Origin of the sequence: Brevibacterium ihuae (genome assembly GCF_900184225.1) — a bacterium.
In the GTDB taxonomy this organism is placed as follows: domain Bacteria; phylum Actinomycetota; class Actinomycetes; order Actinomycetales; family Brevibacteriaceae; genus Brevibacterium; species Brevibacterium ihuae.
The window spans coordinates 570886-628556 of record NZ_FXWZ01000003.1 but is presented as its reverse complement, the minus strand read 5'-3'; the positions used below and the strand labels follow the sequence as shown (position 1 = coordinate 628556).

At 70.7% G+C, this 57671-nt stretch carries 44 protein-coding genes and 3 tRNA genes (2 of these 47 only partly in view); 23 read left to right on the top strand and 24 right to left on the bottom strand.

Going from position 1 to position 57671, the window contains the following annotated elements:
- Positions 1 to 1039, top strand: partial view of a YhgE/Pip domain-containing protein gene (locus C1A17_RS08230; protein ID WP_101652553.1) — the 3' portion only. Its footprint begins 1541 nt before the window's first position; 1039 of the gene's 2580 nt are visible here — the last part of the coding sequence; the start codon falls outside the window, past its left edge; its stop codon occupies positions 1037 to 1039.
- A gap of 82 nt (positions 1040 to 1121) precedes the next feature.
- On the opposite strand, the gene C1A17_RS08225 is transcribed toward C1A17_RS08230, so the two are convergent.
- Both C1A17_RS08225 and C1A17_RS08220 read right to left on the bottom strand, forming a co-directional pair.
- The gene (locus tag C1A17_RS08225; RefSeq protein WP_101652552.1) at positions 1122 to 3152 is read right to left on the bottom strand and encodes an FAD/NAD(P)-binding protein; all 2031 of its coding nucleotides are present in this window, start codon (positions 3150 to 3152) and stop codon (positions 1122 to 1124) included.
- Complete coding sequence (locus C1A17_RS08220; RefSeq protein ID WP_101652551.1) at positions 3149 to 5227, bottom strand: LCP family glycopolymer transferase; 2079 nt, start codon at positions 5225 to 5227, stop codon at positions 3149 to 3151. Before C1A17_RS08220 ends, C1A17_RS08225 begins: the two co-directional genes overlap by 4 nt.
- A 322-nt stretch (positions 5228 to 5549) precedes the next feature.
- On the opposite strand from C1A17_RS08220, the gene C1A17_RS08215 reads away from it, so the two are divergent.
- A tRNA-Ser gene (locus tag C1A17_RS08215) sits at positions 5550 to 5638 on the top strand.
- Between the two features lie 62 nt (positions 5639 to 5700).
- Here C1A17_RS08215 and C1A17_RS08210 read toward each other — a convergent pair.
- Positions 5701 to 7011 (bottom strand): ISL3 family transposase, encoded by a 1311-nt coding sequence (locus C1A17_RS08210; RefSeq protein WP_101652550.1) that lies wholly within the window; start codon positions 7009 to 7011, stop codon positions 5701 to 5703.
- Positions 7012 to 7316: 305 nt separating this feature from the next.
- On the opposite strand from C1A17_RS08210, the gene C1A17_RS08205 reads away from it, so the two are divergent.
- The 3 genes from C1A17_RS08205 to C1A17_RS08195 are packed head-to-tail and all read left to right on the top strand — an operon-like array spanning position 7317 to position 11781.
- Positions 7317 to 8075 (top strand): LamB/YcsF family protein, encoded by a 759-nt coding sequence (locus tag C1A17_RS08205; protein WP_101652549.1) that lies wholly within the window; start codon positions 7317 to 7319, stop codon positions 8073 to 8075.
- Positions 8072 to 10015, top strand: coding sequence for a 5-oxoprolinase subunit B/C family protein (locus C1A17_RS08200; protein ID WP_101652548.1), 1944 nt, complete (start codon positions 8072 to 8074; stop codon positions 10013 to 10015). The genes C1A17_RS08205 and C1A17_RS08200 overlap by 4 nt, the downstream gene beginning before the upstream one ends.
- Positions 10012 to 11781 (top strand): acetyl/propionyl/methylcrotonyl-CoA carboxylase subunit alpha, encoded by a 1770-nt coding sequence (locus C1A17_RS08195; RefSeq protein WP_101652547.1) that lies wholly within the window; start codon positions 10012 to 10014, stop codon positions 11779 to 11781. Before C1A17_RS08200 ends, C1A17_RS08195 begins: the two co-directional genes overlap by 4 nt.
- Before the next feature lie 132 nt (positions 11782 to 11913).
- Here C1A17_RS08195 and C1A17_RS08190 read toward each other — a convergent pair whose 3' ends face one another.
- The 3 genes from C1A17_RS08190 to C1A17_RS08180 form a co-directional block, all read right to left on the bottom strand.
- Positions 11914 to 12705: a putative hydro-lyase gene (locus C1A17_RS08190; protein ID WP_101652546.1), complete on the bottom strand. Its 792-nt coding sequence runs from the start codon at positions 12703 to 12705 to the stop codon at positions 11914 to 11916.
- A 13-nt stretch (positions 12706 to 12718) separates the two neighbouring features.
- Positions 12719 to 13966 (bottom strand): NRAMP family divalent metal transporter, encoded by a 1248-nt coding sequence (locus C1A17_RS08185; protein ID WP_245873590.1) that lies wholly within the window; start codon positions 13964 to 13966, stop codon positions 12719 to 12721.
- 203 nt (positions 13967 to 14169) lie between these two features.
- Positions 14170 to 15363 (bottom strand): DUF418 domain-containing protein, encoded by a 1194-nt coding sequence (locus C1A17_RS08180; protein WP_245873588.1) that lies wholly within the window; start codon positions 15361 to 15363, stop codon positions 14170 to 14172.
- Positions 15364 to 15674: 311 nt separating this feature from the next.
- Here C1A17_RS08180 and C1A17_RS08175 point away from each other — a divergent pair, with 311 nt between their 5' ends.
- Positions 15675 to 16259 (top strand): TetR/AcrR family transcriptional regulator, encoded by a 585-nt coding sequence (locus tag C1A17_RS08175; RefSeq protein WP_180953248.1) that lies wholly within the window; start codon positions 15675 to 15677, stop codon positions 16257 to 16259.
- Positions 16260 to 16374: 115 nt separating this feature from the next.
- On the opposite strand, the gene C1A17_RS08170 is transcribed toward C1A17_RS08175, so the two are convergent.
- The gene (locus C1A17_RS08170) at positions 16375 to 18207 is read right to left on the bottom strand and encodes a phosphoenolpyruvate carboxykinase (GTP) (RefSeq protein ID WP_101652544.1); all 1833 of its coding nucleotides are present in this window, start codon (positions 18205 to 18207) and stop codon (positions 16375 to 16377) included.
- A gap of 542 nt (positions 18208 to 18749) precedes the next feature.
- Here C1A17_RS08170 and C1A17_RS08165 point away from each other — a divergent pair.
- A tRNA-Arg gene (locus tag C1A17_RS08165) sits at positions 18750 to 18822 on the top strand.
- Positions 18823 to 18965: 143 nt separating this feature from the next.
- Here the strand turns inward: C1A17_RS08165 and C1A17_RS08160 are convergent.
- A complete protein-coding gene (locus C1A17_RS08160) occupies positions 18966 to 21881 on the bottom strand; it encodes an ExeM/NucH family extracellular endonuclease (RefSeq protein WP_146000607.1) in 2916 nt (971 codons plus the stop codon).
- A 220-nt stretch (positions 21882 to 22101) separates the two neighbouring features.
- Here C1A17_RS08160 and C1A17_RS08155 point away from each other — a divergent pair, with 220 nt between their 5' ends.
- Positions 22102 to 23592 carry a hypothetical protein gene (locus C1A17_RS08155; RefSeq protein WP_101653590.1) on the top strand — a complete coding sequence of 497 codons (1491 nt, stop codon included), beginning with the start codon at positions 22102 to 22104 and terminating at the stop codon, positions 23590 to 23592.
- A 15-nt stretch (positions 23593 to 23607) separates the two neighbouring features.
- Here the strand turns inward: C1A17_RS08155 and C1A17_RS08150 are convergent, their stop codons facing one another.
- The gene (locus C1A17_RS08150) at positions 23608 to 23907 is read right to left on the bottom strand and encodes a cupin domain-containing protein (protein WP_101652542.1); all 300 of its coding nucleotides are present in this window, start codon (positions 23905 to 23907) and stop codon (positions 23608 to 23610) included.
- Positions 23908 to 24080: 173 nt separating this feature from the next.
- Positions 24081 to 27632 (bottom strand): bifunctional proline dehydrogenase/L-glutamate gamma-semialdehyde dehydrogenase, encoded by a 3552-nt coding sequence (locus C1A17_RS08145; protein WP_101652541.1) that lies wholly within the window; start codon positions 27630 to 27632, stop codon positions 24081 to 24083.
- Positions 27633 to 27787: 155 nt separating this feature from the next.
- On the opposite strand from C1A17_RS08145, the gene C1A17_RS08140 reads away from it, so the two are divergent.
- From C1A17_RS08140 to C1A17_RS08130, 3 genes are all read left to right on the top strand, one after another.
- Entirely contained in the window at positions 27788 to 29476 is a 1689-nt protein-coding gene (locus tag C1A17_RS08140) for an FCD domain-containing protein (RefSeq protein WP_245873587.1), read from the top strand.
- Between the two features lie 81 nt (positions 29477 to 29557).
- The gene (locus tag C1A17_RS08135) at positions 29558 to 31558 is read left to right on the top strand and encodes an acetoacetate--CoA ligase (protein ID WP_101652540.1); all 2001 of its coding nucleotides are present in this window, start codon (positions 29558 to 29560) and stop codon (positions 31556 to 31558) included.
- A 39-nt stretch (positions 31559 to 31597) separates the two neighbouring features.
- Positions 31598 to 32062, top strand: coding sequence for an SRPBCC family protein (locus C1A17_RS08130; RefSeq protein WP_101653588.1), 465 nt, complete (start codon positions 31598 to 31600; stop codon positions 32060 to 32062).
- A 179-nt stretch (positions 32063 to 32241) separates the two neighbouring features.
- On the opposite strand, the gene C1A17_RS08125 is transcribed toward C1A17_RS08130, so the two are convergent.
- Complete coding sequence (locus C1A17_RS08125; protein WP_146000606.1) at positions 32242 to 33765, bottom strand: hypothetical protein; 1524 nt, start codon at positions 33763 to 33765, stop codon at positions 32242 to 32244.
- Positions 33766 to 34151: 386 nt separating this feature from the next.
- Here C1A17_RS08125 and C1A17_RS08120 point away from each other — a divergent pair, with 386 nt between their 5' ends.
- From C1A17_RS08120 to C1A17_RS08110, 3 genes are all read left to right on the top strand, one after another.
- Positions 34152 to 35630 (top strand): malate:quinone oxidoreductase, encoded by a 1479-nt coding sequence (locus tag C1A17_RS08120; protein WP_101652538.1) that lies wholly within the window; start codon positions 34152 to 34154, stop codon positions 35628 to 35630.
- Between the two features lie 553 nt (positions 35631 to 36183).
- Entirely contained in the window at positions 36184 to 37476 is a 1293-nt protein-coding gene (locus C1A17_RS08115; RefSeq protein ID WP_101652537.1) for a PrsW family intramembrane metalloprotease, read from the top strand.
- The gene (locus C1A17_RS08110; RefSeq protein ID WP_101652536.1) at positions 37477 to 38688 is read left to right on the top strand and encodes a MarP family serine protease; all 1212 of its coding nucleotides are present in this window, start codon (positions 37477 to 37479) and stop codon (positions 38686 to 38688) included.
- Between the two features lie 30 nt (positions 38689 to 38718).
- Here the strand turns inward: C1A17_RS08110 and C1A17_RS08105 are convergent, their stop codons facing one another.
- The 3 genes from C1A17_RS08105 to upp all read right to left on the bottom strand — a co-directional run bounded on the left by C1A17_RS08105 (position 38719) and on the right by upp (position 41366).
- On the bottom strand, positions 38719 to 39639 hold the full coding sequence (locus C1A17_RS08105) for an endonuclease/exonuclease/phosphatase family protein (protein ID WP_101652535.1): 921 nt from the start codon (positions 39637 to 39639) through the stop codon (positions 38719 to 38721).
- Positions 39640 to 39759: 120 nt separating this feature from the next.
- Positions 39760 to 40446, bottom strand: coding sequence for a winged helix-turn-helix domain-containing protein (locus C1A17_RS08100; protein WP_245873585.1), 687 nt, complete (start codon positions 40444 to 40446; stop codon positions 39760 to 39762).
- A 284-nt stretch (positions 40447 to 40730) separates the two neighbouring features.
- Positions 40731 to 41366, bottom strand: coding sequence for a uracil phosphoribosyltransferase (gene upp / locus C1A17_RS08095; protein WP_101652533.1), 636 nt, complete (start codon positions 41364 to 41366; stop codon positions 40731 to 40733).
- Positions 41367 to 41549: 183 nt separating this feature from the next.
- On the opposite strand from upp, the gene C1A17_RS08090 reads away from it, so the two are divergent.
- The 4 genes from C1A17_RS08090 to C1A17_RS08075 all read left to right on the top strand — a co-directional run bounded on the left by C1A17_RS08090 (position 41550) and on the right by C1A17_RS08075 (position 43744).
- Complete coding sequence (locus C1A17_RS08090; protein WP_101652532.1) at positions 41550 to 42113, top strand: tRNA adenosine deaminase-associated protein; 564 nt, start codon at positions 41550 to 41552, stop codon at positions 42111 to 42113.
- Complete coding sequence (tadA, locus tag C1A17_RS08085) at positions 42113 to 42571, top strand: tRNA adenosine(34) deaminase TadA (protein WP_281258722.1); 459 nt, start codon at positions 42113 to 42115, stop codon at positions 42569 to 42571. The genes C1A17_RS08090 and tadA overlap by 1 nt, the downstream gene beginning before the upstream one ends.
- A 105-nt stretch (positions 42572 to 42676) precedes the next feature.
- Positions 42677 to 42764, top strand: a tRNA-Ser gene (locus C1A17_RS08080).
- A 269-nt stretch (positions 42765 to 43033) separates the two neighbouring features.
- Positions 43034 to 43744 carry a TY-Chap domain-containing protein gene (locus tag C1A17_RS08075; protein WP_146000605.1) on the top strand — a complete coding sequence of 237 codons (711 nt, stop codon included), beginning with the start codon at positions 43034 to 43036 and terminating at the stop codon, positions 43742 to 43744.
- A 103-nt stretch (positions 43745 to 43847) separates the two neighbouring features.
- On the opposite strand, the gene C1A17_RS08070 is transcribed toward C1A17_RS08075, so the two are convergent.
- The gene (locus tag C1A17_RS08070) at positions 43848 to 45062 is read right to left on the bottom strand and encodes an aminotransferase-like domain-containing protein (RefSeq protein WP_146000604.1); all 1215 of its coding nucleotides are present in this window, start codon (positions 45060 to 45062) and stop codon (positions 43848 to 43850) included.
- Positions 45063 to 45129: 67 nt separating this feature from the next.
- Positions 45130 to 46317, bottom strand: coding sequence for an alpha/beta fold hydrolase (locus tag C1A17_RS08065; protein WP_245873583.1), 1188 nt, complete (start codon positions 46315 to 46317; stop codon positions 45130 to 45132).
- Between the two features lie 36 nt (positions 46318 to 46353).
- Here C1A17_RS08065 and C1A17_RS08060 point away from each other — a divergent pair, with 36 nt between their 5' ends.
- From C1A17_RS08060 to C1A17_RS08050, 3 genes are all read left to right on the top strand, one after another.
- The gene (locus tag C1A17_RS08060) at positions 46354 to 47433 is read left to right on the top strand and encodes a histidinol-phosphate transaminase (RefSeq protein WP_101652524.1); all 1080 of its coding nucleotides are present in this window, start codon (positions 46354 to 46356) and stop codon (positions 47431 to 47433) included.
- Positions 47434 to 47510: 77 nt separating this feature from the next.
- Complete coding sequence (locus C1A17_RS08055; protein WP_101652522.1) at positions 47511 to 48944, top strand: FAD-binding oxidoreductase; 1434 nt, start codon at positions 47511 to 47513, stop codon at positions 48942 to 48944.
- A gap of 433 nt (positions 48945 to 49377) precedes the next feature.
- Positions 49378 to 50115: an SDR family oxidoreductase gene (locus C1A17_RS08050; RefSeq protein ID WP_101652521.1), complete on the top strand. Its 738-nt coding sequence runs from the start codon at positions 49378 to 49380 to the stop codon at positions 50113 to 50115.
- Between the two features lie 296 nt (positions 50116 to 50411).
- Here the strand turns inward: C1A17_RS08050 and C1A17_RS08045 are convergent, their stop codons facing one another.
- From C1A17_RS08045 to C1A17_RS08035, 3 genes are read right to left on the bottom strand one after another with little or no spacing between them, the layout of a single operon-like run.
- Complete coding sequence (locus C1A17_RS08045; RefSeq protein ID WP_101652518.1) at positions 50412 to 51230, bottom strand: AAA family ATPase; 819 nt, start codon at positions 51228 to 51230, stop codon at positions 50412 to 50414.
- A complete protein-coding gene (locus C1A17_RS08040; protein WP_101652516.1) occupies positions 51227 to 52633 on the bottom strand; it encodes a Mu transposase C-terminal domain-containing protein in 1407 nt (468 codons plus the stop codon). Before C1A17_RS08040 ends, C1A17_RS08045 begins: the two co-directional genes overlap by 4 nt.
- Before the next feature lie 10 nt (positions 52634 to 52643).
- The gene (locus C1A17_RS08035) at positions 52644 to 53240 is read right to left on the bottom strand and encodes a recombinase family protein (RefSeq protein ID WP_101652514.1); all 597 of its coding nucleotides are present in this window, start codon (positions 53238 to 53240) and stop codon (positions 52644 to 52646) included.
- Positions 53241 to 53791: 551 nt separating this feature from the next.
- Between C1A17_RS08035 and C1A17_RS08030 the strand changes: the two genes are divergently transcribed.
- Positions 53792 to 54226 (top strand): VOC family protein, encoded by a 435-nt coding sequence (locus tag C1A17_RS08030; RefSeq protein ID WP_101652506.1) that lies wholly within the window; start codon positions 53792 to 53794, stop codon positions 54224 to 54226.
- 85 nt (positions 54227 to 54311) lie between these two features.
- Here the strand turns inward: C1A17_RS08030 and C1A17_RS08025 are convergent, their stop codons facing one another.
- The 5 genes from C1A17_RS08025 to C1A17_RS08005 all read right to left on the bottom strand — a co-directional run bounded on the left by C1A17_RS08025 (position 54312) and on the right by C1A17_RS08005 (position 57380).
- On the bottom strand, positions 54312 to 54836 hold the full coding sequence (locus C1A17_RS08025; protein ID WP_101652507.1) for a glyoxalase superfamily protein: 525 nt from the start codon (positions 54834 to 54836) through the stop codon (positions 54312 to 54314).
- Between the two features lie 226 nt (positions 54837 to 55062).
- Entirely contained in the window at positions 55063 to 55650 is a 588-nt protein-coding gene (locus tag C1A17_RS08020) for a TetR/AcrR family transcriptional regulator (RefSeq protein WP_101652513.1), read from the bottom strand.
- On the bottom strand, positions 55647 to 56021 hold the full coding sequence (locus tag C1A17_RS08015; RefSeq protein WP_101652510.1) for a DUF4267 domain-containing protein: 375 nt from the start codon (positions 56019 to 56021) through the stop codon (positions 55647 to 55649). The genes C1A17_RS08020 and C1A17_RS08015 overlap by 4 nt, the downstream gene beginning before the upstream one ends.
- 134 nt (positions 56022 to 56155) lie before the next feature.
- The gene (locus C1A17_RS08010) at positions 56156 to 56680 is read right to left on the bottom strand and encodes a glyoxalase superfamily protein (protein WP_101652507.1); all 525 of its coding nucleotides are present in this window, start codon (positions 56678 to 56680) and stop codon (positions 56156 to 56158) included.
- Between the two features lie 265 nt (positions 56681 to 56945).
- A complete protein-coding gene (locus C1A17_RS08005) occupies positions 56946 to 57380 on the bottom strand; it encodes a VOC family protein (RefSeq protein WP_101652506.1) in 435 nt (144 codons plus the stop codon).
- A gap of 223 nt (positions 57381 to 57603) precedes the next feature.
- Here C1A17_RS08005 and C1A17_RS08000 point away from each other — a divergent pair, with 223 nt between their 5' ends.
- Positions 57604 to 57671: the 5' portion of a recombinase family protein gene (locus tag C1A17_RS08000; RefSeq protein ID WP_101652504.1), read on the top strand. Its footprint extends 529 nt past the window's final position; only the first 68 of its 597 coding nucleotides appear in the window; its start codon is at positions 57604 to 57606; its stop codon lies beyond the right edge, outside the window.

The following is a 57671-nucleotide window of genomic DNA, read 5'->3' as shown; positions in this document are numbered from 1 at the left end:
CGACGGCACCGACCAGCTCGCCGACGGCATGGGCGATCTGAGCGACGGCATCTCCGCGTCCGCGGACGGCGCCTCGCAGCTCGCCGACGGTGCCTCGCAGCTCGCTGACGGCACCGATGAGCTCGCCGACGGCGCCTCGCAGCTCGCCGACGGCTCGGGGCAGCTCGCCGACGGCGCCGACGAGCTCGCGACCGGCGCCGGGGAGTTCGCGACCGGACTCGGCGCGTACACCGACGGCGTGGGGCAGCTCGCCACCGGCGCCGGTGACATGGCGACCGGACTCGGCGAGCTCGACGAGGGCGCCGGGGAGCTCGCCGACGGCACCCGGCAGCTCGCCGACGGCCTCGAGGAGGGACAGGATCAGATCCCGTCCTACACCGCGCCCGAGCGCGACCGGCTCGCGACCGTGGTGTCCGAGCCGGTGGCCTCCGACGACGGCCTGCTCGGCTCGATCTCGCAGGCGTCGACCATTGCGCTCCTCCTCGTCATGGCGCTGTGGCTCGGTGCGCTCATCACCTACACGGTGATCCGCGCGGTGTCGGCCACCGCGGTGACCTCGCGGAGGCCGTCGTGGGCGATCATGGCCAAGGGCCTGCTGCCCGGTCTGCTCATCGCCGTGGTCCAGGCGGTGGTCCTCACCGTCCTGGGGCAGATCGTGCTCGACCTGGGGATCTTCGACCTCTCCGCACTGTTGCTGCTCGCGATCTTCGCCGGCATCGTGTTCATGGTGGTGAACTATGCGCTCGTTGCGTGGTTCGGCGGCATCGGCCGCTTCATCTCGGTTGCTCTCGTCGTGCTCGCGGTGGCCGGCAGGGCGCTCGGCGCCACCCCGGAGTTCTTCCGAGCGGTCGCCCCGTTCCTCCCCCTCACCCCCGCCTTCGACGGGCTGACGGCGATCGCGACGGGTGCGCCGGGCCTCGGAGCGGCCTGGGCCGGGCTGTTCGGCTGGCTCGTCATCGGCGCCGGGGCGGCGCTCATCGCCGTGGCCCGGGGACGCACGCTCACCGCCGGCCAGGCCTCCCGCCTCGCCCCCGCCTGAGAGTGCAATTTCCGAAGGTTCCTGAGAGCGGAACCTTCGGAAGTTGCAGTCTCAATCGGCAGGTCGACGCCCGCGGAGAGCCTCAGCCGGGGACGGAGGCGAGGATCGCCTCGGCGATGCGGTGGGCATCGATGAGCGATCGGGCACGCTTGCCCGGATTCGCCGCGATGGCGAGCCCCAGCTGCACAGCCGAGAGCTGGATCGACAGACAGTGCCGATGCGGATGGACCCGCCCGTGGACGTCGACCGTGCGGTGCGCGGGACCCGCGACCTCGATACCGCTGAGCGGCTGCAGGCTGCCGTCGGCGCGATGGTGCACCGCGACGGCGAGCTGACCGCGTTCGAGCATCCCGGAGATCAGCGTGTCCGCCGCATAGCGGACCTGATTGGCGGGCGAGGCGGCGTCGACGAGGGCCCGCGCGGTGATCGGGGTGTCGAGTGCCGGCGAGGCGGCGGAGAACGCTGCGGGGGCGCCGGCGCGCGCGGTGGTGATCCGCACCTCGGGCCCGACGAACTCGACCAGCCCGGCCTCGGTGAGCGCGATGAGCTCGGCGAAGCGCTGCGGGGGAGGGCCGTCGCAGATCCCGGACACGAAGTCCTCGAACCAGCCGCGAACCTCGGTGACGAAGCTCGTGCGGTCGATCCGGCCGTCCGCCACGAGCTCCTTGAGATAGGCGCGGGCGGCCCAGAGGACCGCGAACAGGGCCTTCTCCGGGGATCGCTCGGGGCCGAGGTGCGAGGCGGCGAGGTCGCTGCGCAGGAAGTCGAGCATCCAGGCGGTGAGCGAGTCGGGCGCGCCCGAGGCGCCCCCGCGCGTCGCGAACCTGGCCCCTTCGAGCGGGCGGAGCAGGGAGTGGAGGTCGAGGGCACGACCGGGATCCGCGAGCACCTCGGCCTCGATCGCCGACCACGCCGGGGAGGCGCTCGTCAGTCGGCCGGGCCGGTGGGCGGACTTGCCCGCCTCGACACGGGACCGGCGGCTGAGGTGGCGGTCGACGCCCTCCGCGAGCGCTTCGGTGATGCGACCCGGATCCGCGGCGAAGGCCTCGGGCTCCGAGAGGGCGAGCGCGGCGTACCAGGCGCGGCGGAGGTCGGCGAGGACGAGCGGCCAGAGCTGATCGTTGAAGTGGAGAGACGCGTCCTGCCCGGCGAGCCGGTCGATGCTCTCCGGGGTGAAGTACCGCAGCCGGTAGTCGGTGAGCGGGTGGTCGGGGGTGATCGGCTTGCTCCGGTACGGCACGCCGCGTCGGGAGGAGGGGACGAGGATCGGCTCGCGGCCGCTCGGGATGTACCGCAGCGCGCCCGGTTCGCCTTCCTGCTCGACGAACCTCCCGCCGCGGCCGACGGTGAGCACGGTCTGCAGGTCGAAGTAGTTGAGGCCGAATCCGCGGAAGATCACCCGCTCGCCTGCTTCGAGGCGCTCGACGGGCGCCTCGGCGGGCAGGTCCGGCGGCAGGTACGTCAGGCGGCCCGAGCGGGCGTACCGGGCGAAGGCGGCGCGCTCGTCGTTGAGCTCCGCGGGGATGTGGCCGACCGCGAGCACGACGGCATCGGCGGACACCGTGGTGGTGTCGGTGAGGCGGATGAGCTGGGTGCGCTCCCGAGGTGCGGCGCCGGCGGATTCGACCCCGGTGGGTTCGATGATGGCGGTCGCCGCCTGCGGGTGGTGGACGGTGGTGACGTGGTCGGGAGCGCCGTCGAGGATGTGTTCGTAGGCCCAGGTGAGGTATTCGCCGTAGAGGACGCGGGTGCTGAAGGTCGAGTCGGGGTCCGCCTCGCCCCCGCGAGCGCGGTACCACGTGCCCATGTCCGGCCCCGTCGAGGCGGGCGACACCTCGCAGCTGGGATCGGGGAACACCGTCTGCTCGCCGATCGTCGTATTCATCAGGAGGTCCGGGTCCTGATCCGTGCGCCACACGATGCCCGCCCCCGGCGGGTAGGGATCGATGAGGTGGATCTCGAGCGGTCGGGGATCCGGGGTGCTGTCCTTACGCGCGAGGGCGACGAGGCGCTCGTAGACGGTGAGGCCGCGCGGACCGGCGCCGATGATCGCGATCCGGTGGGCCGGCGACCGGGCGGCGGTCGCGGTGTCGGCGGGTGCCTCGGCCGTCACTGGCCGGCTCCCGCTCCCTCGTCGAGTCCCTGCTCCGGGGCGGTCGCGGGTGCATTCGGGTCGGGGTTGCCCGGGTAGCCCGGCCACGGGTCGCCCGGGGTGTACCAGTCGGGGAAGCACTGGCCTGCGGAGTCCTCGACGCCCGGTGCCGGGTTCTCGGTCGCCTCCGCGGTCGGCTCTTCGGGGGTCGGCTCGGCGGCGGGCTCCGACGGCTCTTCCGCCGCGGTCTCCTCCCCGGTGGCGTCCGCCTCGGCCTGGCTGGGCTCCTGCGGGTCGATCTGCTCCTGGACCCAGGCGTGGAGCGCGGCGTAATCCGGCTGCACGGTGTTGACGACGTCGTTGTTGATCTGGGCGGACTTGATCTCCGACTGCTGCATCGCGACCGCGAGCTCGATGAAGGCGTTGACCTCCTGCTGGGGGATGCTCGTCGCGATGTTCTCGCCCGCGCTGCCGGCCAGGCGCGGGTAGGCGACGGCGACCTCCTGCGGGTCGATCTGATCGATCGTCGTCTTGATCATGCGCTGCTGGCGGCACATCCGGTCGTAGTTGTCGCTGCCCTCGCGGGAGCGGACGTACCACAGCGCCTCGAAGCCGGTGAGGGTCTGCGGACCGGGTGCGATCCAGTTGAAGACCTCGTTCTTGAGGCCGGTGTTGAGGTTGGTGCCGCCGCCCATCGGGATCGGCCGCTCGACGTCGATCTCGACGCCGCCGATCGCGTCGATGACGTCCTCGAAGCCCTTCATGTCGACCGAGGCCCAGTAGTCGAGCCCGAGGCCGAGCGATCCCTCGACCGCCTGCATCGTGGCGTACATCCCCGGCTCGAGGCCGCCGGTGTCGCCGACCTGCTCGGGGTACTCCTCGGCCCAGGTCCAGACCGCGTTGATCATGCTCTCGCTGTAGCCGTAGGCGTTGAAGCCCTCGGGGAACACCGAGTCGAGCTGGGATCCCTCGGGGAACACCGGGAGCCCGAGGTTGCGGGGGACGGAGATCAGGGTGGTGGCTCCGGATGCGGTGTCGATCGAGGCGACGAGCATGGTGTCGGGCCGGGTACCCTCGCGGCTCTCCCCGGAGTCGCGCCCGATGAGGAAGACGTTGATGCGGGGCTGCTCGGCCCACAGGTCGTCCTTGTCGACGACCGGCCCGCCCTGGTTGCCGAAAACGGTGGCGACGGTGTCCGACTGCACGCGGGCATAGCTCGCCCCGACGAGGAGGGGGATGCCCACGCAGGCGACGAGCGAGGCGACGAGCACTCCCGCGAGCGCTCGCTGGGAGCCGCGCAGCTCGGTGCCGCGGCGCTGTTCGCGGTACGTCCGGAAGATCACGATGAACCACACGAGGGCGGCGAGGGTGAGGAGGACGGCGGAGACGTTGAGGAGGTTGGGGCTGGCGATGATGCGGCTGGCGGCGCGGAGCGGCCCGCGGTAGACGACGAAGGCGACGACGGCGAGGATCGCGCCGAAGAACCCGATGAAGAGCGCCCAGCCGAGCTTCGAGTTGCGGGCCTGGAGGATGCCCAGACCGGGGATCAGGGTGCCGAGGGTGGTCCACCCGACGATGCGCGGGAACGCGTCCCCGCGACGGCTGGTGTGCCGGGCGTGCGGATTCTTCTCCCGTGCGGCCGAAGCGAGCGAGGCCGAGAGCGAGGGCTTCCGATCGGATGCGCCGGGAGCGGACGTTCCGGCGGCGCGGGCCGAGGCGGTGGCAGCACGGGACGCCTTGGCGCGCGGGCTGCGCGGCCAGGTCCGCTTCTCGCGTGAGCTCTTCGCGCGGGTGGCGTGGCGCGGTGCGGCTGCGTGCTCGGAGGCCGGCCGCGGGGGAGGGGTGCTCGCCGCGGGTCCTGTGGGCGCCTGCTCGGTCCCGGCGGAGTCGGATGAGCGTGCGGGGCGGCCGGCCGGCCGGTCGTCCTGGTCCCCTTCGGCGCGGGACGCCGCCGTGGAGGAGCCCGAGGTGCGAGGAATGCCGGTGGCCTGGGCCTCGCCGCGGAGGCGCGGACGCTTGGATGCGCGGAACGACGACGGGGTCGACGGCTCACCGTCGGGACGCTCTGCGGGCGTCCCGTCCTCGTTCTTCGCCAAGTGCGGGCTCCTCGTGGTGCTGGTGCTGTCCGACCGGTGACGCGCGGGTGGAGACCCGGCGGGGACTGTCGTCCGGTCGGTGAACGTGCGGTGGACTCGAATGGCACGGCGGCCGAAGCCCGAGCGTACGTCGGTTAGCTGTGGGAACAGTGTAATCCGGGTGGGCGCGAGGTGAGGTCAGGCTGCGCGGTTCCGGCTCGTTTTCGCGGGTCGCTCGACGCGCGGCTCGCGGGGACATCGCCGAGGTGAGGGAGCGGCGACCGCTTTGCCGGGGCGGCGGCGGGTCGAGTAGTCTTGTGTCGGTCGCGCGCGTCGCGACAGTGGAGTCGTGGCTGAGCGGCCGAAAGCACCACCCTGCTAAGGTGGAGTCCCTTGAATTGGGGACCGTGGGTTCAAATCCCACCGGCTCCGCGCTGTGATGTACGAGCACATCGGAAACACCCCGGACCAGCGGTCCGGGGTGTTTTTCAGGCTCATCGCATTTGAGGGTGTAGGTGGGGTCTGAATCCACCGGTCTCGAGCAGCGACCGGGCGATGTAGTTGCTCAAGTTTCGGAATCCCAGGGCGGAGCCGCGGAGGTGTTCGAGGCGGCCGTTGATGGCCTCTGTGGGTCCGTTGCTGGTACCGGGGCGGTCGAAGAACGCGAGGATGTCGGCGGCGCGCTGCTTCAAGGTGCGGCCGAGGCGTCGCAGCTCCGCGAGCATGTTCGGGACAGTGCTGTCGAGGGCGTCGATCACGGACCGCATGACGAACTTCCCGAGCTTCCGGTCGGGTTCCCTGTAGGCGGTGAGCATGCGCTGGTAGATGCCCCAAGTCGCCTCGACCTCAGCGTGCCGCTCGTCGGCGAACAGTGTTTCCAGGCGTTCCTGCTGGCGTTCAGTGAGCAGGCTGGCACCAGTGTGGAGGGTGCGGCGGGCTTTGTAGAGCGGGTCGTCTTTCCGGCTGCGCCTGCCGAACGCGTCGCGTTGGACACGGCGGCGACACTGGTCGAGGGCGTCGCCGGCCAGTCTCACGACGTGGAAGGGGTCCATCACCGCCTGCGCGTCGGGCAGCTCCTCCGCGGCGGCGGTCTTGAACCCGGTGAACCCGTCCATCGCGACGACCTCGACGTTCCGCTTCCACTGGTCGGGGCGGGCGGCGAGCCAGGTCTTGAATACCGCCTTGGAGCGGCCCTCGACCATGTCCAGCAGCCGCGAGGGGCCCGTCTTCTCGCGCACCGGAGTCAGGTCGATGATCACGGTCACGCAGCGGTCACCGCGACGAGTGTGACGCCAGACGTGCTCGTCGACGTCGATCACCCGAACACCGTCGAACCGGGTCGGATCATCGATCAAGAGTCGGCGTCCTTCGTCGAGGACGGCGTTATTCGCCGTGTGCCAGGACACGCCAAGGCCCGCGGCGACGCGGGCGACGGTGAGATGGTCAAGCACGATGCCCTCCAGCGCCCACCGCATCCCACGACGAGACAGCTTCGCCCGCTCTGCCGCGGCCGCGGCGAGGTCTTCGCGCCAGGAGCGCCCGCAGCCAGCGCACTTGTAGCGGCGCACGCGGACCAGCAACGTCGTGGGGCGGTGCCCGAACGGCTCATGCGCGAGCAGGCGCGTGTCCGTCCCGCGCGACAGCGCCTGGCTGCCGCAGCCCAGGCACCACGGATCCGGTTCCGAGACCCGGCACTCGATCACCACCCGATCCGGTTCAAGACACTGGCCAACGGCTTCGAGGCCGAGTTCATCGAGACGGCAGAACACCGTGAGGTCAGGGGTCGCGAAGGTAGCGTGGAACACGTCGAGGCCTTCCGGCAGATGGTCAGTGTGAGAACTTCCATCATCGGAAGGCCTCGACCCTCAACCGGTGACCAACGCGCTCAACCACCTACCCGCTCATCTGCGAAGAGCCGGAAAACCGCCGCTCCCGAGATGCCGCTGCCTCCCCGCGGACGTTCCACGTCCCGTGACGCCGACCTCGTTCCGCGCTAGGCTCGAAGCACGATCGCCGGCCGGGAGCGCGGGCCGCAGTCCCGGCTGAGCACCCGCCGGGCCGGGTTCGTCCGGCACCGCCGCACCGCTCCACCGACGAGAGGAACGATGACATGGTTGCCATCGACGTGAACTCCGATCTGGGCGAATCCGTCGGCGGCAATCCGGTGAGCGACGACGCGGCGATCATCGAGGTCGTGTCGAGCGCGAACGTCGCCTGCGGATTCCACTCCGGCGACCCCCACGACATCGCCCGCACCGTCGAGGCGGCAGCCCGTCGCGGGGTGGCCGTCGGCGCGCACGTCGGATACCGCGACATCCACGGCTTCGGCCGGCGGTTCATCGACATGGATCCGCACGAGCTCGCCGACGAGGTGCTCTACCAGATCGGTGCGCTCGACGCGCTCGCCCGGTCCCGGGGCACCGAGGTCAGCTATGTCAAACCCCATGGCGCTCTCTACAACACGATCGTCCACCACGAGGAGCAGGCGCAGGCGGTGGTCGACGGGATCCGCGGTTTCGGCCGGGACCTCGCAGTGCTCCTCCTTCCCGGGGCGGTCGCGATCGACAAGGCCGAGAAGGCCGGGCTGCGCACCGTCCGCGAGGCCTTCGCGGACCGGAACTACAACCCCGACGGCACCCTCGTCTCCCGTCGTGAGGCCGACGCCGTGGTGAGCGATCCCGACGCGGTCGCCGCCCGGGTGGTCCAGATGGCCCAGGACGGGACGGTGACCGCCCGCGACGGCAGTACGGTCGAGATCGATGCCGAATCCCTCTGCGTCCACGGTGACTCACCCGGTGCCGTCGACCTCTCCCGCCGCATCGTCGATGCGCTGCAGGGTGCGGGCATCGAGATCCGTCGCTTCGCATGAGCGCCGAGGGGGCGGTAGCCGGCCGGGCGCGCGCGGTCCATCGCGTGGGCACGCGGGCGGTGCTCGTCGATCTCGCGGACCTCGGCGACGTCATGACGTGGCACGCCGCGCTCAGCGCCGAACCGCTGTCCGAGCAGCGCGGTGTCGTCGCCGCCGCCTCGACGATCCTTCTCACGACCAACACCCCGGCCGCTGCCGCGGACGCCTTCGCGTTCCTCCGGGACTTCGCGCCGACCTCCGCCGCGCGGGAATCGGGCCGGGAGATCACCCTCGACGTCGTCTACGACGGCGAGGACCTCGCCGCGCTCGCCGACAGCCTCGGGCTGACTCCCGACAGCCTCATCGAGAAGCACACGGCGGAGACCTGGACCGGAGCGTTCGGCGGATTCGCCCCCGGCTTCACGTACTGCATCGCGGAATCCGGCGACTGGGATGTGCCGCGCCGCGATTCTCCGCGCACGGCGGTTCCACCCGGTTCGGTCGCGCTCGCCGGGGAGTTCTCCGCCGTCTACCCCCGGCGGACACCGGGCGGGTGGCAGCTCATCGGACGCACGGACACCCCGATGTGGGACGAGTCCGCCGAGCCGCCGGCGCTCATCGCCTCCGGGGACACCGTCCGCTATCGCGCCGTGCGCCCGCGGTCGGAAGGCGGTGCCGGACCGGACGGTGCGGACCATGCTGCGCAGGCGGCCGAGGAGGACGCACGCGCGGACGCGGGAGGACACGCGGCCCCGTCCGGGGAGACCGTCTCGCCCTCGTCCACCGGCCCGGCTGATCGGGCCGCCGCCGGCAGGCCCGTGCTCACCGTCGAGGACTCCGGCCTCCTCACCCTCGTCGAGGACCTCGGCCGCCCCGGCTACGGGGACCTGGGCGTCGCGTCCTCCGGGGTCGTCGACCGCGGCTCGGCCTGGACCGCCAACCGCCTCGTCGGCAACGGCGGCGGCGCGGCGCTCCTCGAGAACATCGGGGGTCTGCGCATCACCGCGCTCGTCGACACCGTCGTCGCCGTCACCGGGGCCGAGGCGCCGCTCACCGTCATGCCCGGCCGCACCTCGGGTGCGGGCGAACCGCGCCGCCACCGCCTCGCCCACCCCGTGCTGCTGCGCACCGGCGATGAACTCACCGTGGGGCCGGGGACCCAGGGGATGCGCTCCTACCTCGCCGTGCGCGGAGGGCTGGCCGCCGCCGAGGTGCTCGGCTCGGCCGCCACCGACCTGCTGTCGGGACTCGGACCCGATCCGGTGAAGACCGGGGACACGCTCAGGGTCAGGAACCGCCCGCGTACCGGCGGTGCGGCGGCGGACGGCCGGTCTTCCGATCCGCAGGCGACCGCGAGCGGGGGAGGCTCCGGGGGCGACTCCCGCCCTGCGACCGGGGTGATCTCCGCGGTGGGCGGGGCCGAGCCCAACCCACTGCGCGTCACCGGGCCGGGTGCCGCGGTGCGCTGCGTGCTCGGGCCGCGCGCCGACTGGTTCGCACCCGCGGAGCAGGCGCGCTTCGCCCGGGTGTCATGGGAGGTCACCGGGGAGTCCAACCGGGTCGGGCTGCGGCTGGCCCCGGGGGACGACGAGGCCCCGCTCGAGCGCGAGCGGGAGGGGGAGCTGGCGAGCGAGGGGATGATCTCCGGCGCTGTCCAGGTCCCGCCGAACGGTCGGCCCGTGGTGTTCCTCGCCGACCACCCGGTGACCGGCGGCTACCCCGTCATCGCGACGGTCGTCGCCGAGGACCTCGACGTCCTCGGCCAGCTGCCGCCGGGCGCCCGGCTGACCTTCGTGCCGGTGGACCCGACCGATCTCGCACCGCTCGCCTCGGCCGACGCACAAGCTGGGCGCTCGGCCGGGGCCCCGGCAGGCCAGGAAGCCGATGCCCCGGCAGGCAAGGAGGCCGCCGCTCCTGCCGACGACCGCTCCGTACCCGCTGAAACCGAGGACTCGCCATGACCCTGTCCGCCGTGCTCATCGCCAACCGCGGGGAGATCGCCGTGCGCATCGCCCGTGCCGCCCGCGACCTCGGCATCCGCTCGATCGCCGTCTACAGCGAGCCGGATGCCGATGCGCTCCACGCCGCCGTCGCCGACGAGGCGTACGCGCTGCCGGGTGCGGACGCGGCGGAGACGTACATGAACGTGCCCGCCCTCCTCGAGGTCGCCGCGCGCACCGGGGCCGACTGCGTGCACCCCGGCTACGGCTTCCTCTCCGAGAACGCCGACTTCGCCCGCGCGGTGATCGATGCCGGGCTCACCTGGGTCGGGCCGAGTCCGGACACCATCGACCTGCTCGGCAACAAGGTCACCGCCCGGCGCCTCGCCTCGGAGGTCGGCGCCCCTCTCGCCCCGGGCACCGACGACCCGATCGAGGACTGGCAGACCGCCCGGGATTTCGCCGCCGAGCACGGGACGCCGATCGCCATCAAGGCGGCCTTCGGGGGCGGCGGCCGAGGACTCAAGGTCGTCCACGACATCGAGGACGTCGAGGAGGCGTTCGCCTCCGCCGGCCGCGAGGCCCAGGCGGCGTTCGGCCGGGCGGAGTGCTTCGTCGAGAAGTTCCTCGAGCGTCCGCGGCATGTCGAGGCGCAGGTGCTCGCCGACACCCACGGCACCACCGTCGTGCTCGGCACCCGCGACTGCTCTCTGCAGCGCCGCAACCAGAAGCTCGTCGAGGAGGCGCCCGCGCCGTTCCTCACCCCCGACCAGCATGCGCGGATCGTCGACGGCGCGCGCGACGTGTGCGTCCGTGCCGGGTACGTCGGGGCGGGCACCGTCGAGTTCCTCCTCGCTGAGGACGGCACCATCGCCTTCCTCGAGGTCAACACCCGGGTGCAGGTCGAGCACCCGGTGACCGAGGCGGTGACCGGCGTCGACATCGTCGCCGAGCAGTTCCGCATCGCCGCCGGCGAGCCGCTCACGGTGCGCGAGGACCCCGAACCCCGCGGCCACGCCTTCGAGTTCCGGATCAACGTCGAGGACGTCGCGCACGGCTTCGTCCCCGCCCCCGGCACCGTCACCGCCTTCGCGGCACCCACCGGCCCCGGGATCCGGGTCGACTCCGGGGTGCGCTCGGGTTCGGTGGTGCCCGGCAGCTACGACTCGCTCATCGCCAAGCTCGTCGTCCACGGGCCCTCGCGTGAGGTCGCCCTCGCCCGGGCCCGCGACGCCCTCGCCGAGCTCGAGATCTCCGGCGTCCGCACCGTCGTGCCCTTCCACCGCGATGTCGTCGATCACCCCGATTTCACCGGCGACTCCCTCGACGTCCACACCGGGTGGATCGAAGCCGTGTACCAGCCCGGCCTCGAGTCCGCGCAGGACGAGGCCGAGGAGGCCTATGCCGAGCGCACCCGGATCGCCATCGAGATCGACGGGAGGCGCCACGAGCTCGTCCTGCCCGCGGACGTGCTCCGCGCGGCGGCCGGCGGCGCGGGAGCCGAGTCCGGTTCCGGGAGCGGCGGGGACGCGTCCTCGAGCGGCTCGGGCGATAGCCGGACCGGCGGTGAGGGCACCGAGGTGACCTGCGGCTATGCCGGGTCGCTCGTGCGCTTCAACGTTGAGGACGGGGCCGAGGTGGCCGCCGGTGACGAGATCGCCGTCATCGAGGCGATGAAGATGGAGTCGCCCGTCACGGCCCCGGCCGCCGGCACCGTGGCGCTGGCCGACCTCGGCCCCGGTGATGCGGTGGAGCAGGGGCAGGTCATCGCGACGATCACCGGCTGAGCCGGCGCGGGGCGCAGGCGGTCGTGCTCGAGCGCATCAGCCGATCAGTCCTGTCCGATGGCGGCCGTGACCCGCGGCCGACATTGCGAATTCGTGCGGTTTCGCTCTCAGGAACCTTCGGAAATTGCGGTCTCAGGGGACCTGGTAGGTGAGGTCGCGGGCGTCGGTGATGAGCATGTGGCCGGGTGCGTGGGCGATCGCGAGCGACGGTCGCGACTCCATGACCGCCGCCTGCGGGGTGACCCCGCAGGCCCAGAACACCGGCACCGCGCCGTCGGGGATCTCCACCGGGTCGCCGAAGTCCGGGCGGCCGAGGTCGGCGATGCCGAGTGCGGCCGGGTCGCCCACATGGACCGGCGCGCCGTGGACGGCCGGATAGCGCGCGGTGATCCGCACGGCATCGGCGACGCGGTCGGCCGGCACGGGCCGCATCGACACGACGAGCGGGCCGGAGAACCGGCCCGCCGGGGTCGTCGGCACCGTGGTCCGGTACATCGGCACGTTGACGCCCTGGTCGATGTGGGCGACCGGCACGCCGTTCTCCAGCAGCGCCGACTCGAACGTGAAGGAGCACCCGATGAGGAATGCCACGAGGTCGTCGCGCCAGCTCTCCCTCGCGTCCGCCACCTCGTCGACGAGCTCGCCGTCCCGGTACACGCGATAGAGCGGCACGTCGGTGCGGATGTCCCCGCCGGCGAGCAGCGCGGATTCGACCTGCCCGGCCTCGAGCACGCCGAGCACGGGGCACGGCTTGGGATTGCGCTGGGCGAACAGGAGGAACTCGAACGCGTACTCCTCGGGCACCGCGAGGAGGTTCGCCTGCGCGTATCCCGCGCTGAACCCGGATGTCGGCACGACGAGGCCCTCCCGGAACCGGGCGCGGGCCGCCGCCGGGGCGAGAGCGGCGTTCTCCTCGTGCGTCATCGGCTGCCCCGGCTCAGGTCCACAGGCCGGCGATGCCGGACAGCGAGTTCCAACCCAGGTAGATCGTCAGCAGCCAGGTGACGGTGCCGAGCACCGCGAGCCAGATCGGGTACCGGTACCCCTGGAGCAGATCGCGCCGCCGCCAGGCCACCCACAGGACGATGGCGAAGCCGAGGGGCAGGATGAGGCCGTTGACCGCTCCGGCGAAGATCAGCAGCGTCTGCGGCGCCTGGTTGAGAACGAGGTAGAGGACGGTGCACACGGCGATGAACGCCACCGTGGTCCAGTTCCGGACGCGCGGCGACACCGTCTGCTTGGTGATGAAGGTGACCGAGGTGTACGAGGCGCCGATGACCGAGGTGAGACCGGCCGCCCATAGCACCACGCCGAACACGCGCAGCCCGATCTCCCCGGCGGCCGCGCGGAAGGCGTCGGCGGCGATGGTGTCCCCGGCGAGCGCTGTACCGCCGGCGACCACGCCGAGGATCGCGAGGAACAGCAGGGCCCGCATGATGCCGGTGGTGATGATGCCGAGCACCGAGGCCTGGGTGATGCTGCCGCTGTGCTCGGGGCCTTTGATCCCGGAGTCGATGAGGCGGTGGGCACCGGCGAAGGTGATGTAGCCGCCCACCGTGCCGCCGATGAGCGTGGTGATGACGAGGAAGTCGACCTGCTCGGGCATGACGGTGTTCTTCAGCGCCTCGCCCACCGGCGGAGCGGAGACGACGGCGACGTAGATCATTAGGAGGATCATGATCGCGCCGAGGAGCACGACGATCCGGTCGAGCGCGAGGCCGGCGCGCTTGGAGAGGAAGATGAGGATCGCGACGGCGGCGGAGATCGCGCCGCCGATCCGCGGGTCGAGTCCGACCATCGCATTGAGGCCCAGGCCGGTCCCGCCGATGTTCCCGATGTTGAAGATCATCCCGCCGATGAAGATGAATGCCGCGAGCACCCAGCCCAGACCGGGCAGGACGGTGTTCGCGAGCTCGTTGGCCCGCAGTCCGGAGATGCCGAGCACCCGCCACACATTGAGCTGGATCGCGATGTCGACGAGGATCGACACGAGGATGGCGAACGCGAAGGCCGCGCCGAGCTGCACGGTGAAGACGCTCGTCTGGGTGATGAATCCCGGGCCGATCGAGCTCGTCGCCATGAGGAACATCGCGCCGAGCACCGCGGTGCGACGGCCGCCGTCCCGTACCCTCGAGGCGGTGGAGCGGGTGTCCTGGGCGGGTTCGGGCGAATGGCTGTCGGTCATGGCTGCGTATCCTTCGGCGGGTGATTCATCGCACGGTCCGGAACTGCCACTGTAGGAAGCGGTGCGGCATCTGTACAGGATCGGAGGGGCGTGCGCGGCATCCGTGACGGAAACGTCACCCTCCCGGTCCGTGCGGCCCCGACCGTCTGGATGGACGACGTCGCACGGTCCGGGCGCCCGGTCCGTCCTGCGGGAGCGGCGGATCAGCGCAGGCGCTGGAGCGCGGCGTGGGTGAGCCACTCGAGCGGCCCGCGGGCGGCCGGTCCGCGGACGAGGCGCTGCCAGGTGAGGATGAACGCGACGACGACGGCGAGGACCGCGACGAATCCGAGGACGGTGATGAGCAGGCGCTGGTCCGGGAAGCGTCCGACGAGATCGAGGCCCCAGCCGTAGAACAGCGCACCGGCGACGAGGTTCTGGCCGACGTAGCACGTGAGGGACATGCGCCCGACCGCCGCGAACAGGCCGGCTCCCGGGATCCCGGTGCGCGGGCGCTCGACTGCGGCGCCGTCGCGCGGTGCGGTGAGGTGCGCGATGAGAGCGAGCAGCCCGACCGCCACGAGGGTGGCGGTGAGATAGCGCTGGGCGAGGACCGCGGCCGGGCTGCCGATGACTCCGAGCGCGACGTCCGCGGGGACGGCCGCGGCTCCGAGCAGCATCGCGCGGCGCCGTAGGCGGGCACCGGCCGAGTCGAAGATCCCGGCGTCGTACAGCCGTGCTCCGACGATGAAGAGGCACACGCCCATCGCGAAGGTGAGGAGCGGCTCCGCCCGGAACATCACCGCGTAGTCGAGGCGGAAGAGCGCGAGCTCGAAGAAGCCCGCTTCGCGGTAGGGGTTGATCCCGTTCCACAGCGGCCAGGCGGCAGCGCTGTCCGCCGGCCTGCCGTCGGCGATGCCGGCGGCCTCGGGGAACAGCAGGAGGGAGGCGCTGAGGAGCAGGATGAGAGCGGCGTGGACGGCGCCTGCGATCCAGGCCCAGATCCGGGCCGTGCGCGGGCTCGTCGCGATGATCGCGGCGACGACGAAGCCGGTGAAGGCGTACCCCATGAGGATGTCGAACTCGGCGACGAGGAGGAAGTTGACGAGGCCGTCGACGAACAGCAGCGCAGCGCGCGGGGCGTAGGTGCGCAGCCATCCGCGGCGGCGCACTCCCTCTCCCGGCCGGTACTCGGCCCGCGCGGCCCGGCGCTGCCAGGCGGCGTACTGGAGGGTGACGCCGATGCCGAACATCATCATGAGCAGCGCGAGGAACTTGCCGTTGGTGAGCGTGCTGAGGAGCTGGTAGGCGAGCGTCTCCGCGCCGGGCCTGAGTCCGGCGAAGGGATCGAGGAGCGACCCGAGCATGCCCGCCGGATGGGAGAAGAGCCAGATGTTCGTGCCGAGGGTGCCGAGCACGGCGATGCCGCGGGCGATGTCGAGACCGCCGATCCGCGCCGCCGTCGTCCGGCGACCGGTCGCGCCGCCGACGGCTCCCGTCCCGGCAGGGGAGAGGGATTCGGGACGGTGCCCGCCGGCGGGCGAAGAGTGATGAGGGGATGTCGGGGTGAGGGGAGTGCGTCATGGGACTGACAATACAAGTGTATTGCCCATCGTGCAATACACTTGTATTGTCGGTGTCGTCCAGGTGTCCGCACCGGTGTGCCGACGGACGCCGCCCCGCAGTTCGGCCGGGGCCGACGGCACGGCGACGGGAGGAGGCGAGGACGATGACGACCGAGAGCAGAGCGCGGATCGTCGAGGCGATCATCGCGGTGATCGCCGACTCCGGGATCGAACGCGCGAGCGTGCGCGCGGTCGCACAGCGCGCAGGCGTGTCGGTCGGCGCGGTGCAGCATCACTTCCGGACGAAGGACGAGATGCTCGAGGCGGCGATGGAGCTGATCTCCGCGAACGTGACCGCCGGCGTCGGCGAGCTCGTCGCCGAGGGCGCCTCGGCGTGCGACGTGCTCCGGGAGCTCGCCGGAATGCTCGCGATCGAACGGGACGAGGATCGGGCGATGGCCGGTGTCTGGCTCGACTTCGTCGGGCTCGCCCGGGTGTCACCTGCTCTTGCGGAGATCCATTGCGCGGGATGGGCGCAGCTGCGCGCAGCGTTCGCGCGTCTCGTCGGTCTCGCGCACCCCGGACATCCGGCGCCGGCGGAGGCCGCCGAGACCGTGCTCGCGGTCTGCGACGGGATCGCGATCGCCCGGGTCGTCGAATCCGACTTCATGACCAGTGAGCGCGCCGGCGCGATCGTCGAGCGTGTGCTCGCAGTGATCGCGGCCGAGGCGGAGCCGGGGGCCGGGTAGCGCCGACTCGCTCCCGGAGACGCAGAAGAAGCGGGTGCTGTCCTGGCTCAAGGACAGCACCCGCTTCGGTCTGCAGGACTCACGCCGGGGCGGCGCCGTGCCGCACCCCTGCGGATCAGGCGAGGCCGAGGCGCTCGCGGAGTTCGTCGACCTCGGACCGGAGGGCCGCGGGGACGTGATCGCCGAGCTCGGCGTACCACTCCTCGATCGACCGGAGCTCGGAATCCCACTCCTCCGGCTTGATCGCAAGGGCCTTCTGGACCTGCTCCGGGGTGATGTCGAGCCCGTCGGTGTCGAGAGCGCCCTCGGCAGGGGCGAACCCGAGCGGGGTCTCGACGGCCTCGGCATCGCCGTTGACGCGCTCGAAGATCCACTTGAGGACGCGCGAGTTCTCGGAGAACCCGGGCCACAGGAACGAGTTGTCGTCATCGCGGCGGAACCAGTTGACGTAGAAGATCTCCGGCAGCTGGGCACCCTCGGTCGCGCCGATGTTGAGCCAGTGCTGGAAGTAGTCCCCGACGTTGTATCCGATGAACGGGCGCATCGCCATGGGATCGCGGCGCACGACGCCGACCTTGCCGGTGGCCGCAGCGGTGGTCTCCGAGGAGAGCACAGTGCCCATGAACACGCCGTGGTTCCAGTCGGTGGTCTGGGTGATGAGCGGCATCGTCGTCTTGCGGCGGCCGCCGAACAGGATCGCGGAGATCGGCACGCCGTCCGGGTTCTCCCACTCGGGTGCGAGCGTCGGAACGTTCTCGATCGGGGTGCAGAAGCGCGAGTTCGGATGGGCGGCCGGGGTGTCGGACTCCGGGGTCCAGTCGTTGCCGCGCCAGTCGGTGAGGTGGGCGGGCGTCTCGTCGGTCATTCCCTCCCACCAGACGTCGCCGTCATCGGTCAGGGCGACGTTGGTGAAGACGTTGCCGCCGGCTTCGATGGCGCGCATCGCGGTCGGGTTCGTCGAGTAGCCGGTGCCCGGCGCGACGCCGAACAGGCCGAACTCCGGGTTGACGGCGTAGAGCCGGCCGTCCTCGCCGAAGCGCATCCAGGCGATGTCGTCGCCGAGGGTCTCGGCCTTCCAGCCGGGGATCGTCGGTTCGATCATCGCGAGGTTGGTCTTGCCGCAGGCGCTCGGGAATGCGGCGGCGATGAACTTCGACTCGCCCTCCGGGTTGGTGAGCTTGATGATGAGCATGTGCTCGGCGAGCCAGCCCTCGTCGTGGGCGATCGCCGAGGCGATGCGCAGCGCGTAGCACTTCTTGCCGAGCAGGGCGTTGCCGCCGTAGCCGGAGCCGAACGACCAGATGGCGCGGTCCTCCGGGAAGTGGGTGATGTACTTCGTGGTGTTGCACGGCCACGGCACATCGTCCTCGCCCTCGGCGAGCGGGGCGCCGACGGAGTGGACGCACTCGACGAAGTCGGCGTCGAGCTTCTCGATCGCCTTGAGTGCGGTGGTCCCGCAGCGGGCCATGACGAGCATGGAGAGCACGACGTAGGGGGAGTCGGTGACCTCGATGCCGAACATCGGCTGCTTGGCGTCGACGTGGCCCATGACGAAGGGGATGACGTACATCGTCCGACCCTTCATCGAGCCGGTGAAGAGATCGTTCAGGATCCCCTTCATCTCCTGCGGGTCCATCCAGTTGTTGAGGGGACCGGCGCCGGATTCCTCGTGGGTGCAGATGTACGTCCGGTCCTCGACGCGGGCGACATCGTCCGGGTCGGAGGCGGCGTAGTAGGAGTCCTTCTGCTTGTCGAGCTTGATCAGCGTGCCCGCGGCGACGAGCGCGTCGGCGATCTCCTGGCGCTGTGCGCGGTCGCCGGTCACCCACTCGATGCGGTCGGGCGTCGCGAGTTCGGCGACGGAGCGGACGAAGGACAGGACCTTCTCATTGGACGTCGGTGCAGCCTTGAGCTGGTCTTCGACTGAGCCACGGTCGAGGACGGTCATGGATGTCTCCTGATCTGTCGGGGTTTCCGGTCGTCAAGGGTGTGCGACGATCGGATCCGGGTGCTCCCGCTGCCGCGGTGGTCACCCGGAAGGTGGATGTCCCCACAGTAGGAACGGCGCGAGACGATGACTGCCCGGTAACCGGTGCTCTTCCCTGTGGATTGAGTCACAGGAACCGGGTGCATGACGTGGATGGTGCAGATCGATGACGGATTCTGCCATATAAATGACAAAGTCCACCATTGGGTCTCTCTCTGGTCGTCGCGCAGCCGCCACGATGGCGCTCGCGGCGATCGTCACGACGCTCGGACGCCCGAGGTGATCATGACGACGCTCGAACTGTCGTCGGCAGGTCCGGCTGGGCGTCGGTGAGCAGGATCGCAGTCGACCGGCCCGGCACCGGGAGCCCGGGCCGCGGTCGGGCGGCCCGGCCGCATCCGTTCAGACCGCGGTCGGAGGGCGTGGCCGCGGACGGTGATTTCCCGTTGCGCCGGAAGGTGTGTATAGTTGATCCGGTCGTCACGGCACTGCCGCGTCGATGGGCGCCACTAGCTCAACGGATAGAGCATCTGACTACGGATCAGAAGGTTGGGGGTTCGAATCCCTCGTGGCGCACAGCACGGAACAGGCCCTCACGGCCCGGCGGGATCCGGTGCACCGGACCCCGCCGGGCCGCTCTCATGGACGACTGCCCTCGACCCCGGCTGCAGCCCGCACGTCGAGGCGCGAGCCGCAGCCTCAGGCCGGCCGCCCGGGGATCAGCCCCTGCGGCGGCGAGAGATCAGCAGGGTGAGGCCGCCGATCGCGAGGAGCGCAGCGCCGATCGCGAGCCCGCCGAGCTCGGAGCCGGTGCGCGGCAGGCTGCCGCCGTCGCGGTCGGAGCCGCGCTCGCCGGAGCCGGCGGTGTCGTCGTCCCGGTCGTCGCCGCCCTGGCCGTCATCGTCCTGACCCCGGTCGCCGCGGCCGTCATCGCCGCCGTCGGTTCCGTCATCACCCCGGCCGTCGTCGGTCGGCCGGTCGCCGGGCTCATCGCTCGGAGCCGGGTCGCCGCCGGGAGTGTCCGAGGGGGTCGGCTCCGCGGACGGGTCATCGCCGCCGGGCCCCTCGGTCGGGTCGTCGCTCGGACCGTCGGTCGGGTCCTCGCTCGGGTCCTCACCGGGTGCCTCGTCGTCCTCCACCAGGTCCACCCCCACGATCAGTGGGTCGTGGTCGGATGAGCGGAACGGGCCGGTCTCGTACAGGTCGGTGATGTTCGCGTTGTAGCGGCTGTACTCGAGCCCGATCGACTCGACGGAGTTGATGTTCCAGATGTCCGCACCGGTCGCGGCCGCGAACAGCGGCTCGGTGGCCAGCACGTGGTCGAGGCTGCCGGTGAGGCCGCCGAACAAGTACGTCGACTCCTCGGTCATCTCCTTGCCGATGTTCCGGTACCCGGCCTCGTAGAACACCTGCATGGGGTCCTCTTCGGTGTAGGCGTTGAAGTCCCCGAGCAGGAACGTGCGCTCGGTGCCGTGCGCGGCCTCCTGCTCGTCGGCGAAGGTCACGAGCGCCCGGGCCTGTGCGACCCGGTCCGCGTTCGAAGCGCCCTGCCCGTCACCGGAATCCTCGTTGCCGGGCCCCGAGCCGGAACCCTTCGACTTGAAGTGGTTGGCGATCGTCACGAAGGTCGCCTCGTCGTCCGCCGCGGCCTGCTGTGCGCGGGCGCCGGCTGCGTCGTCACCCGCGGCCGAGTCATCGGAGACCGGGGCGAAGGCCTGTGCGAGCGGGGCGCGTGCGTTGTCGAACGCCGTGTCGTCGAGGAGCACGGAATCGCCCACGGGCGCGACCTCAGCGGGCTGGTAGATGAACGCGGTGCGGATCGCGTCCTCGCCGTTCTCCGGCAGCTGCGCCGGCGATTCGGCGTATGCCCACTTCTCCATGCCTGCGGCCTCGTTGAGCCGGGTCACGAGGTCCTGGAGCGCGGCGTCGCGGTCCTTGCCGAAGCGCGCGGAGTTCTCGATCTCCTCGAGCGAGACCACCGAGGCGTCGAGCGTGTTGATCGCCGACACGATCTTGGGCCACTGCCGGTCGAAGCTCGCCCGGTCGTAGGCGCCGCGCACATCGCAGTTGTTCGCCGTCGTCGGGTTGCCCTCGCGGTCGGCGTAGTACCGGCAGCCCGACTCGTCCTCGCCGAGCGAGACGAAGTAGTTGAGGACGTTGAAGCTCGCGACGGTGACGTCCCCGCCGACCTCCCGGGGGGCGTCCTCGCGGGTGTTCTCCACCGTCACCGGCAGGGTGCTCTCCGCATTCTCACCGGTGAGGTGGGTGAGCGGCTGCATCCGCCAGGCATCGAAGCCGTAGCCGAGCACCACCGGCGAGGTGAACGCCGCCGGTGCGCCGACACGGACCGGGACGTCGCCGCCCAGGTAGGGGACCGGGGTCTCCGTCGCGCCGCGGGTGTAGTCGACCGTCGCGCCGTCGTCGAGCACATAGCCGCGCTCGGCGTTCGCGGCGGCGAGCTCTTGGGCCTCGGGCGTGCCGGGACGGTGGACGTCGGTGGGCTGGCGGAGGGTGTCGGTGCCGTTGACCAGACCGACCTCGCCGTAGCGGTTCGTGCCGTAGTTGTCGGTCACCGTGACGGGACCGGACGGCTGCAGGAGCATGCCCTCGAGAGACTCGCGCGCCTCGTCCCCGTCGGGGAACTCCCCGGCGTAGGGCTTGGGTGCCGCGGCCGCCTCGGCGACCGGCCGGAAGCCGCCGGCGGCGACGGTGAGCTGGGTCTGCTCGTAGTACTCGGAGACCCGCCCGGTGAGCTCGACGAAGTCGCCGGTCTGCACCTGGCCGGCGGTGTCGCGGGAGTAGACGAAGATCCCGTGCGAGGCGCCGTCGAGTGCGTGCTCGTCCCCGCCGGTGCCCTCGGTCTGGATGTAGTACCCGTTCAGGCCGCCGGTCGGGTAGACGGCGGTGACGACGCCGCGGGTGGTCACCGTCTGCCCGTCGAGCGGGCTCGCCGCGCCGGTGCCCTGGATGTCGGCGATCGCGGTGATGTCGGCGGGGTCGGTGGGATCCGGGGTCGGATCCGTGGGGTCCGGTGTCGGCGCAGCGCCGGGGAGCGCGCCCGGGGTGGGGTCGCCGGCGGTCCAGGTAGTGCCGTCCCAGAAGATCGACCCGCCGCGCGGAGCGGTCGCCCCGGTGGGCGTGGCGGTCTCGCCGCGCAGCGCCTCGGGCACCGCGGCACCGGTCCCGGCGGTGACACCGCGGCCGCCGACCACGCCGCCGATCTGATCGAAGTCGACGAGAGTGCCGGCCGGGTCGATGAGGAAGACCGAGGAGCCGTAGCTGCCGTCCGCCGCGGCGCCGGAGTTCACCGAGTTGGTGATCGGCAGCCGCACGACTGCGGTGCCGGAGTCGTCCACCGCGGTGCCTGCGGGCAGGGTGGTCCAGTGACCGGCGGTCTGCGGGGAGCCGCCGCGGCTCACCGAGCCGACGACGAAGCCGCCCAGGTCGGTGCCCGGCGCACCCTTGATCTCGATGAAGTCGGTGTCGTCGCCGCCGGCGTAGGCGATCTCCGAGATCTCTGTCGGAGCGGCGGCGAGGACCGGGGTGAGGCCGGGGAGTGCGGCGAGGGAGAGGGCGGCGGTCGCGGCGAGGACGCTCACCGGTCCCGTCCTGCTCGAGAGTCTGAGAATGCGCATGGAGAACCTTTGTTCGGAAGCGGGAATGCCAGCACTGTACTCAGGCGACACTCAGGAACGGGTGGCCGGCGTCGCAACGGAAGTTGAACATCACACCAATCCGGCCCTGGTGCCGTCGCTGCTCCCGGCGTCGTGCGGACCCGGGCCCTGCCCGACGGTCGTAGACTGGCGCCAAGGAATCTTGTTTCGAAGAAGGGTGCGGTGCGCAGTGGTGGTGCAGATGAGTGGTCGGTCCGGTCGGATCAGCAGGTCCGTCGCGGCGGGCGCGGCGGCAGTCCTCGTCGTCACCCTGGGCGCGTGCTCGACCGACTCGGAGAAGTCCGTGCAGTTCGTCGACACCCCGCCCGCCACCGCAGTGCTGCCGGGCGACGACGCCGCGCAGACCGCCGTCGAGCTCAGCTCCCTCCTCTTCGAATCCGCCGACGTCGCCGTCGTCGCGCCCGCAGATGCCGCCGAAGCCGCCGCCCCGGTGGCATCGGAGGCCCGGCTGCCGCTCCTGCTGGGTACCGAGCAGGCCGTCGCCGACGAGCTCGAGCGCCTCGGCGCCGATACCCTCGTCACCCCGGCAGGCACCGACCTCTCCGCGCTCGGCGACGGGTTCGAGGTCGTCGAGGTGCAGGCCGAGGACACCGGCGCCGTTCCCGAGGTGGCCGTCGACGAGCAGCCGGCCGGCGCCTCGCTCTTCGTCGACCCGGAGGCGGAGTCCCCGGCCGAGGTCGCCGCGCGCGCGAACGTCGAGGCCGCCGGCGGAGCCGTGGCCGAGGTGCCCGGCGGCGACCCGCGCCTCGACGGCGACACCGTGGCCGCGACGAAGGATGCCGCGGGCGATGACCCGGCCGGCGGTCTGCTCGCCCTCGGCGAGACCTTCGGCGAGGCGGACGACTTCACCGCGAAGGCCGCCACCGCGGCGACCGCCCCCGAGCTCCCCGGCGGCGGCCAGCTCGCCTTCCCGGGCCGGCGCATGATCGCCGCCTACGGCTCCCCCGGCGTCGCCTCGCTCGGGATCCTCGGCGAGCAGGACCTCGAGGCGACGATCGAGCGGGTCAAGGGGCTGGCCGAGGACTACGAGCCGCACTCCGACGTCCAGGTGGTGCCGGCGTTCGAGATCATCACGACAGTCGCCTCGGCGGTCCCCGGGCCCGACGGCAACTACTCCACCGAGCTCGACCCGGAGCTCATCCGCGAATGGGTCGACGCCGCCGGCGAGGCGGGCGTGTACGTCGTCCTCGACCTGCAGCCCGGCACCACCGACTTCCTCACCCAGGCCAAGGAGTACGAGGATCTGCTCAAGGAACCCCACGTCGGGCTCGCGCTCGACCCCGAATGGCGGCTCGAGCCCGGGCAGCGCCACATGGAGCAGATCGGCTCGGTGACCGCGGCGGAGGTCAACGAGACCGCCGAATGGCTCGCCGAGCTCACCACGGAGAACTCACTGCCGCAGAAGGTGTTCATCCTTCACCAGTTCTCGCTCGGGATGATCTCCGACCGGCAGGACATCGACACCTCGCACCCCGAGCTCGCGATCGTCCTCCACGCCGACGGCAACGGCACCCCGGACCTCAAGATGGGCACGTGGAACGCGCTCCAGGAGGGGCTGCCGGAGGGCATCTTCATGGCGTGGAAGAACTTCTACGACGAGGACACCCCGACCTTCACCCCCGAGCAGACCTACGAGGTCGAGCCGCGCCCCTGGTTCGTGTCGTACCAGTGATGCGCGCGGGGTCGATCAGCCGCGGCGCTGCTTGAACTCGACCTCGACGAAGGCGCACTCGGCATCCGTCTCGTTGATGACGTTGTGCTCGCTGCCCACCGACCGGGTGTACGAGGCGCCGGGGACGATCTCATTGGCGAAGGTCTCCTCCGGCGTGACCACCGTCAGCGTGCCGGCGACGGTCGGCACGACCACGTAGTCCATCTCGTGGACGTGCATGCCGGTCTCCGTGCCCGGGGGGAACCGCCACTCGGTGACGCGGGTGAACTCGTTGTCGATCTGGACCGTGGCGATCGCCGGTGCGTACTCACTCATGCGTCCACGCTACTGCGAACGCCCACCCCCGCGGAAGACTGCCGGCGCACCCCGGGGCACGAGCCCGAGTGCACGGCATCCGTGGACACGACTGCGGGGCTTTCGATGAAGGGTGGTGGCGCTGATGCCACCACACTCCACCGGAAGCCCCACACTCCCGAACGGACGCGCGATCAGCCGGCGCGGCGGTCGGGGCAGAGCGACTCCGCGAGCGCGTGGAAGCTGCGGCTCGGGTTGCCGAACCGGTGGAGCGTCATCGACACGGCCTGCTCCTGCACGAAGTAGCGGAGCTCGACGCGGCCGGAGCCGGTCACGGCATCGTCGACGACCGCGACCTCCGGGCGCTGCGCGATCGCGCCGGTGAGTTCGGGCTCGACCGCGCCGATCATCCGCACCCGTGCGCCCACCCCGTCGTCGTAAGCGCCGGATTCCACGCGCGCGGCGAAGCCGGCCGCCGACTCGATCGCGACGCCACCCTCGCCGGTGGAAACCGCACCGGTGGACCCGGCCGTGCCCGAGGCGCCCGCCGGCCCGTCAGACCCTGCCGGCTGCCCGGCACCCCGGGCGGCGTCCTCGACCGCGGCGCGCACCTCAGCGGCGGCGTCGGGGGACACCGACCAGGTGACGGGGGTCTGGGCGAGCTGCGCGGCGTGCGCGGTGCGGGTGACCTCGAGAGCCAGTGCGGCGGCGGTGACGCGCACGGTGACGGCGCGCGGCAGGTAGCGGAAGATGTTCGCCTCGGCGGTGAGGCCGGTGGGGTCGGAGGCGCGGCCGAACTCCTGCTCCCACGCCCGCCGATCGCTCGCGCGGGCGGCGTCGAGCCAGGCCTCGTCGCGCACCGAGCCGTCCGACCAGTCGCCGAACAGCATGAGGTAGTTCGGGCCGCCGGCCTTGGACCCCAGGCCCACCGAGGACTTCTTCCAGCCGCCGAACGGCTGACGCTGGACGATCGCGCCGGTGATGCCGCGGTTGACGTAGACGTTGCCGGCCTGCACGGTGTCGAGCCAGGTCGCGACCTCGGCGGCGTCGAGCGAGTGGATGCCGGCGGTGAGGCCGAAGTCGACCTGGTTCTGCAGCTCCATCGCCTCGGCCAGCGTGTCCGCATGCATGAGGCCGAGCACCGGTCCGAAGCACTCGGTGAGGTGGAAGAACGAGCCCGGCTTCACACCGTCCTTGATGCCCGGCGACCACAGGCGGCCGGAGTCGTCGAGCTGCCGGGGTTCGAGCACCCAGCTCTCCCCGGGCTCCAGGGTGGTGAGCGCGCGGAGCAGCTTGTCGGAGGGCTCCTCGGTGAGCGGTCCCATGCTCGCGGACAGATTCGCCGGCCAGTCGACGACGAGGGAGGACGCCGCGTCGACGAGCTGATTGCGGTAGCGCCGGGATCCGTAGGTGGACCCGACCATGATCGCGAGCGAGGCGGCCGAGCACTTCTGCCCGGCATGGCCGAACGCAGAGTGGACGAGGTCGGCCATCGCGAGGTCCCGGTCCGCGGCCGGAGTGACGATGAGCGCGTTCTTGCCCGAGGTCTCCGCGTTGATCGCGAGCTCCGGGTTGAACTCCCGGAACAGCGCGGCCGTCTCGGAGGCGCCGGTGAGGATCACGCGGTCGACGCCGGGGTGTGCGACGAGCGCCCGGCCGACGTCGCCCTCGACCGGGGCGACGAGCTGGAGGACCTCGCGCGGGACCCCGGCCTGCCACAGGCATTCGACGAGGAGCGCCGAGCAGTGCGGTGTCGGCATCGACGGCTTGTGGACGACGGCAGCTCCCGCGGCGAGCGCCGCCACGGTCGAACCCGTGGGGATCGCGACGGGGAAGTTCCATGGCGGGGTGACGAGGACGAGCGAGTCCGGGGTGAAGTGCGCTCCGGCGACCTCCTCGAGCTCGAGGGCCCGGTCGGCGTAGTAGCGGATGAAGTCGATCGCCTCGGACACCTCGGGGTCGGACTGTTCGAGGTTCTTGTCGGCCTCCGCCGCCATCGTCTGGAGGAACTCGCCGCGGCGCGCGGCGACGATGACGGCCGCCCGGAGCAGCACCTCTCCGCGCCCGGCCGCACCGAGCGCGCGCCACTCTGCCGCCGCGCGGCGTCCGGTCTCGACGAGCGCGTCGACGGCCTCGACCGAGTCGACGGGCTCCGGTGCGGGCCGGGTGTCGAGCCACCCGGGGGCGGTCGCCTCCTCCATGAGTCCGCGTGCCCACGACTGGTTGGCAGGGAGGGAGGGATCGGTGTCCGGCTCGTTGGCGAAGGCGCCGAGCACCGCATCCGAGGTGTACTCCGCACTCCGATCCTGCCGGCGGTTGGGGCCGGGCGGGGTGTCGCCGGCGTCCGCGAGGAGTGCGGCGAGGTCGTCGACGGAGGCGCGGAACCGGTCCTCCTCGCGCCGGAACACGGCGTTGCCGTTGCGGAGCTCGAAGATCCCGGACATGAAGTTCTCCTGCGCGGAGTTCTCCTCGAGCCTCCGGACGAGGTACGAGATCGCGACGTCGAACTCCCGGGGGTGGACCGCCGGCACGTAGAGGAGGAGCTCTCCGACGTCGGCGCTCACGGCGGCGGCCTGCTCCGCGGCCATGCCCTGGAGCATCTCGAACTCGACCGCCGCGGTGACCCCGCGGGCCGCTGCGAGCTCATGGGCGAAGGCGATGTCGAAGAGGTTGTGGCCGGCGACGCCGATCCGCAGCCCGGCCATCCGCTCCAGGGTGAACAGCCAGTGGAGGACCCGCTTGTAGTTGGCGTCGGTGGCCTGCTTGGACCCGCAGGTGGTGAGCTCCCAGCCGGCGACCTCGGCGTGCACCCGCTCCATCGCGAGGTTCGCTCCCTTGACCAGGCGGACCTTGATGCCCGCGCCGCCCGCGGCCACCCGTGCGCTCGCGAACTCCGACAGCCGCTGCATCGCACCGAGGGCGTCGGGCAGGTAGGCCTGGAGCACGATCCCGGCCTCGAGCCCGCTGAGCTCCGGGTCGGACAGGATCCGCATGAAGACCGCGAGGGTGAGCTCGAGATCCTGGTACTCCTCCATGTCGAGGTTGATGAAGCGGCTGCCGGCCGGTGAGGACGCGGCCTCGCGATAGAGCGGGAGCAGTCGGTCGACGACGTAGTCGACGGTCTCGTCGAAGGCCCACATCGACACCTGGGAGGCGATCGAGGACACCTTGACCGAGACGTAGTCGACGTCCTCGCGGTGGAGCAGGCGGCGGGTCTCGGCGAGGTGCTTGTCGGCCTCCTCCTCACCGAGGACCGCCTCGCCGAGGAGGTTGATGTTGAGCCGGTGGCCGTCGGCGGTGAGCTCGGCGACCGCCTTTCCGAAGGGTTCGTCGCGCGCATCGACGACCATGTGGCCGACCATGGAGCGCAGGCGGGCGCGCGCGGCCGGCACGACGAGCTGCGGGGCCAGCGGAGCGAGGGCGGCGCCGGCCCGGATCTGTGCGCGGTCGAGCGCGGACATCGTCTCCGGGGTGAGCTGCGCGATATCGACGAGGGCGTCGGCGGCGGCGCGGACGTCGTCCGTACCGACGACCCGGTCGACGAATCCGACGGTGAAGTCGAGCCCGTTGGGATCGGAGAGCACGGCCGAAAGCCGGTCCGCGGCCGGGGTGCGGGCGGCGGGCGTCCCCGCGGAGATCCGCAGCCAGTGTCGGACACGGGCGACGGCGGCCTCGGTGAGACGGGTGAGACCGGTGCTGGGAGTGGTGCTGGGAGTGGTGGGCGTGGCACCGGGAGCGCTGAGCATGGCAACCTCCGTGATCGCGGCCCGCCGGGATCTCCGGCGGCAGCTCGTCGTCGAGCGTGGGTTCCAGTGTGCGGGCGCTCCGGCGGCGTGCACAGGTGCTCAGGCTCCTTGGGCGACCTAGGATGAGTCATAAGTGATGAGAATCGGAGGTGGCGGTGGCAGGCAGACCGGTCCCCGTCGCCGTGCGCGAGCAGGCGTGTGCGGCGGTGCGCGCCGGCCGGACGGCGGCGGACGTCGCCGCGGAGCTCGGGGTGTCCGCGGCCTCGGTGCGCCGCTGGACGGCGCGCGCGGCTTCGGGTGAGGGACTCGCCGACCGGCCGCGGTCGGGCCGGCCGCGGATCCAGGACACCGCCGCCGCGGTCGTGTCGGCGGTGCTCGCCACTGCGGGAGCGCGGATCGATGCGCCGGACTACTCGACGCGCGCCGTCGCGGTCGCCACCGGTCTGAGCCAGAGCGTCGTGTCCCGCGCGATGTCCGGACTCGCGGTGGGACCGCGATCGCCCCGGTTCCGGCTCGTCGCCGTCGTCGCCGCCTATCCGGTCCTGCTCCTCGGGTGCGCCGAGGTGGCGGCGTCGGCCGTCCGGACCCGGGGCGGCCGAGCGTTCCGGCGGCGCTGCGCCGGGGTGACCGCCGCCCTCGGCAGTGCGGGCCTGGTGCGCTGGGAGCGGCAGTTCGGTGCGACCGCGGGCCCGGAGGTGCCCGAGCCCGCGCGCGCGGTGCTCGAGGCCCGCGGGGTCGATCGCATCATCGCCTTCGATCCGCAGGGTGCGCTCCGGGACTCCGCCGACGGTGACGGCGGTCGCCGGGCCGGGCGCGGGTGTGCGATGGGCCATGCGGAGGAGCCGGCCGCCGGCCGCCGCGACGGCGGTGCGCGGCTCACCGCAGTGAGTGAGCACGCGGAGTTCGTCGACACCGTGCGCGAGGCGCTCGGCGCGGTCGATGCGATCCCGGGAGCGCTCCTCACCGCGCTCGCCGCACGGGTCTCGCGCGGACTCGAAGGACTCGTCTGGATCGCCGATGGCGCCGACCTCGGCACCCGGAGCGCCGCGGAGACACGATCGATCGCACAGACCACGAGTTCTGAATCGTCTGCCGCGGTCCGCGACGCATCCGGTGACCGGCTGCCGCAGGCCGGCCTCGTCCCCGATTCGCACTGGATGCCGCGGGAGAACCTCTCCCTCACCGAGCAGCTCGCGATCGCACTCCGGCAGGAGATCATCGATTCCGGATACCGGTCCGGTGACCGGATCCGACCGCGGCAGCTCGCCTCGCGTCTGGGGGTGCCGCAGGCCGCAGTCGATGCGGCGATCCGGCGCATGATCGATGAGGAGCTGCTCGCCGGAGGCCGCGGCGGGGTGCGCATCCCGGCGGTCACCGCCGACGACGTCATCGACCTCTACGCCGCCCGCCTCGTGCTCGGTGCAGTGCTCCTCCGCGGCCTCGCCGCCCGCCCCCGCCGTCACCTCGTGCCCGTCCGGCAGGCGCTGCGTCGCGTCGAAGCGGTCGCCGCGCTGCGGCGGGGGACGGACGTCGAGGACGCGGACCTGCGGTTCCAGCAGGAGCTCGCGCGGACCTCGGGCCTCGAGCAGACGGCCCGGACCTTCGAGTCGCTCACCCGGCGGCTGCGGATGTACATCTCGGTGCTCCTGCTCGACTACACCCCTGCCACCGACCGGATCGTGCTCGACGACCGGCGCATCGTCCGCGCCCTCGAAGCCGCGGACGCCGCAGCCGCAGTCGAGGCCTGGCGCGGGAAGCTCGACAACGCGGTGCGGCACATGGCCGGCATCGCCCAGCACCGGGGATTCGACGTCGCCGCGTGGACCCGCCTCACCGCACGCTGAGCAGAGGCTTTCGCAGGCGCGCCGGGACTGGTAGAACTGGTGGGGCCGACAGCAGACTTCCCATCGACGTGAAGGATCCGCATGACCGACCGCACCGTCCTCTGGACCCCGCCGCGCGAGCGCGCGGAGGCGAGCGCCCTCGCCGACTACCAGCGCTGGCTCGCCCGTGAGCACGACGTCCGCACCTCCGGCTACGCGGAGATCCTCGAGTGGTCGGTGGAGAACATCGAGCCGTTCTGGGAGACGATGTGGACGTACTTCGATGTCATCGGCGATCGGGGCGAGGGGCCGGTCCTCAGCGGCGACACGATGCCCGACGTGCGCTGGTTCGCAGGTGCGACGTGCAACTACGCGGAGAACATCCTCCGGCACGCCGCGACCCGCCCCGATGCCGAGGCGATCGTCGGCCTGCACGAGGACGAGCGCCGCGAGTCGATCACGTGGAGCGCGCTGCGCGGCCGCGTGGGTGCGCTCGCCGCCTGGCTGCGCGAGCGCGGGGTGGCCCCCGGCGACACCGTGTGCGCGGTGCTGCCGAACATCCCGCAGGCCGCCGAGGCCCTGCTCGCGTGCGCGACGGTCGGAGCGGTGTGGTCGGTGGTGAGCCCCGACTTCGGCATCAAGGGGATCGCCGACCGGTTCGCGCAGATCGAGCCGACCGTCCTCCTCACCGTCGACGGCTACCTGTTCAACGGCACCGAGCACGATCTCACCGGCACGGTTGACGACCTCCTCGAGGCACTGCCGACGGTTCGCGAGCACGTCCTCGTCGATCAGCTCCCGGATGCGGCGGACCGCGCGGCCGCCGCAGCGGAATCCCGGGCGAGCACCACCCTGTACTCCCGCATCGTCGCCGAGCCGGTCGAGCCGCGGTTCGAGCCGGTCGAGTTCTCCCACCCGCTGTGGGTCCTCTACTCCTCCGGGACCACCGGCAAGCCGAAGGGGATCGTGCACGGCCACGGCGGCGTCACGCTCGAGGCGCTGAAGGCGAACACCCTGCAGCAGGAGGCGTTCGAGGGCGGGCGCCACTACTCTGCGGTGGCGACCACGTGGGTGGTGTGGAACCTCCTCGTCAACAGCCTGCTCGTCGGCGCGACGATCGTCACCTACGACGGCTCGCCCGTCGCCGGCGTCGCGGACAAGCAGTTCGAGATCTGCGAGCGGGAGAAGGTGACGAACTTCGGCACCGGGGCCGCGATCCTCTCGATGATCGAGAAGTCCGGGGTGTCCCCGGCCGCCCGGTACAACCTGTCCTCACTCCGATCGATCCTGTCGACCGGCTCCCCGCTGCCCGATTCGACGTGGGACTGGGTCTATGCCCATGTGAGCCCCGACATCCACCTCGGCTCCGACTCCGGCGGCACCGACATCGCCACCGGATTCATCGGCTCGAACCCCTACGACCCGATCGTGCGCGGGGAGCTCCAGGGTGCCTACCTCGCCGTCGCCGCCGACTCCTTCGACCCCCAGGGGCGCTCGGTGACCGACGAGGTCGGCGAGTTCGTCGTGACGAAGCCGATGCCCTCGATGCCGGTGAAGTTCTGGAACGATCCCGACGGCAGCCGCTACCGGGCGGCGTACTTCGACGCCTACCCCGGCGTCTGGCGGCATGGAGATTGGGTGACCAAGCGGCCCGGCGGTCAGTACATCATCCACGGCCGCTCGGATTCGACGATCAACCGCGGCGGGATCCGGATGGGCTCGGCCGACATCTGCCAGGCCGTGGACGCCGTCGAGGGCGTGCAGTCCTCGATGGTCATCGGCGCGGAGCTGTCCGGCGGCGACTACTACATGCCGCTGTTCGTCGTCCCGCAGCCCGGAGTCGAGGTCGACGAGGAGCTCCGGAAGGCGATCGTCGCCCGGATCCGGTCCGAGGTGTCCCCGCGCTACGTCCCCGACGAGATCATCGCCGCCCCGGCCGTACCGACCACCCGCACCGGAAAGCTCATGGAGGTGCCGATCAAGAAGATCTTCCAGGGCGCGTCGCCGGACACGATCAACCGGGGCACCGCGGCCGATCCGGAAGTCTTGGATTGGTATGTGAATCATGCCCGGCGCTTTGCCGAGCGCCGTTCCGGCCGATAGCGTCGAAGGACAGCTAACGACGAGGAAAGAGAGGTCATGATGTCGGATCAGACCAGCATCACCGTGTCGCGCACCATCGACGCACCCGCCAAGGACATCTTCGAGATCCTGTCCAATCCCGAGCGCCATCACGAGCTCGACGGATCCGGGTTCATCGTGTCGGATTCCAAGACCGACCGGATCACCGCGAACGGCCAGGTCTTCACCATGAACATGAATGGTGAGCACATGGGCGGGGAGTACCAGACCGACAACCACGTCACGGGCTACGACGAGGGCAAGCTCCTCGCCTGGCAGACCGCGCCGGCGGGCACCGAGCCGCCCGGCTGGGAGTGGGTGTGGGAGCTCGAGCCGGAGGGCGCCGACGCCACCCGGGTCGTCCACACCTATGCGTGGGACAAGGTCGATCCGCAGACCGCGAAGAAGATCGGACTGCCGCTCGTGTCGGAGTCCGAGCTCGAGGACACGCTCAACCGGTTGGCCGCAGCGGTCTCCGGAGGGTGATGTCCGGCCCGCCTTCGGGATGATCTCCCGGCGGCGCACGGATGAACGCGCACGGGCGCGGCAGCGATGGGCTGCCGCGCCCGTCGTGCGTCCCGGCCCGGCCTTCTCCCGTGTCTCGGCCCGTGCTGCGGCCCTGCCTGCGAGGGCCGTCACCTGCTGCCCCGCACGTCGAATGCGGCTCACCTGCGGCGCCGTCCGCTGAGGACGAGGGCACCGGTGCCGGTCCCGACGAGGACGAGTGCGAGGCCGATGAGTGCGTGCGAACCCGCTCCGGTGCGCGGCAGCTCGTCCGCTCCTGCGGTCTCCGGGGCCGCCGGGGTGCGCGGAGACGGCGCCGAGGTCGGTGCGGCGACGGAATCGCGCTCCGGTGCCGGCCCGACGGCCGGTGCGGTGCCGGACGGCTCGGTGTCCGCAGGCTCGGTGCCCGACGGATCGGTGCCCGACGGATCGGTGCCCGACGGATCGGTTGGCAGTGGTGACGTCGTGCTTCCGGTGGGCACGGGTTCCGCAGGCGCCGGAGACCCGGGTTCCGCAGGCGCCGGAGACCCGGGTTCCGCAGGGGCGGGCTGTGTTGAGGTCGGTACGGGCGCAGACGTCGGCGGGGTCGAGGGCTCGGGCGAGGCTGTCGGTGCGGGCGCCGGAGGCGCCGGGGGCGTCGAGGGGCTCGGCGCTGTGCTCGGTTCCGGCGCCGGCGGCGCGGTCGGAGAGGGTTCGGCCGTCGGCACCGAGGGGTGTTCGGGGCGCGGGGGCGGCGAGGCCTCCTCGGAGGGTACCGGCACCGGATCGAGCACGAGCCGCCGATCGGCGGTGACGGATTGCGGTGCGTCCGCGGAGATGATGTTCTGCACCCGCGCGGAGCCTGGCCCCGCCGCCTCATGGAAGCGGACGGTCGTCGGAGGGATCCCCGAGGCGCGTGCGGAGAGGCGGATCTCCGGCCGGAGCTCCGCGGGCGCGGTGTCGGGGGAGTCCGTCAAGGGGGAGCCCGGAGTGCCGTAGGCCATGGCCGGAGGGAATACGGTGACCTCGACCTCGACTGGTTCCGCCGCGGTGGTCACCGCGGCGGCCGCGACCGTCCCGCCCGTGGCCTCGAGGTCGACGGTGAGGCCGGGCACGGCGTTCCCGGAGGCGGATTCGACATGGATCCGCGCGGTCGTCCGGAGTGATCCGCGCGGGGGTGCGGCGATGTCGATCTCGAGGGTGTACGGACCGGCGAACCGCGCGGCCTCCTTGGAGATCCGCGACTTCGCCGCGGCCGCACCCCGGAACCCGGGGCCGAGCGCGGACGGTTCGGCCGGATCGATGACGTGGCGGTGCGGCACGGCGGGATCGAGCTTCGCGATCGCCGACAGGGCGGAGTGGACGTCCCGCTCCTCGGAGTCCCCGTAGGCGTGGAGGGCCCAGGCCGTCTGCGGACTCGCGATTTCCCGGGGTGCGGAATCCCGGAAGAAGCGGGGGAGCGGAGTGGCCCGGCCCGCGTCGACGCAGTAGGCGTATCCGTCCTCGAGGGACCGGTACGCGCCGTACCACGTCCTCCCCTCCGAGCTGCGGTGCCAGCGACCGGGGCCGAGGACCTCGGGCGCCGGACCGAGACCGCGCGCGGAGTCGGCTTCCGTCGTCGGGCCGAGATCGGCCGCGCGCGCCGGCGCGGGCATGGGGGACAGGAGGAGGGCGGTGAGCACGAGGAGCGACGCGAGAGCCGCCACGAGGCGAGCCGACGGGAGGGCGGAGGACGGATGCGGGGGCGAGGACGGCGGATTCATGCACCCAGGTCATCGCGCCGAGCCGGCCTGCGGAAGTCCGGGCCGTCGTCTGTGGACCGGTCCGCGCTGTCCACCGGTGTGCGACAGCAGGGGTCGACTGTCCGTCCCCAGGCATCAGCGCCGAGTTCGACGCCGTGTCGGCGCGCTGCCGATCCGGCGCTGCGCGGGACCTGTGGACCCGGTGCCGGACCGGTTCCGAGCAGTGGTTCGGAGGCTGCTCGCGGACCGGACCCGAGTTCGGTTCGCACGCCGGAGCGGAGTAGAGTCGAGGGCAGACATCAGGCGTGCCGGAGAGCGGTGCGCCCCGTGCGAACTGAGCCGAGGTAACAATGACCTACACCAAGGAAAGCGTCGATGTAGTCCTCATCGGCGGCGGGATCATGAGCGCCACTCTGGGCGCCATGCTCACCGATCTGCAGCCGGAGTGGGACATCCGCGTCTACGAGCGCCTCGATTACGTGGCGCGTGAGAGCTCCGATCCGTGGAACAACGCGGGCACCGGCCACGCCGCCCTGTGCGAGCTCAACTACTCGCCGGCCGACGCGAACGGCGACATCGACATCGCCAAGGCCGTGAACATCAACGAGCAGTTCCACGTCTCGCGCCAGTTCTGGTCCTATCTGCTCGACGAGGGCGTCATCACCGATCCGTCGTCCTTCATCAACCAGGTCCCGCACATCAGCTACGGGCGGGGCGAGAAGGGCCGTGACTACATCCGCAAGCGGTACGAGACCATGGTCCGCAACCCGCTGTTCGCCGACATGGAGTACACCGACGACCCGGCCGTGCAGGCCGAGTGGCTGCCGCTGATGTTCGAGAACCGGGGCCCCGGGCAGGTCAACGGCCTCTCCCGGTTCCAGACCGGCACGGACGTCGACTTCGGATCCCTCACCCGCCAGCTCCTCACCCACATGGGGAACCGGGGCAGCCAGATCCGCACCGGTCACGCGGTCACCGACCTCAACCGCACCGCCGACGGCTGGCGCGTCTCGATCAAGGATTCCGCCGCTGGCGACGCCTTCGACGTCAATGCCCGCTTCGTGTTCATCGGCGGCGGCGGCGGTGCCCTCCACCTCCTCCAGAAGTCCGGCATCGCCGAGGGCCGCGGCTACGGCGGATTCCCGGTCTCCGGGCTGTTCCTCCGCACCTCGAACCCGGATCTCGTCGACCGACACCACGCCAAGGTCTACGGCCAGGCCGCGTTCGGCGCCCCGCCGATGTCGGTGCCGCACCTCGACACCCGCGTGGTCAACGGGAAGCGCTACCTGATGTTCGGCCCCTACGCCGGGTTCTCCCCGAAGTTCCTCAAGTCGGGCCGCTTCACCGACCTGCCCTTCTCGGTGCGCGGCAACAACCTGCCGGTCATGCTCAACGTGGCGAAGGACAACTTCGACCTCGTCAAGTATCTCGTCGGCGAGCTCGCGTCCTCGAAGAAGGACCGCTTCGAGATGCTCGGCGAGTTCACGCCCGAGGTCAATCCGTCCGACTGGGAGTTCATCACCGCCGGGCAGCGCGTCCAGGTGATGAAGCGCGACGGAGCGAAGGGCGGAGTGCTGGGATTCGGCACCGAGCTCATCTCCGCGGCCGACGGCTCGATCGCCGCGCTGCTCGGCGCCTCGCCGGGCGCGTCGACCGCCGCACCGATCATGCTCAACCTGCTCGCCACCTGCTTCCCCCAGCAGTACGCGGGATGGGAGCCGAAGCTCAAGTCGATGGTGCCCTCGCTGGGCCGCCGTCTCCACGAGGACGAGACGCTCCTCACCGAGCTCTCCGAGTACACCGCGCGGACGCTGCAGATCGCACGCTGACGCCGGACCGGCTGCGGGCCGGACGGGGCCGCGACGGGGAGGGATCCCCGCCGCGACCGTGAGTTCCCGCGATCGGCATCCCACACAGGGGCCGGGCACCGGAACACGGTGCCCGGCCCCTCGTGCGTGCCTCTGCGGGACGGGCTGCGACACGAGACGGCACCGTCGTGTTGCGTGATCGCAACGTGCTGCGGCTCCGCGGTGTCCGCGGCAGTGTCTATGCTGGTTCGAGGCACCGCCGCCCGGTCGCGTCCCGGGGGCATCGCAGACGATCGAGGCAGGTATGAGCCACCACCCCCAGCACCCCCACCGAGGACCCGTCGGCCCCGGCCGCTCCGCGCCCGCGCACGGTGCTCCGGGCGGACCCGGTGCGCCCGGCGTGCATGCTCCGGGGCAGCAGGCGACGGGACGTCGGGGTGCTCCCGGCCCCGGCGGCCGCCCCGCCGCGGGTCCGGCCGGCCCGCCGCAGCCGTGGCAGGGCCCGCAGCCGGGCGGCGCACCTCTGCAGCGGGGGCCCGGACAGGGCTGGAACCACCCCCCGCACGGCGGTGGGATGCAGCCCGCCCAGCGGGTGTACGCCCAGCCGCGGTTCTCGCCCACCGTCACCCAGGAGATGCGGGTCCGGGCGCAGGTGCAGCAGCACTCCGGCGGTCCGGTCAACGCCCCGTGGGCCGCCCAGGCCGCACGCCGGATGCCGCGGACCGATCCCACCGCGGGTGCGAACATCGCGCGGATCGTCGCCGCTGCGATCCTCGGCGTCATCCTCGCTCTCGGATTCCTCGTCATCCTCCTCCTCGGTGCGTTCTCGTTCGAAGGGGCCGGACCGCTGGTCGTGGCGCTGTCGGCGATCCCGCTGATCTTCATCGTCGTCATGGTCATGCTCTTCGACCGGTGGAAGCCGCAGCCCAAGCTCCTGCTCGTCGTGTGCCTGCTGTGGGGCGCGGTCGCCTCGGTCGTCATGACCCTCATCGCGAGCGCCCTCGGCATCTACGCCCTGTCCTTCATCGGCCTCGACGCCTCGGGCGACGTCTTCGGCGCGGTGGTCATGGCGCCGGTCACCGAGGAGATCACCAAGGGCGTCCTCCTCGTCGTCATCGTGCTCGCGGCGCGCAAGTACTTCGAGGGCCCGCTCGACGGCTGGGTCTACGGCAGCCTCATCGGCGCCGGCTTCGCATTCACGGAGAACATCCTCTACCTCGGCGGTGCCTACGTCGAGGCCGCGCAGGCCGGGCTGTGGCAGACCTTCATCATGCGCTGCCTCATGAGTCCGCTCCTCCATTCCGCCTTCGTCGCCTGCGCCGGAATCGCGATCGGCTTCGCGGCCCGGCGCGGCGCCTGGTGGCTCACCGTCATCATGTGGATCCCCGGGCTCATCGCCGGGATGCTGCTCCACGGTCTGTGGAACGGCATGGCGACGGTGATGTCCGCGATGCCGGGCATCGTCGGCCTCGCCGTGCTCATCGGCCTGTCGGCGCTCATCGCGATCGGCTGGTTCGGCACCGGGCTCCTGTTCCGCCACAACGAGGCGACCCATACCCGGCAGTCGCTCGGCGACTACGCGAACGCCGGCTGGCTCACCCACCCAGAGGTCGACATGCTCGGCACGTGGAAGGGCCGGCGGGCCGGCAAGCGCTGGGCCTCCCAGTTCCCCCACGCCAAGGACCACATGCGTTCGCTCATCCGGATCGCCGCCAACCTCGCCGCCACCCGGACCCGGGTGCTCGCCGGGGTCGGAGGGGAGAAGGAGCGCGCGGTCGAGCTCTACCTGCTCGAGCAGTTCACCCTCGAGCGGTCGCGGATGATGAATGCGGTGAACCAGCGGGCGCGCTTCCCCGGCAGGGCGTAGATGGCCCCCGTCGACATCGTCCTCGTCGCCCTCGCGCTGCTCTCCGTCCTCCTCGGCTGGCAGCAGGGCTTCCTCGCCGGCGGCGGAGCCGTCGCCGGGTTCTTCCTGGGGCTCGTGGCCGGCCGGTTCCTCGGGCCGTGGACCGCCGATCTCCTCACCGGGCAGGGATGGCTCGACGAGTCCACGATGCCCGGACTCACGGTGGCGCTCCCGCTCGTGCTCGGCGTGGTCCTCTCCGGGGTGGGCGGCTTCCTCGGCGCCACCCTGCGCGACCGCATCCCCACCCGCTGGGGCCGGGGCATCGACGCGCTCGGCGGCGGCGCCTCCGGACTCGTGGCCTTCACCCTCATCATCTGGCTCGCCGCCGGCTGGGTGACGACGACGCCGCTCCTCACCCTCAACCGCTGGACCGCCGAGTCGTCGATCATCGCCGGGCTCGACAGGTTCGCCCCCATCACCTCGACCGAGGCGCTCGGCAGCATCGGCACCGCGCTCGCCGACACCGGGTTCCCGCAGGTGTTCCAGGGACAGCCCGAGCAGATCCGCGGGGTGGGCGAGCCGAGCGAATCGATGGTGGCGGTCGGCCGCGAGGTCGACGACTCCGTGGTCAAGGTCGTCACCACGGACACCGAGTGCGGGGCGCTGCAGGAGGGGACCGGCTGGGTGTACGAGCCCGGGATGGTCGCGACGAACGCGCACGTGGTCGCCGGCACCCGGTCGACCATCGTCCAGGTGGGCGGCACCGGCCAGCCGTACCCGGCCGAGGTCGTCGCCTTCGATCCCGCCCTCGACGTCGCGGTGCTGCGGGTGCCCGAGCTCGCGGCCCCGGAGCTCGATCTCGGTGGCGAGCTCACTGTCGGCGCAGACTCGGTGGTCGTCGGATTCCCGGAGAACGGGCCCTACACGATCTCCCCGACCCGCGTGCGCGACCGCCTCGATGCCCGAGGCCTCGACATCTACAACGACGGCACCGTGGTCCGCGAGGTGTACTCCGTGCGGGGGATCATCCGGCCGGGCAACTCGGGCGGGCCGATGCTCGACGCGGAGGGCCGGGTCGTGGGCATGGTGTTCGCGCGGTCGGCATCCGACCCGGAGACCGGCTACGCCCTCACGCTCGACGAGATCGACGGAACCCTGCGCGGGGCGCTCGAGCGCACCGACCCGGTGGGCACCGGCGACTGCGCGGTACGGTCGCCGGTCGAATCCGGCTGAGCCGCCGACCGCCGCGGACGGACGGCTCGGTCAGGGGACGTCGATGAAGCCGACGATCGCGCGGTGATCGCTCGTTCCGCGATCGAGGACGAGGTCGCCCACCGGATCGAGACCGCGGACCATGATGTGGTCGAGGCGGACGACGGGGAAGATCGACGGCCAGGTGAAGCCGAAGCCTCCGCCCACCGCTTCGCGGGTGCCGGTGAGCCCGTCGTCGAGCTGCTCGAAGTAGCGGTCGGTGTTGCCCGAGTTGAAGTCCCCGGCGACGATCACGCGCTCGGCGCCGTCGGACTCGATCGCTTCGCTGAGCCGGGCGAGCGCGTTGTTCCGCAGCGATTCCTGTCCCGGCCGCACCGACGGCAGGTGGACGCTGTAGAACCGCACGTCCCCGTGGTCGGTGCTGATCGTCGTCGCGATCGCGCGCGTCCACTGGATGCCGAGGTCGATCTCCGTCGGCTCCGTCATCGGCCACTGCGACCAGATGCCGATCGTGTCCTCCTCGGCCGAGTGCGGGAAGTGCGCGGACAGCTGCTCGGTGATGATGTCCCCGGACAGCGACTCGATCTCCTGCACCGCGACGATGTCGGGTGACCGGTCGATGATGCTCTGTGCGGTCGCGGTGGGCTGCGGCATCCTGGCCCCGACGTTCTGGCTGGCGACGACGATATCCGCGTCCTCGGGGACGTCGGCCGGTCGCAGGTAGCCGCCGAACATCATGAACCAGACGAGGGCGGGCAGGAGCACGCCGATGATGCTGAGCACCGAGAAGCGGAACAGCGCCACGATGAAGAGCAGCACGATGAGGACACCGGTCCACGGCAGGGCGGACTCGATGACGAGGGCGAGACCCCGGGTGGTCGGGACGAGCTCGTGCATCGCGAGGAGAGCGGCGAGCAGGGCTCCGACGACGAAAACGAGGATCCCACTGGAGGGGTTACGAGAAGCGGACATCGCGATCGAGTGTATGTCCGGAAGCTGACGAAAGGCTGGAGGGGACGGGGGTCGGGAGGGTGACCTCGGACACGCTCCCGAGGCCGCCCTGACGCCCGGAGGCCCCCGGGCCTCCGGGGCTCAGCGCGAGGCGGTGGCGCGCCAGACGAGGACGTCGGGGTGCTCGTCGAACCGGTAGCCGCCGCCCCGGATGGTGCGGACCACCGAGGAGAAGCCTCCGAGCCGCTTGCGGAGCCGCCGCACGTGCACGTCGACGGTGCGCTCGTCCGGCGCCTCGTCGGATCCTCCCCACAGGCTGTCGATGAGATCGAGGCGCGACAGCGTCTCGCCGGGATGGGAGACGAGGGTGGCGAGGAGGTCGAACTCCTTCGTCGTGAGCGGGGAGATCTCCCCGTCGACGTGCACCTCGCGGCGCGGGATGTCGATCCGGAGCTGGTGCTCCGGAGTGCCGGTGGGTGCGAGATCCTCGCTCGCAGCGGGCGGATGCATGCGGGCCGGGACGCGCGAGCGCACGGGGCCGTGCCTGCCGGCGGGGGTCCCGGTGGCGGCCGGGGAGCCGATCGCGACCGCTCGCACGGCGTCGAGATCCCTGCCCGGGCCGTCGGGTGCGAGCGCGATGACGGCCTGGGTGTCGGCCTGCGAGGACAGCTCCCGCGCGTACTCCTGGAGCGCCTGGGCGATCGCGGCGAGGTTCGTGCCGTCGGCCGCAGCCTTGGCCTCGTCGAGTCCGATGTAGAGCACGATGCCGCGCGCCGCCCCTCGCAGCGGGCGGCGCGGTGCGCGCCGGTGCCATGCGTGCGATGCCACTCGGGAGGGAGTCCGTTCGCGACCACGTGGCGTGAGGGTGTCAATCGCGAACGCACAGCATGCGCTGTGCCCACCGGTCCTGCGGACATCGGTGCGGGCAGCGCACGGGGCGGTTGCGCGCGAGGCGGAGGGAATCGGACATGTTCGTCATTATTCTTCACGCGGAGAACGAACGGCAAGCATCCGGGTGTCGACACGGTCGAATATGACCGAATGTGACGCCCGGGGCAGAGCTAGCGGGATGGGGGAGCGGGGAAGATTGAGCGGCTGCGGTCCGCTGCGGGTCAGACGACTCCGTACATCCGGTCGCCGGCGTCGCCGAGACCCGGGACGATGTACCCGTTCTCGTTGAGCTTCTCGTCGAGCGCGGCCGTGTAGACGGTGACGTCGGCGCGGCCGGCGTAGGTCTTCTCGATGTGCTCGACCCCTTCCGGCGCACTCACCAGACAGATCGCGGTGACCTCGGAGACGCCGCGGGCCAGCAGGTAGTCGATCGCCATCGCTAGCGTGCCGCCGGTGGCGAGCATCGGGTCGATGATGAAGATCTGCCGCCCGGACAGGTCGGTGGGCAGGCGCTCGGCATAGGCGGTGACCTCGAAGGTCTCGTCGTCGCGGACCATCCCGAGGAAGCCGACCTCGGCGGTCGGCAGCATCCGCAGCAGGCCCTCGAGCATGCCGAGGCCAGCGCGGAGGATCGGCACCACGACGGGGCGCGGGTTCGACAGGCCGGTGCCGGTCATCTGACTCACCGGGGTGCTGATGACCTTCTCCTCGACCCGGATGCTGCGGGTCGCCTCGTAGGCGAGGAGCATGACGAGCTCATCGGTGAGCAGCCGGAAGCGCGCGGAGTCGGTGCGCTCGTCGCGGAGCACGGTGAGCTTATGGGCGATGAGCGGGTGGTCGACCACGTGAAGATGCATGGTCCCGAATCTACCGGACCGCGGCGACCGCGGGGATGCGCCGGTCGCCGAGGACGGTCGCGCGAGCGCGGTGGGCGGCCCAGTGGCCGCCGCACGGGTGCGGTGGGGGCCTGCGCGCGGGTACGGCAGGTAGCCGGTGTGCGGGCGGGGCCGACCGGATGTCGGAGGGGACAGAATAGGGGCATGGCTTACTTCACTGCAGTCCTGTCGCACTCCTCCGGTGGCTACCGCGCCGTCGACTACGACATCCGCGATGCGGCGAATCTCGACGACCTCCTCGAGACCATGCGCTCCGGGGGTGAGGACGAGGGTGAGGCCGTCGCCGTCATCGAGCACGAGGACGAGTGGTTCGCGCTCGTGCGCCTCTCCGCCGCGGACGAGGTCAAGGTCTTCCTGTCGGACGTGCACGCAGTGGCGGAGAGTCCCTTCGCGGAGCTGTTCGTCGACTACCTCGACGCCCGGCAGGACGAGTACGAGTCCGACGAGGACATCGAGGAGGAGTCGGCCGCGCCCGTCGCGGACGAGGATGCCGAGGTCGACGACGAGGAGGACGACGAGGTCGTCCCCATGCTCGATCTCGAGGACGACGCCGAATGGGGCGGGGACGCCGACGTGTTCGCGGACCTCGGGGTTCCCGCCGAGGAGCTCCTCGAACAGGCGCAGACCCACGCATCCGATCCGGCGCGCGTCGTCGCGCACGTCGGCGAGGCCGTCGGCTTCGCGGATCAGCTCGAGGCCGCCCGCTGATCGAGCGGCCGGAGCACGAGGCCTGGATGCGGATCGCGCTCACCCAGGCCTCGCTCGCGAGCGACGGCGACGATGTGCCCGTGGGCGCGGTCGTCGTGTCCGCCCAGGGCCGCGTGCTCGGGGCGGGCTTCAACCGCCGTGAGGTCGACCACGATCCCACCGCCCATGCGGAGATCGTCGCGCTCCGTGCGGCCGGCCGGTCGGCGCAGGCGTGGCGGCTGACCGGGGCGACCCTCGTCGTCACCCTCGAGCCCTGCGCGATGTGCGCCGGAGCCGCGGTCGCCGCACGGGTCGGGCGGATCGTGTTCGGCGCGTACGACGACAAGGCCGGCGCCTGCGGGTCCGTGTGGGACCTGCCGCGGGACCGGGGCTCGCTGCACCGCCCCGAGGTCTACGCCGGGGTGCTCGCCGAGGTGTGCGCGGAGCGGCTGCGCGGCTTCTTCGACGCCCGCCGCTGAGGGAGGCATCACGGCACGTCTGCGGTGCGGGTGTCCGACTGCGGCGTCGCGTGCGCTCCGGGCCCGATTTGGGTCGCACGGGCGGATCCGGGTAGAGTATCCGACGGTAGCGTGTCCGAGCGGCCGAAGGTGCAACACTCGAAATGTTGTGTACGGTAACCCCGTACCGTGGGTTCAAATCCCACCGCTACCGCGTTGTCCGTCAGGTTCGATTCGTCGCCTGATGAGATGGAAGCCCCGGGTCATCCGACCCGGGGCTTCGTCGTTCTCCGGAATCGCGTATCGGTGAGTTCCGCACCCCGGGCTGCGCCTGCCGAACCGCGCACCCGTGGCTGGCGACCGGTCTTCGCACCGTTCGTGCGATCCTGCCGCCGCTCCCGTTCGGGTTTCGTGCCCGAACCCCGTGTCCGTGCCTCGCTCAAGGATGATCCTCACACGCACCGCACTCGTGAGGAGGCAATGATGTCCACCCGTACTGCGCACCCCCGCCCGGTTCCCGACCGTGCCGCATCCCTCCGCCAGCTCGTCGACGACACCGTCCGGCGGCTGCGGGCCTGCACGTGGAACCAGTACGTGCTCATCGAGTACGGCGAGTCCGAGGTCCTCGGCCTCCAACGACCGGACCGGGCATCCGACGGGACCTTCGCGTCCGTCCGGCGGGGTCGGCTCGCGCGGGACCTGCGGCGCTCCGTCGGCGTCGAGCAGCCGTGGGCGCAGCCGAGCTTCGGCGAGCGGAGCATCCTGTCGACGAACCCGGAGGTGCACCGGCTGTGGTCGCTTCCGGAGGACTGCGCGTGGCCCTACGCCCAGATCGCGGCGAACCCGCGCGGGTACTGGATGGAGATCGTCAGCGAGGAGTACCTCCCCGGGGATGTGTGGGAGTCGCACGCGGAGCCGCTCCTCGAGCGCGGCTGGACCCCGCCCATGCGGGCCTCGGAGATCGCGACGAGCTCACCCAACTGGCACCGGGCCGCGGTCGCGGACGCCCGGTACGCGGTCGAGGAATCGATTCGGGGACTGCTGCTGTCGCGGGGTCTGAGCGACCCCGGTCTGCTCCGGGTGGGGACGTTCGTCCTCGAAGCGGATCCGCAGGGCGGTGAGCCGGTCGACGTGGAGGATGCGGCGGTCATCCCGCTCCGGACGGAGCGACGGGTCCGCTCCCGGGTGGCCTGATACGTTCCGGACCCCGGGTGGTCGCATGCGCGCAGGCGCCCGTGCCGGATGCCGCCTTGTGTCGGATGCCGCCTTGTGTCGGATGCCGCCCGGCCCGGTGCTCTCAGGCGCGGGCGGACTCGATCGAGCGCACGAGCCGTGCCACGCCCTCGGCCATCCGGTCGGTGGGGGTGCGGGAGAAGGACATGCGGAGGTTCGAGCTCCGCTTCCGGTCCGCGAAGAACGGTGCTCCGGGGACGAACGCGACGCCGGAGTCCACTGCCGCCTCGGCGAGCTGCCGGGTGTCGATCCCCGGGACATCGAGCCAGGTGAAGAATCCACCCTCCGGCACGGTCCAGGTCGCGAGTCCTTCGAGCTGCGCGTCGAACTCCGCCATGAGAGCGCGGGCGCGGGTCGCATAGGCCTCGCGCAGGCCGGGCAGAGCCGCGACGTAGTGGCCCTCGCGCAACAGGGATTCGAGGATGCACTGGCCCAGCGCCCCGGCGCACTGGTCGGTGTTCGTCTTCGCCTGGGCCATCGCGTCGATGACCGTCGCCGGTCCGCAGGCCCAGCCCATCCGGGTGCCCGGGGTGAAGGTCTTGGAGAACGTCCCGATCTGCACGGTGATGTCGGGGCCGATCTCGTAGATCGACCGATAGTAGGAGCCGTCGTAGGCGAGGTCGCGGTAGGCGATGTCCTCGAGGATGAGCAGGCCGTGACGACGGCAGATCTCGACGAGGCGCTCCCGTCGCTCCTCCGACAGGCGCAGTCCGGACGGGTTCTGGAAATCCGGGATGACGTAGACGAACTTCGGCCGCGATGCGCCCAGTTGCGCGTCCTCGAGGACGTCGAGCACCGAGTCCGGCACGAGTCCGTGCTCGTCGTTGCGCATCGAGAGGCAGCGGCCCTCGTGCGCCTGGAACACGCTGAAGGCTCCCAGATAGGACGGCGCCTCGACGAGCACGGCGTCGCCGACGTCGAGCATCGCCTTGGACACGAGGGTCATCGCATCGACGCCGCCGGAGGTGACGATGAGCTCGTCCTCGGCCGGGGTCACCGACTGCGTGCGCGCGATGTCCTGGCGCAGCATCTCCTTGAGGCCGGGCAGTCCGGTGTTCGAGGCGTACTGGAGCGCGATCCCGGGCTCGGTCTCGATGACCTTCGCCGCGGTCTCGGCGAGCAGCCGGGTGTCGAACAGCGCGGGGTCGGGGAACCCGCCGGAGAAGTCGACGAGGTCGCCGCCGGCGGCCGCGAGCGCGAGCACCGCGGAGAGTTCGCTCGGGCCGGCCTGGGCGCGCTCGGCGAGGCGCGGGAACCACACATCGGAAGAAGCAGACATGGGGTCATCGTAGACCGCTGGGCCGCGGTACGGGATGCTCGTCCGCGATCTTGTCGGCTGCCGGATCTCAGCGCTGCAGGTAGCCGTTGAGGAACCGGGTGATCCGGGCGAAGGCCGACTTCCGCACCGGGCTGTCGGAGAGCACGACGTCGTGCATCGCGCCGGGGATCCGCTCGATGACGACCGTGGTGCCGAGCGACGGGGCGCGACGGGCGAGGACGTCGACGTCGAGCACGATGTCCGCGGCGCTCATCGCCGAGCTGTAGTCCTTCTCGCGCACCGAGGTCGTCGACATCTGGACGAGGATCGGGATGGTGATCGACAGGCCCTTCTCCACCGCCTCGTGCCCGGCGAAGACCGCGCTGATCCATGCGGGGTAGATCGGGAAGCTGCTCGGCGGCTTGAGATCGAGCTCGTAGGGGAGGTTGCCGCGCGACAGGAGGACCGACCGGGCATAGTGGTCGGGGAACCGGACCCTGATCGGCACCGACTCCGAACGGCGGGAGCGCCACTTGAGCCACGGGGTGATGAGACGGCGGGTGGCGGCGTCGAACTGGAACTCGAGCCACGGCGAGGTGAGGACGAGCGCCGCCGCACGCCCGGGATTGCGGTGCACCCACAGCGCGAGGGTGAGGCCGCCCGTCGAATGGCCGGCGAGGATGGGCCGGGTGCGCGGATGCTCGGCGGCGATGATCGCGAGCGCGGCCTCGATCTCCGCGTCGTAGTCGGCGAGATCCTCGATGTAGCCCGGACGCGCCTCCGGGTCGTCGAGGTCGAGGCTGCGACCGTGCCCGCGGAGGTCGACCGCGTAGAACGCGGCCCCCTGCTGCGCCCAGTACTCGGCGAGCGGCCGCTGGAAGAAGTAGTCCGACCAGCCGTGGACGTAGAGCACGGTGCGGCCGGCCGCCGGCCCGTCCTCCGCGCGCTGCCCGCGGTGGGCCACGAGCGTGGCGTGCGCCCCGCCGTCGAGGGGCAGGTCGGTGAACTCGTACCCCTCGCCCAGCCGGTCGGGCCGCCAGTCCGGTTCCTGCGGCGGCGCGTCAGTGCTCGACGGCGGCGTGTCCGTTACCGGGGTCTCGCCGCCCGGTGGCTCGATACCCGTCGGCTCATCGATGGTCGGCGCCGCATCGTCGAGCGGCATGTCCGCACCCGTCGGCTCCGCGTGGTCGGCCGGGGCGTCGGTGCCTTTCGGTCTCACCTCGGCCCCTGTCGGCACCGCGTCGTCGGCCGGGGTCTGCGGGGCGTTCGGATCCATCGGACCAGTATCCCAGAGAGTGTCTATGATCGAGCCATGACCGAGAAGTTCGCCGTCCGCGCCGCGCTGTCCACCACTCCTGCCTACGTCCCCGGCAAGCCGCCGCAGCCGGTCGACGGCATCGAGTCGTACAAGCTGTCCTCGAACGAGAACCACCTCCCTCCGCTCCCGGGCGTCCCCGCAGCGATCGCGGAGGCCGCGCAGAACCCGGCCCACTACGCCGACCCCGCCGTCACCGCGCTCACCGCCAAGCTCTCCGCCCACCTCGACGTGCCCGCCGAACGGCTCCTGTTCTCCGCCGGGGCCTCGGAGATGCTCAGCGCGCTCGCGAACATCACCCTCGAGGCCGGTGTCGAGGTCGTCTACCCCTGGCCGTCCTTCGAGATGTATCCGCAGATCGCCTCGCTGCGCGGTGCGACGCACCGGCGGATCGGGCTCACCGCGGACTTCCGGCACGACCTCGCCGTGATGGCCGACGCGATCACGGAGGACACCCGCCTCGTCCTCCTGTGCTCGCCGAACAACCCGACCGGGGCTGCGATCCGGACCCCGGAGTTCGAGGAGTTCATGGCCCGGGTGCCGCGGAACATCATCGTCGTCCTCGACGAGGCCTACCGGGAGTTCTGCACCGACGCCGAGGCGGTCGACGGGCTCGCTGCGCTCGCCGACCACCCCAACCTCGTGCTCGTCCGGACGTTCTCCAAGGCCCACGGGCTGGCCGGGCTGCGGGTCGGCTACGCGATCGCCGATCCGGAGATCATCCTCGAGCTCCGCAAGGCCGTGCTCCCGTTCAGCGTCACCGCACCGGCCCAGGCCGCGGCCCGGGAATCGCTCGCGCGCGTGAGCGAGGTCGAGGTGCGCGCCAAACAGATCGCCCTGACCCGCGACGAGCTCATCGCCGGTCTCCGGGCCCAGGGCTGGGACGTCCCCGACTCGCACGGCAACTACGTCTGGCTGCCGCTCCACGCGCGCTCGGGCGATTTCGAGCAGGCGTGCCTGGCCGCGGGCATCGCGGTGCGCAACCTCCAGGACGGGGTGCGCATCAGCATCGGCCCGGATGCCTCGATGGATCGGGTCCTCGACATCGCCGCCGAGTTCCGCTCCCGGTTCCACTGACAGGCCGGTTCCGCTGACGGTTCGGAGCCCCGCGGACGGTCCTGCGGAGGCGCGCGCGGCGGGTCTACACTGACCGGGTGACGAATCCCGAACTCTGCGATCCCGCCGTCTCCGTCGATCTCGCCCCGCTCACCGCCGAGCTCAGCGCCGGAGCCCTCATCACCGAACCCGACGTCGTCGCCGCCCACTCGAAGGACTGGGCGCTGTTCTGCGAGGTCGGCACCGCCCGCGCGCTCGTGCGCGCCGCCTGCGTCGAGGACGTGCAGGCGACGCTCCGGTTCGCCTCCGAGCACCGGATCCCGGTCGTGCCCCAGGGCACCCGCACCGGCCTGTCCGGTGCGGCGAACGCGATCGACGGCGCGATCCTCCTCAGCGTCGCCAAGATGGACCGGGTGCTCGCCGTCGACACCGTCGAGATGACGTGCTCCGTCGAACCGGGCATCATCAACCAGGACCTCAAGCGGCACCTTGCCGACTTCGACCTCGCCTATCCGCCGGATCCCGGCTCGGTGGCGATCTCGAGCATCGGCGGCAACGTCGCGACGAACGCCGGCGGCCTGTGCTGCGTCAAGTACGGCGTCACCCGCGACTACGTCCGCAGCCTCACCGTGGTGCTCGCCGACGGCCGGATCACCACGGTCGGCCGCCCGACCGCCAAGGGCGTGGCCGGGTTCGAGCTCGCCGGGCTCTTCATCGGCTCCGAAGGCAGCCTCGGCGTCATCGTCGAGGTCACCCTCGAGCTCATCCCGGCGATCCCCGAACCGCTCACCGCCGTGGGGCTGTTCCCCGATGTCGTGAGCGCTTCCGGGGCGGTCTGCGACTTCATGGCCACCGGCGCCCGGCCCCCGCTGCTCGAGTTCCTCGACGGCCGCACCCTCGAGGTCCTCAACGCCTACGGCGACTTCGGGCTGCCCGCCGACGCCGGTGCGATGCTCCTCGTCCAGTCGAACGGCGACGGCAGCCACGACGCCGCCGTCCGCGAGCTCGAGCGCTTCTCCGCGGTCGCGCAGGAGTGCGGCGCCACCGACGTGATGTTCTCCGACGATCCGGCGGACTCCGAGCTCCTCGTCGCCGCCCGCCGCGCCGTCGCCCCCGCGATGGAGAAGTACGCGAGCACCCACGGCGGAGGCGAGCTCGTCGACGACGTGTGCGTGCCGCGCGGTCGGCTCCGCGAGTTCTTCACCCGGCTCGTCGAGATCGAGGCGGCGCACCCGGAGATCACGATCTCGACCTGCGGCCACGCCGGGGACGGCAACATGCATCCCGGGGTGTTCTTCGACGCCGCCGACCCGGCCGCCGTCGAGATCGCGCAGCACGTGTTCGGCGAGATCATGGCCGCCGGCCTCGATCTCGGCGGGACGATCACCGGCGAGCACGGGGTCGGCTATCTCAAGCGCGAGTGGCTCGCCCGCGAGCTCGACCCGGTGTCCAAGGAGATCCACCTGGGCATCAAGCGCGCCCTCGACCCGCTCGGCATCCTCAACCCCGGCAAGATGCTCGCATCGCTCTGAGCCGGCTGCAGCAGGAGGGGCGGCCCGGCGACGCATCCGGTCTCGGCTGCCGTCCCGGTGCATCCCCGTGCGGTCTGCCGGTTCCCGGGTGCAGTTCAGTGCGGTCTGCCGGTTCCCGGTGCAGCACAGTGCGGCCTGCCGGTTCCCGGTGCAGCACAGTGCGGCCTGCTGGATTCCGGGGGCAGCACAGTGCGGTTCCGTACGTGAAACCGCACTCAGCTGACCTCGGAACCCTCGAATCGCGCCGGAGCGGCCGGGGGTGACCGGGGTTCCGGTTCCGGCTGCTCCCGGGGGCCGCCGAGCGCGGCCACTAGGGTGTGTTGTGAAAGGGTGCCCCGCCATCGGCGGGGCACCCTTTCACAACACACTAGGCCTCTATGATCAGAGAGGCTCTACGATCATAGAGACAGCAGGCGCGACGAAGGAGGACGCGGTGGAGGTTGCAGTCGTGGGTGGGGGACCGTCCGGCAAGGCCATCGAGCGGGCGCTCCTCGAGCGTGGTGCGACGGTCAGGCTCCTGTCGCGCTCCAACGGGTTCGACGTGCTACAGGCTGATTCCATCGAGCGCTTAGGGCAGCCCGATGTGATCGTGGAGGCGACGGGGCGCTTCACCATGAGCAGGAGCGCTGCGACTGACTTCTTCACGCGGTCGACCCACGCCGTCGCCGCCGCTGCGCGCGCTTTGGATGCCCGCCATCTGCTGCTGTCGATCGTGAACTGCGAGCTGCCGGACGTTCAGGGGTATGGGTACTTCGCCGGCAAGACGGCGCAGGAGCGGGTAGCGCGTGCGGAGAGCCCGAACCTGACCATCGTGCGCTCAACGCAGTGGTTCGAGTTCGCAGGCCAGAACCGCGAGAGGATGAAGCTCGGACCGATCTCCCTCGTGCCGCAGATGACGATCAAGCCCGTCGCGCTGGACGCGGTGGCTGGGGTGATCGCAGACCTGGCGACCGGCACCCGCGCCAGCACGCTCACAGAGATCGCAGGGCCGGAGGTCACCACCTTGTGGGACATGACGAAGCAGCTCCCCCAGGCCCGGGCCACTCCCCTCCCTATGCCCATCCCTGGCCGCATGGGTCGAGCATTCCGTGATGGTGCCCTGGTGCCTGGAGCGGAGGCCGAGGTACTCGGTCCGACTTTCTCCCAATGGCTTCACGGCCAGGCGAGCTGATTGCAGCGACGATCGCCGCGGCGTCTGCCCCGTTGCTAGCTGTTGCCGACGCGCTACTGCGGGTACGGCGCGCGGACGAGACTGCCGCGTTCCTTCCGGGAGCGACCGTTTACGGCACGGCGGCGCGGGGAGACTGCTGCGCGAGTTGGCACACCTCAACCTGACACTTCTGCTGCATTGAGCACCACCCTGCGTGACAGTTACGGCACCGTAGGCGTCCCTGTGCCACAGGGTCCGAATTGTGACTTCTGCGTTTAAATGGCGGGGTTCTTCCGACGTTCCGTGGCGGGCCGGGGTCAGGTGACGCCGATGACCAGGGTGCTTTGGGCGGCTTCGATGACGTCGTTGGTGATGGTGTCGAGTTCGTTGATCTTCAGCACGCGCTGGATCTGGGGGATGAGGCGTTCGAGCAGCCGGAAGTTGCCGCGGGTGACCCGCGCGATGGCGGCGATGGCTTGGGCGTCGGTGAAGTCTTCGGGGTCGAGGGTCTTGCCGAGGGAGCGCCAGTGTCGTTGCAGGACGAACAACAGTTCGTCCTGACCCAGGGGTCGGTATTGATGGGCGAACCCGACCCGGCTGTAGAACTGGGGGTAGTGGCTGAACTGCTTCTCCAGTCCGGGCATGCCGATCAGGATCAGTGCGATGTCGTCTCGGTCGTAGCGGTCGCGCAGCAGTTCCAGGGCGGCGGGGCGGAGCCGTTCGGCCTCGTCGACGATGATCAGCTCGACGTAGTTCCTGCTGCGGCGCCATCCCCAGGTCTCGGGCGTGACGTCGCCGTGCGGCGCGAGGTGCTGTTCGATGCAGATGTTGGTGCGGGTGATGGCCTGATTGAGCTCATCCTTCAGGGTCCGCGGGGTGGTCAGCACGCTGGGGGTGTAGAGCACGGTGCGGCTCCGGTTCAGGGCGGCGTAGATCTTGGCGTCATCGTCGGAGCGCGGCCCCCAGTAGGTCAGCAGATCGTGGGCCTTGTCCCAGTGCGCGTAGCGGCGCGCCGAGAGCGTCTTGCCCACTCCGGCCGGCCCGAAGCACAGGCCGATGGTGTGGCCGCGGCGCACGGCGTCGGCGAACTCGGTGAAGCGGCGGTGTTCTTTGGTGACGATGAAGCGCTGGCTCACCTCAGGTCCTCCTTGTAGACCTTCAACTTCCGTTTCGGCGTCTGCGCCGCCGCTGGTTCCTCCGCGGGAGGTGGTGTCTCGGTGGTGTGTGCGGCCACGACAGCGATGCGTTCGTTGATGCCGGCCCGTAGTGCCCGGCGTCTCGCGTTGCGAGCGGCCTGGATCTCTTTGAGGCTGACCTTCTGGTCGTGGTGCTCCTGGTTGACGGCCTTGCAGAGGAACTCGTCGTGGTCGAAGACGCGGATCTCGGTGATGTCGCGAGGGTCGTAACGGATCACGACCGACTGTCCGACGTAGCCGGCCAGGGTCGGGGAGACGTAGCGCAGGCCCTGGAATCGGATGCCATCGCGGCGCACGACGCGGGTCTTGGCCACGGTCAGCAACAGTCCGTCGAGAGCTTCCAGGCTCTCGGGCATGCGGGGCAGCCAGCCCTCGGCGATCCACGCGCTGCGCGGGGAGGTGCCGATCTCGCTGTGCGTGCGGTCGTTGTAGGTGGCCACGAACCTTTCGACGGCGGTATCGAGCTCGGCCAGGGACAGTGTCGGTGTTGGCCAGGGCTGGCCTTCGCCGATGTATCCGGGCAGGTCGGCCAGCAACTCGGTGTTGACGGTGCCGAAGAACCGCTCGATCTTGCCCCGGCCCTGGGGGCGGGCGACGGTGGAATGGATCAGCCGGATGTGGAGGTCGACGGCGGTGCCGGCGAGCTGGTGGCTGATGAAGTCACTGCCGTGATCGACGTAGAGCACGTCCGGTAGGCCGCACATCGGCCAGGCCGGGTCGGCCTTGTGCCAGATCGCCTGCCGCAGCGCCAGCGCGGTGTTCATCGCCGACGGTGCGCCCAGGACGACGGTATAGCCGCAGATCGCTCGGGAGCAGTCATCGAGGATGGTCGTCAACCACGGCCGGGCAGGCTTGCCATCGGTGCCGACTACCAGGATGTCGAGCAACGTGTGATCGGACTGCCACATCGCGTTGGGCCACTCCGCCTGCCGGCGCAGCACCAGCTCGTGCTTGTCGCGATAGGACGCCGCGCCTTCCAGGGCGAGGGTGACCATGCCCAGGTCCAGGGCGCGCACGATCTCCCACACCACCGAATAGGACGGGACCGGCCACCCGTGGATGCCGCAGATGCCGGTGACCTTGCGATGGATCGTGGCGATAGCCGGCCGCGGCTTGCTCAGCGCCAGACCCTCGATCACGTGGACGAGATCGGTCGGCAAGCGGTGGGTGCCGGCGTCCATTCGCGAGGCCGTCTCCAGGCCCGCGTAGCCGTCGGTCCGGTAGCGGGCGTGCCAGCGCTCCAGGGTCCGCAGCCCGACGCCGGACTCGCGGGCCAGACGCGCGAGCGGAACCTCGTCCTCCACATGGAGCCGGAGAATGCGCCACCGCGCCGCAGCGTCCATCGCCGCGCACCTACTGCACGACGCTCTCGCGGCCACGCTGCGCGCGCTCCAGGGCACGGTAGACCGTGGAGCGGCCGACGCTGAACAGCTCGGCCAGCTCGCCCACGGTGTGCTCCTTGGCGGCATGCAGTTGGACGAGGTGAGCCTCCTGGCGTGGGGTGAGCTTCGGAGACTTCCCGCGCAGCCGGCCCTTGGCCTTGGCGACCTTCATCCCCTCGCGGGTGCGGGCGCGAATGAGGTCGGCTTCGAACTCGGCGACCATCGCCAGCACGTTGAACAGCAGTTTGCCCATCGGGTCCGTCGGGTCATACACCGATCCGGCGATGCTGAGTTTCACCTCGCGGGCCGCGAGGTCATCGGCAATCTCGTGAGCATCGCGCACCGAACGTGCCAACCGGTCGAGCTTGGTGACCACGAACGTGTCACCGGCCCGGCATGCCGCCAGCGCCTGCCGCAGCCCGGCGCGATCCGCATTGCGGCCGGTCAGTCCGTGATCGACGTATATGCGCATCGCGTCGACACCGAGAGCGCTGAGGCCATCGCGCTGGGCGGTGAGGTCCTGTTCATCGGTGGAGACCCGGGCGTACCCGACCTTCAAAGCGGACATGCTTCTAAGTGTGTCATATAAGGCCCCGTCACCGAACAGTTCACCGGACGGGTCTTACGGGACACCTCGTCAGGCATGCTATCGGACTCCCATGTCGGGAGTGGGTGTGTCCGGTCGAGGTTCCGCTTACGGGACGCCAGCCTTCGGCGTGGCTGTGGACGCGTGGGCAACTGCGGCGCACCCAATACTGGCGTCCTGTCGGTGCGTCCACGAAGATGGTTGCATGGGCATTTCACCGAACTTCACCATCGTCACCCTCGGCGTCGCCGACTTAGAGCGCAGCATCGCGTTCTACCGCGGACTCAGCTGGGAGCAACGAGGGGACCCGTCTGCCGGCATCACCTGGTTCCGCACCTCGGGCACATGGATCGGCCTGTACGGTTACGCCGAACTGGCCGCCGACGTCGGTGTGCCCGCCGATCCGGCTACTGCCTATCGCGGAATCNGGTTCCGCTTACGGGACGCCAGCCTTCGGCGTGGCTGTGGACGCGTGGGCAACTGCGGCGCACCCAATACTGGCGTCCTGTCGGTGCGTCCACGAAGATGGTTGCATGGGCATTTCACCGAACTTCACCATCGTCACCCTCGGCGTCGCCGACTTAGAGCGCAGCATCGCGTTCTACCGCGGACTCAGCTGGGAGCAACGAGGGGACCCGTCTGCCGGCATCACCTGGTTCCGCACCTCGGGCACATGGATCGGCCTGTACGGTTACGCCGAACTGGCCGCCGACGTCGGTGTGCCCGCCGATCCGGCTACTGCCTATCGCGGAATCACGTTGGCGCTCAACTTCGGCACTGAGCAGGAGGTCGATACGGCGCTGGCCGAGGCTGTCCAAGCCGGTGCACGATTGGTGAAGCCAGCAGAGCGTGCCGATTGGGGCGGTTACTCCGGGTACTTTGCCGACCCCGACGGACATCTGTGGGAGACCGCTTTCGCCCCGTCCTTTCCGGTCGCCGACGATGGCACCATCGATATCCGGGGCTGATTCGCTTGGACCGGAAGGTTGGTGGACTCGCGGCTCCTTCACCCTCCAGTTCGTGCCGCAAGGGGATCCCTCACCGAGACGGCCGCTACTGCGCTGGTGTGTGGAAGATGAGCCGGTTTCCGAAGGGGTCCGGTACCGCCAGGTCCTCGCCCCAATCAGCGCGATCGAGGCCTATCCGCAGCGGGTATACCTGGCTGTCGGCGAGCTGCTGCTGCAACAGCTGCACATCGGCGACTTCTATCCGGACCGCAGCGCCGGGTGTTGCATCCCCGTGGTGTTCACTCAAGTGCAGCACGCAGTTCTCCCGCGACACCTGCTGGTAGAGCGGCATCCCGGCTTCGAACCGGTGCTCCCAGTCCACCTGGAAGCCAAGGAAGTCGACGTAGAAGCGTCGGGCTTCCTGCCCAGGGAACGTCCGCAGTACGGGTATCGTGGCCGGCTCTGTCAGGGCCGGCCCCACCACGGCCGCACAGGTGTTCCAGTCCCGGAAGCCCAGCTGCTCTGCAACCAGCTCGAGGGCTCTGCTGTGCCCGATCGTTGTGCCGTCTTCGGCCAGGCGTGCTCGAAGGCGCGACGCCATGACCTTGGGGTCGGTGGCGGGTGAAGACATGGCGAAACCCTCCTTGCCGGCGCGGCGTCGTCGGGGCTCTCCATTGCCCGGGACCGCCAGCAACTCTCGTCGTCTCGATCACCAGAACGCACCACGGGACTTCACCGTCTCGGCACGGCCGAGGGAGAGAGCAGGCGCCCGCAACCGCTACGAACAATACACCGGAAACCACTGATGACATCTGGGTGCCGCAAGAGGATCGCCAAGTGACACATCCATGGTGCTCTCAGTTTTCATTGTCCAGGCGTACGATCTCCGCGACCCGGCGGACGTGGTGCTCGATTCGTTCAGAGGGGATGCGTTCGGCGTTCAAGAGCGTCACCAGGCCATGGCAGCAAGCCCAGTACAGCTCTGCGGTTGCGTCGACGTCTACGCCTGGGGCCTCGCGGTCGATCACAGCGGCCAGTGCGCCGAACGCCTCCCGGAGTTCGGAGGGGGTGCGAATGTCTGCGAACGGTACCGCTGTCGGGCGGGTGAACATGGCCTCATAGAGCCGGGGCTGGGTGGTACCGAAGTCGATGTAGGTCCGACACAGATCCTCCAGCGGGGCAGTTCTGGCTGAGCCTGCGACGCCGTCGATCCGGCCGGTCAGGGTGACGAATCCTTCAACCACGAGGGTACGGATCAGCTCATCGCGGTTCTTGAAGTGTTGGTAGATGACCGGCTGACTGTAGTCGATGGCCTCGGCGAGACGGCGAGTGGTGACGGCCTCCCATCCTTCGTCCTCGGCGAGGCGAAGGGCGATGTCGAGGAGCTTGCGACGACGTGCAAGGAAGCGACGCTGCCGGCCCTTCGATTCCGCCGCCGCAGTCATGATGCGCCGAGCAGCAGGATCACGCCGACCAGCATGAGCGCCGCGGTCGCTCCGTGAATGCCCCACGCAGCCCCGGCTTTACCGTGCGCGCTGAGAACGGTCGCCGCATCGCCCACGGGGATGATGGTGAAAGCGAGCAACACCCACCCGATGACCGCCGGTGGTGCCGTCAAGAGGAGGACACCAGCGGCTATCCCCGCCGTGAGGTCCCGGATGCCCTTGAGTCGAAGCCAGGGGGTCGCCTCCTCGTGCGGTAGGGCTGGCAGGCCGAATGCTGCGGCCACGATGCGCGGGCGTACGAGGTAAAGAATTCCGATGGCGGCAATTGCTGCGCCGGAAAGAGCTGCAATCCCGAGGCCGGCAGTTTCCATGACACTCCTGTCGCTGATAACATATCTATCGATGACAGAAGCCTACACGGCCTTCCGTTCGCAGGGCACACCCGCCCTGGACGCCCTGCGGGTAGGTTGCTGTCCCGCTGAGCGATCCCTCACCGAGACGGCCGCTACTGCGCTGGTGTGTGGAAGATGAGCCGGTTTCCGAAGGGGTCCGGTACCGCCAGGTCCTCGCCCCAATCAGCGCGATCGAGGCCTATCCGCAGCGGGTATACCTGGCTGTCGGCGAGCTGCTGCTGCAACAGCTGCACATCGGCGACTTCTATCCGGACCGCAGCGCCGGGTGTTGCATCCCCGTGGTGTTCACTCAAGTGCAGCACGCAGTTCTCCCGCGACACCTGCTGGTAGAGCGGCATCCCGGCTTCGAACCGGTGCTCCCAGTCCACCTGGAAGCCAAGGAAGTCGACGTAGAAGCGTCGGGCTTCCTGCCCAGGGAACGTCCGCAGTACGGGTATCGTGGCCGGCTCTGTCAGGGCCGGCCCCACCACGGCCGCACAGGTGTTCCAGTCCCGGAAGCCCAGCTGCTCTGCAACCAGCTCGAGGGCTCTGCTGTGCCCGATCGTTGTGCCGTCTTCGGCCAGGCGTGCTCGAAGGCGCGACGCCATGACCTTGGGGTCGGTGGCGGGTGAAGACATGGCGAAACCCTCCTTGCCGGCGCGGCGTCGTCGGGGCTCTCCATTGCCCGGGACCGCCAGCAACTCTCGTCGTCTCGATCACCAGAACGCACCACGGGACTTCACCGTCTCGGCACGGCCGAGGGAGAGAGCAGGCGCCCGCAACCGCTACGAACAATACACCGGAAACCACTGATGACATCTGGGTGCCGCAAGAGGATCCCCTTGCGGCACGAACTGGAGGGTGAAGGAGCCGCGAGTCCACCAACCTTCCGGTCCAAGCGAATCAGCCCCGGATATCGATGGTGCCATCGTCGGCGACCGGAAAGGACGGGGCGAAAGCGGTCTCCCACAGATGTCCGTCGGGGTCGGCAAAGTACCCGGAGTAACCGCCCCAATCGGCACGCTCTGCTGGCTTCACCAATCGTGCACCGGCTTGGACAGCCTCGGCCAGCGCCGTATCGACCTCCTGCTCAGTGCCGAAGTTGAGCGCCAACGTGATTCCGCGATAGGCAGTAGCCGGATCGGCGGGCACACCGACGTCGGCGGCCAGTTCGGCGTAACCGTACAGGCCGATCCATGTGCCCGAGGTGCGGAACCAGGTGATGCCGGCAGACGGGTCCCCTCGTTGCTCCCAGCTGAGTCCGCGGTAGAACGCGATGCTGCGCTCTAAGTCGGCGACGCCGAGGGTGACGATGGTGAAGTTCGGGGAAATGCCCATGCAACCATCTTCGTGGACGCACCGACAGGACGCCAGTATTGGGTGCGCCGCAGTTGCCCACGCGTCCACAGCCACGCCGAAGGCTGGCGTCCCGTAAGCGGAACCCTCACCGGACACCACCGCTACTTATCGAGAGGAACGACGGCACGCCTGGCGGGCTGTCCCGTAAGACCCGTCCGGTGAACTGTCCGGTGAAGGGAGGCTATATGACACACTGGGGAGCATGTCCCCCTTGAAGGTCGGCTATGCCCGAGTCTCCACCGACGAGCAGGACCTGACCGCGCAGCGTGA

What these genes read in the sequence shown, in the direction of transcription:
- C1A17_RS08205 (WP_101652549.1), top strand. Translation starts at nt 7,317, where the DNA reads ATGGTTGCCATCGACGTGAACTCCGATCTGGGCGAATCCGTCGGCGGC.
- C1A17_RS08200 (WP_101652548.1), top strand. Translation starts at nt 8,072, where the DNA reads ATGAGCGCCGAGGGGGCGGTAGCCGGCCGGGCGCGCGCGGTCCATCGC.
- C1A17_RS08195 (WP_101652547.1), top strand. Translation starts at nt 10,012, where the DNA reads ATGACCCTGTCCGCCGTGCTCATCGCCAACCGCGGGGAGATCGCCGTG.
- C1A17_RS08190 (WP_101652546.1), bottom strand. Translation starts at nt 12,705, where the DNA reads ATGACGCACGAGGAGAACGCCGCTCTCGCCCCGGCGGCGGCCCGCGCC.
- C1A17_RS08185 (WP_245873590.1), bottom strand. Translation starts at nt 13,966, where the DNA reads ATGACCGACAGCCATTCGCCCGAACCCGCCCAGGACACCCGCTCCACC.
- C1A17_RS08175 (WP_180953248.1), top strand. Translation starts at nt 15,675, where the DNA reads ATGACGACCGAGAGCAGAGCGCGGATCGTCGAGGCGATCATCGCGGTG.
- C1A17_RS08170 (WP_101652544.1), bottom strand. Translation starts at nt 18,207, where the DNA reads ATGACCGTCCTCGACCGTGGCTCAGTCGAAGACCAGCTCAAGGCTGCA.
- C1A17_RS08160 (WP_146000607.1), bottom strand. Translation starts at nt 21,881, where the DNA reads ATGCGCATTCTCAGACTCTCGAGCAGGACGGGACCGGTGAGCGTCCTC.
- C1A17_RS08155 (WP_101653590.1), top strand. Translation starts at nt 22,102, where the DNA reads ATGAGTGGTCGGTCCGGTCGGATCAGCAGGTCCGTCGCGGCGGGCGCG.
- C1A17_RS08150 (WP_101652542.1), bottom strand. Translation starts at nt 23,907, where the DNA reads ATGAGTGAGTACGCACCGGCGATCGCCACGGTCCAGATCGACAACGAG.
- C1A17_RS08145 (WP_101652541.1), bottom strand. Translation starts at nt 27,632, where the DNA reads ATGCTCAGCGCTCCCGGTGCCACGCCCACCACTCCCAGCACCACTCCC.
- C1A17_RS08135 (WP_101652540.1), top strand. Translation starts at nt 29,558, where the DNA reads ATGACCGACCGCACCGTCCTCTGGACCCCGCCGCGCGAGCGCGCGGAG.
- C1A17_RS08130 (WP_101653588.1), top strand. Translation starts at nt 31,598, where the DNA reads ATGTCGGATCAGACCAGCATCACCGTGTCGCGCACCATCGACGCACCC.
- C1A17_RS08120 (WP_101652538.1), top strand. Translation starts at nt 34,152, where the DNA reads ATGACCTACACCAAGGAAAGCGTCGATGTAGTCCTCATCGGCGGCGGG.
- C1A17_RS08115 (WP_101652537.1), top strand. Translation starts at nt 36,184, where the DNA reads ATGCAGCCCGCCCAGCGGGTGTACGCCCAGCCGCGGTTCTCGCCCACC.
- C1A17_RS08110 (WP_101652536.1), top strand. Translation starts at nt 37,477, where the DNA reads ATGGCCCCCGTCGACATCGTCCTCGTCGCCCTCGCGCTGCTCTCCGTC.
- C1A17_RS08105 (WP_101652535.1), bottom strand. Translation starts at nt 39,639, where the DNA reads ATGTCCGCTTCTCGTAACCCCTCCAGTGGGATCCTCGTTTTCGTCGTC.
- upp (WP_101652533.1), bottom strand. Translation starts at nt 41,366, where the DNA reads ATGCATCTTCACGTGGTCGACCACCCGCTCATCGCCCATAAGCTCACC.
- C1A17_RS08090 (WP_101652532.1), top strand. Translation starts at nt 41,550, where the DNA reads ATGGCTTACTTCACTGCAGTCCTGTCGCACTCCTCCGGTGGCTACCGC.
- C1A17_RS08075 (WP_146000605.1), top strand. Translation starts at nt 43,034, where the DNA reads ATGTCCACCCGTACTGCGCACCCCCGCCCGGTTCCCGACCGTGCCGCA.
- C1A17_RS08070 (WP_146000604.1), bottom strand. Translation starts at nt 45,062, where the DNA reads ATGTCTGCTTCTTCCGATGTGTGGTTCCCGCGCCTCGCCGAGCGCGCC.
- C1A17_RS08065 (WP_245873583.1), bottom strand. Translation starts at nt 46,317, where the DNA reads ATGGATCCGAACGCCCCGCAGACCCCGGCCGACGACGCGGTGCCGACA.
- C1A17_RS08060 (WP_101652524.1), top strand. Translation starts at nt 46,354, where the DNA reads ATGACCGAGAAGTTCGCCGTCCGCGCCGCGCTGTCCACCACTCCTGCC.
- C1A17_RS08040 (WP_101652516.1), bottom strand. Translation starts at nt 52,633, where the DNA reads ATGGACGCTGCGGCGCGGTGGCGCATTCTCCGGCTCCATGTGGAGGAC.
- C1A17_RS08035 (WP_101652514.1), bottom strand. Translation starts at nt 53,240, where the DNA reads ATGTCCGCTTTGAAGGTCGGGTACGCCCGGGTCTCCACCGATGAACAG.
- C1A17_RS08030 (WP_101652506.1), top strand. Translation starts at nt 53,792, where the DNA reads ATGGGCATTTCACCGAACTTCACCATCGTCACCCTCGGCGTCGCCGAC.
- C1A17_RS08025 (WP_101652507.1), bottom strand. Translation starts at nt 54,836, where the DNA reads ATGTCTTCACCCGCCACCGACCCCAAGGTCATGGCGTCGCGCCTTCGA.
- C1A17_RS08020 (WP_101652513.1), bottom strand. Translation starts at nt 55,650, where the DNA reads ATGACTGCGGCGGCGGAATCGAAGGGCCGGCAGCGTCGCTTCCTTGCA.
- C1A17_RS08015 (WP_101652510.1), bottom strand. Translation starts at nt 56,021, where the DNA reads ATGGAAACTGCCGGCCTCGGGATTGCAGCTCTTTCCGGCGCAGCAATT.
- C1A17_RS08010 (WP_101652507.1), bottom strand. Translation starts at nt 56,680, where the DNA reads ATGTCTTCACCCGCCACCGACCCCAAGGTCATGGCGTCGCGCCTTCGA.
- C1A17_RS08005 (WP_101652506.1), bottom strand. Translation starts at nt 57,380, where the DNA reads ATGGGCATTTCCCCGAACTTCACCATCGTCACCCTCGGCGTCGCCGAC.